Origin of the sequence: Pseudomonas sp. SM4 (assembly GCF_051913165.1) — a bacterium.
Classification (GTDB): Bacteria; Pseudomonadota; Gammaproteobacteria; order Pseudomonadales; family Pseudomonadaceae; genus Aquipseudomonas.
In genome coordinates, this window is record NZ_JBODOE010000003.1 from 504,100 (window position 1) to 559,178 (window position 55,079).

The 55,079-nt window shown below is 58.4% G+C and carries 54 protein-coding genes and 1 pseudogene (1 of these 55 running past the window's edge); 27 read left to right on the top strand and 28 right to left on the bottom strand.

Annotated elements, in window-relative coordinates; genetic code table 11:
• Positions 1-171: 171 nt before the first annotated feature.
• Positions 172-1,203 (bottom strand): LacI family DNA-binding transcriptional regulator, encoded by a 1,032-nt coding sequence (locus tag ACQ4MY_RS07970; protein WP_008082021.1) that lies wholly within the window; start codon positions 1,201-1,203, stop codon positions 172-174.
• A 215-nt stretch (positions 1,204-1,418) separates the two neighbouring features.
• On the opposite strand from ACQ4MY_RS07970, the gene ACQ4MY_RS07975 reads away from it, so the two are divergent.
• Positions 1,419-1,952, top strand: coding sequence for a gluconokinase (locus ACQ4MY_RS07975; protein WP_440094674.1), 534 nt, complete (start codon positions 1,419-1,421; stop codon positions 1,950-1,952).
• Positions 1,953-2,034: 82 nt separating this feature from the next.
• Positions 2,035-3,390: a GntP family permease gene (locus tag ACQ4MY_RS07980; RefSeq protein WP_440094676.1), complete on the top strand. Its 1,356-nt coding sequence runs from the start codon at positions 2,035-2,037 to the stop codon at positions 3,388-3,390.
• A gap of 164 nt (positions 3,391-3,554) precedes the next feature.
• Here the strand turns inward: ACQ4MY_RS07980 and alaC are convergent, their stop codons facing one another.
• A complete protein-coding gene (alaC, locus tag ACQ4MY_RS07985; protein ID WP_440094678.1) occupies positions 3,555-4,772 on the bottom strand; it encodes an alanine transaminase in 1,218 nt (405 codons plus the stop codon).
• Between the two features lie 139 nt (positions 4,773-4,911).
• On the opposite strand from alaC, the gene ACQ4MY_RS07990 reads away from it, so the two are divergent.
• The 3 genes from ACQ4MY_RS07990 (at position 4,912) to ACQ4MY_RS08000 (ending at position 6,940) form a co-directional block, all read left to right on the top strand.
• A complete protein-coding gene (locus tag ACQ4MY_RS07990; RefSeq protein WP_440094680.1) occupies positions 4,912-5,574 on the top strand; it encodes a LysE family translocator in 663 nt (220 codons plus the stop codon).
• A 68-nt stretch (positions 5,575-5,642) separates the two neighbouring features.
• The gene (locus tag ACQ4MY_RS07995) at positions 5,643-6,140 is read left to right on the top strand and encodes a GyrI-like domain-containing protein (RefSeq protein WP_008082012.1); all 498 of its coding nucleotides are present in this window, start codon (positions 5,643-5,645) and stop codon (positions 6,138-6,140) included.
• A 311-nt stretch (positions 6,141-6,451) separates the two neighbouring features.
• Complete coding sequence (locus tag ACQ4MY_RS08000) at positions 6,452-6,940, top strand: GNAT family N-acetyltransferase (RefSeq protein ID WP_440094683.1); 489 nt, start codon at positions 6,452-6,454, stop codon at positions 6,938-6,940.
• 136 nt (positions 6,941-7,076) lie between these two features.
• Here ACQ4MY_RS08000 and ACQ4MY_RS08005 read toward each other — a convergent pair whose 3' ends face one another.
• Together ACQ4MY_RS08005 and ACQ4MY_RS08010 are read right to left on the bottom strand one after the other, a co-directional pair.
• Entirely contained in the window at positions 7,077-7,682 is a 606-nt protein-coding gene (locus ACQ4MY_RS08005; RefSeq protein WP_440094684.1) for a pyridoxamine 5'-phosphate oxidase family protein, read from the bottom strand.
• Positions 7,683-7,700: 18 nt separating this feature from the next.
• Complete coding sequence (locus tag ACQ4MY_RS08010) at positions 7,701-8,186, bottom strand: GNAT family N-acetyltransferase (RefSeq protein ID WP_440094686.1); 486 nt, start codon at positions 8,184-8,186, stop codon at positions 7,701-7,703.
• A 140-nt stretch (positions 8,187-8,326) separates the two neighbouring features.
• Here ACQ4MY_RS08010 and ACQ4MY_RS08015 point away from each other — a divergent pair, with 140 nt between their 5' ends.
• From ACQ4MY_RS08015 to ACQ4MY_RS08025, 3 genes are read left to right on the top strand one after another with little or no spacing between them, the layout of a single operon-like run.
• Entirely contained in the window at positions 8,327-8,752 is a 426-nt protein-coding gene (locus tag ACQ4MY_RS08015; protein ID WP_440094688.1) for a YybH family protein, read from the top strand.
• A gap of 40 nt (positions 8,753-8,792) precedes the next feature.
• Positions 8,793-9,137 (top strand): YciI family protein, encoded by a 345-nt coding sequence (locus tag ACQ4MY_RS08020; protein WP_008081988.1) that lies wholly within the window; start codon positions 8,793-8,795, stop codon positions 9,135-9,137.
• Positions 9,130-10,371, top strand: coding sequence for an RNA polymerase sigma factor (locus ACQ4MY_RS08025; protein ID WP_008081986.1), 1,242 nt, complete (start codon positions 9,130-9,132; stop codon positions 10,369-10,371). The genes ACQ4MY_RS08020 and ACQ4MY_RS08025 overlap by 8 nt, the downstream gene beginning before the upstream one ends.
• A 296-nt stretch (positions 10,372-10,667) precedes the next feature.
• Here the strand turns inward: ACQ4MY_RS08025 and ACQ4MY_RS08030 are convergent, their stop codons facing one another.
• Positions 10,668-11,522: a LysR family transcriptional regulator gene (locus ACQ4MY_RS08030; protein ID WP_440094690.1), complete on the bottom strand. Its 855-nt coding sequence runs from the start codon at positions 11,520-11,522 to the stop codon at positions 10,668-10,670.
• Between the two features lie 88 nt (positions 11,523-11,610).
• On the opposite strand from ACQ4MY_RS08030, the gene ACQ4MY_RS08035 reads away from it, so the two are divergent.
• On the top strand, positions 11,611-12,048 hold the full coding sequence (locus ACQ4MY_RS08035; RefSeq protein WP_440094692.1) for a multidrug/biocide efflux PACE transporter: 438 nt from the start codon (positions 11,611-11,613) through the stop codon (positions 12,046-12,048).
• Positions 12,049-12,163: 115 nt separating this feature from the next.
• Here the strand turns inward: ACQ4MY_RS08035 and ACQ4MY_RS08040 are convergent, their stop codons facing one another.
• Positions 12,164-12,922 (bottom strand): SDR family NAD(P)-dependent oxidoreductase, encoded by a 759-nt coding sequence (locus tag ACQ4MY_RS08040; protein ID WP_440094693.1) that lies wholly within the window; start codon positions 12,920-12,922, stop codon positions 12,164-12,166.
• Positions 12,923-13,044: 122 nt separating this feature from the next.
• Here ACQ4MY_RS08040 and ACQ4MY_RS08045 point away from each other — a divergent pair, with 122 nt between their 5' ends.
• Entirely contained in the window at positions 13,045-13,941 is an 897-nt protein-coding gene (locus ACQ4MY_RS08045; protein ID WP_440094695.1) for a LysR family transcriptional regulator, read from the top strand.
• A 107-nt stretch (positions 13,942-14,048) separates the two neighbouring features.
• Here the strand turns inward: ACQ4MY_RS08045 and ACQ4MY_RS08050 are convergent, their stop codons facing one another.
• Together ACQ4MY_RS08050 and ACQ4MY_RS08055 are read right to left on the bottom strand one after the other, a co-directional pair.
• Positions 14,049-15,662, bottom strand: coding sequence for an inorganic phosphate transporter (locus ACQ4MY_RS08050; RefSeq protein ID WP_440094696.1), 1,614 nt, complete (start codon positions 15,660-15,662; stop codon positions 14,049-14,051).
• 393 nt (positions 15,663-16,055) lie between these two features.
• Positions 16,056-17,078: a transporter gene (locus ACQ4MY_RS08055; RefSeq protein ID WP_440094698.1), complete on the bottom strand. Its 1,023-nt coding sequence runs from the start codon at positions 17,076-17,078 to the stop codon at positions 16,056-16,058.
• Positions 17,079-17,351: 273 nt separating this feature from the next.
• Here ACQ4MY_RS08055 and ACQ4MY_RS08060 point away from each other — a divergent pair.
• The 3 genes and pseudogenes from ACQ4MY_RS08060 (at position 17,352) to ACQ4MY_RS08070 (ending at position 20,052) form a co-directional block, all read left to right on the top strand.
• Positions 17,352-18,976: pseudogene (locus ACQ4MY_RS08060) on the top strand (methyl-accepting chemotaxis protein).
• Between the two features lie 109 nt (positions 18,977-19,085).
• Complete coding sequence (locus ACQ4MY_RS08065) at positions 19,086-19,526, top strand: hypothetical protein (protein WP_440094700.1); 441 nt, start codon at positions 19,086-19,088, stop codon at positions 19,524-19,526.
• A gap of 148 nt (positions 19,527-19,674) precedes the next feature.
• Positions 19,675-20,052: a hypothetical protein gene (locus ACQ4MY_RS08070; protein ID WP_440094702.1), complete on the top strand. Its 378-nt coding sequence runs from the start codon at positions 19,675-19,677 to the stop codon at positions 20,050-20,052.
• Between the two features lie 75 nt (positions 20,053-20,127).
• Here ACQ4MY_RS08070 and ACQ4MY_RS08075 read toward each other — a convergent pair whose 3' ends face one another.
• A complete protein-coding gene (locus ACQ4MY_RS08075; protein ID WP_007917758.1) occupies positions 20,128-20,433 on the bottom strand; it encodes a PepSY domain-containing protein in 306 nt (101 codons plus the stop codon).
• Positions 20,434-20,601: 168 nt separating this feature from the next.
• Between ACQ4MY_RS08075 and ACQ4MY_RS08080 the strand changes: the two genes are divergently transcribed.
• Positions 20,602-21,480 carry a sterol desaturase family protein gene (locus tag ACQ4MY_RS08080; RefSeq protein WP_440094704.1) on the top strand — a complete coding sequence of 293 codons (879 nt, stop codon included), beginning with the start codon at positions 20,602-20,604 and terminating at the stop codon, positions 21,478-21,480.
• A 1-nt stretch (position 21,481) separates the two neighbouring features.
• Here ACQ4MY_RS08080 and ACQ4MY_RS08085 read toward each other — a convergent pair whose 3' ends face one another.
• Positions 21,482-22,165, bottom strand: coding sequence for a helix-turn-helix domain-containing protein (locus ACQ4MY_RS08085; RefSeq protein WP_440094705.1), 684 nt, complete (start codon positions 22,163-22,165; stop codon positions 21,482-21,484).
• Positions 22,166-23,293 carry a glycerophosphodiester phosphodiesterase gene (locus ACQ4MY_RS08090; RefSeq protein ID WP_008084888.1) on the bottom strand — a complete coding sequence of 376 codons (1,128 nt, stop codon included), beginning with the start codon at positions 23,291-23,293 and terminating at the stop codon, positions 22,166-22,168.
• Positions 23,294-23,514: 221 nt separating this feature from the next.
• Here ACQ4MY_RS08090 and ACQ4MY_RS08095 point away from each other — a divergent pair, with 221 nt between their 5' ends.
• Entirely contained in the window at positions 23,515-23,841 is a 327-nt protein-coding gene (locus tag ACQ4MY_RS08095; RefSeq protein WP_440094707.1) for a DUF2025 family protein, read from the top strand.
• A 124-nt stretch (positions 23,842-23,965) separates the two neighbouring features.
• On the opposite strand, the gene ACQ4MY_RS08100 is transcribed toward ACQ4MY_RS08095, so the two are convergent.
• Positions 23,966-24,280, bottom strand: coding sequence for an antibiotic biosynthesis monooxygenase family protein (locus tag ACQ4MY_RS08100; protein WP_158833065.1), 315 nt, complete (start codon positions 24,278-24,280; stop codon positions 23,966-23,968).
• On the bottom strand, positions 24,280-24,978 hold the full coding sequence (locus ACQ4MY_RS08105) for a CTP synthase C-terminal region-related (seleno)protein (protein WP_440094710.1): 699 nt from the start codon (positions 24,976-24,978) through the stop codon (positions 24,280-24,282). The genes ACQ4MY_RS08100 and ACQ4MY_RS08105 overlap by 1 nt, the downstream gene beginning before the upstream one ends.
• A gap of 137 nt (positions 24,979-25,115) precedes the next feature.
• Between ACQ4MY_RS08105 and ACQ4MY_RS08110 the strand changes: the two genes are divergently transcribed.
• Positions 25,116-25,994 carry a LysR family transcriptional regulator gene (locus tag ACQ4MY_RS08110; protein WP_440094770.1) on the top strand — a complete coding sequence of 293 codons (879 nt, stop codon included), beginning with the start codon at positions 25,116-25,118 and terminating at the stop codon, positions 25,992-25,994.
• Here ACQ4MY_RS08110 and ACQ4MY_RS08115 read toward each other — a convergent pair whose 3' ends face one another.
• From ACQ4MY_RS08115 to ACQ4MY_RS08130, 4 genes are all read right to left on the bottom strand, one after another.
• Entirely contained in the window at positions 25,995-26,528 is a 534-nt protein-coding gene (locus ACQ4MY_RS08115) for a DUF1003 domain-containing protein (RefSeq protein ID WP_440094711.1), read from the bottom strand. It abuts the gene before it with no gap.
• A 128-nt stretch (positions 26,529-26,656) separates the two neighbouring features.
• On the bottom strand, positions 26,657-27,976 hold the full coding sequence (locus ACQ4MY_RS08120) for a methyl-accepting chemotaxis protein (RefSeq protein WP_008084876.1): 1,320 nt from the start codon (positions 27,974-27,976) through the stop codon (positions 26,657-26,659).
• A gap of 192 nt (positions 27,977-28,168) precedes the next feature.
• On the bottom strand, positions 28,169-29,236 hold the full coding sequence (locus ACQ4MY_RS08125; protein WP_440094713.1) for a diguanylate cyclase: 1,068 nt from the start codon (positions 29,234-29,236) through the stop codon (positions 28,169-28,171).
• Between the two features lie 171 nt (positions 29,237-29,407).
• Complete coding sequence (locus ACQ4MY_RS08130; RefSeq protein ID WP_440094715.1) at positions 29,408-30,016, bottom strand: TetR/AcrR family transcriptional regulator; 609 nt, start codon at positions 30,014-30,016, stop codon at positions 29,408-29,410.
• Positions 30,017-30,231: 215 nt separating this feature from the next.
• On the opposite strand from ACQ4MY_RS08130, the gene ACQ4MY_RS08135 reads away from it, so the two are divergent.
• A complete protein-coding gene (locus ACQ4MY_RS08135) occupies positions 30,232-31,275 on the top strand; it encodes an MBL fold metallo-hydrolase (protein WP_440094717.1) in 1,044 nt (347 codons plus the stop codon).
• Between the two features lie 12 nt (positions 31,276-31,287).
• Here the strand turns inward: ACQ4MY_RS08135 and ACQ4MY_RS08140 are convergent, their stop codons facing one another.
• The 4 genes from ACQ4MY_RS08140 to ACQ4MY_RS08155 all read right to left on the bottom strand — a co-directional run bounded on the left by ACQ4MY_RS08140 (position 31,288) and on the right by ACQ4MY_RS08155 (position 33,184).
• Positions 31,288-31,608, bottom strand: coding sequence for a helix-turn-helix domain-containing protein (locus tag ACQ4MY_RS08140; protein WP_440094718.1), 321 nt, complete (start codon positions 31,606-31,608; stop codon positions 31,288-31,290).
• Positions 31,595-31,963: a type II toxin-antitoxin system RelE/ParE family toxin gene (locus tag ACQ4MY_RS08145; RefSeq protein WP_045123223.1), complete on the bottom strand. Its 369-nt coding sequence runs from the start codon at positions 31,961-31,963 to the stop codon at positions 31,595-31,597. Before ACQ4MY_RS08145 ends, ACQ4MY_RS08140 begins: the two co-directional genes overlap by 14 nt.
• 42 nt (positions 31,964-32,005) lie before the next feature.
• A complete protein-coding gene (locus tag ACQ4MY_RS08150; protein WP_008084866.1) occupies positions 32,006-32,323 on the bottom strand; it encodes a hypothetical protein in 318 nt (105 codons plus the stop codon).
• 93 nt (positions 32,324-32,416) lie between these two features.
• Entirely contained in the window at positions 32,417-33,184 is a 768-nt protein-coding gene (locus ACQ4MY_RS08155) for an AraC family transcriptional regulator (RefSeq protein WP_440094720.1), read from the bottom strand.
• A gap of 112 nt (positions 33,185-33,296) precedes the next feature.
• Between ACQ4MY_RS08155 and ACQ4MY_RS08160 the strand changes: the two genes are divergently transcribed.
• The 3 genes from ACQ4MY_RS08160 (at position 33,297) to ACQ4MY_RS08170 (ending at position 36,673) form a co-directional block, all read left to right on the top strand.
• The gene (locus tag ACQ4MY_RS08160) at positions 33,297-34,112 is read left to right on the top strand and encodes a sulfite exporter TauE/SafE family protein (RefSeq protein WP_440094721.1); all 816 of its coding nucleotides are present in this window, start codon (positions 33,297-33,299) and stop codon (positions 34,110-34,112) included.
• Between the two features lie 90 nt (positions 34,113-34,202).
• The gene (locus ACQ4MY_RS08165) at positions 34,203-35,351 is read left to right on the top strand and encodes a hypothetical protein (protein WP_440094722.1); all 1,149 of its coding nucleotides are present in this window, start codon (positions 34,203-34,205) and stop codon (positions 35,349-35,351) included.
• A 125-nt stretch (positions 35,352-35,476) separates the two neighbouring features.
• A complete protein-coding gene (locus ACQ4MY_RS08170) occupies positions 35,477-36,673 on the top strand; it encodes a hypothetical protein (RefSeq protein WP_440094724.1) in 1,197 nt (398 codons plus the stop codon).
• A 3-nt stretch (positions 36,674-36,676) separates the two neighbouring features.
• Here the strand turns inward: ACQ4MY_RS08170 and ACQ4MY_RS08175 are convergent, their stop codons facing one another.
• From ACQ4MY_RS08175 to ACQ4MY_RS08200, 6 genes are all read right to left on the bottom strand, one after another.
• Positions 36,677-37,663 carry a hypothetical protein gene (locus tag ACQ4MY_RS08175; protein ID WP_440094726.1) on the bottom strand — a complete coding sequence of 329 codons (987 nt, stop codon included), beginning with the start codon at positions 37,661-37,663 and terminating at the stop codon, positions 36,677-36,679.
• Positions 37,664-37,724: 61 nt separating this feature from the next.
• A complete protein-coding gene (locus ACQ4MY_RS08180; RefSeq protein ID WP_440094728.1) occupies positions 37,725-38,060 on the bottom strand; it encodes a hypothetical protein in 336 nt (111 codons plus the stop codon).
• A gap of 136 nt (positions 38,061-38,196) precedes the next feature.
• Complete coding sequence (locus ACQ4MY_RS08185) at positions 38,197-38,910, bottom strand: HNH endonuclease (RefSeq protein ID WP_008084852.1); 714 nt, start codon at positions 38,908-38,910, stop codon at positions 38,197-38,199.
• Positions 38,911-39,023: 113 nt separating this feature from the next.
• Complete coding sequence (locus ACQ4MY_RS08190) at positions 39,024-39,557, bottom strand: BRO-N domain-containing protein (RefSeq protein WP_440094730.1); 534 nt, start codon at positions 39,555-39,557, stop codon at positions 39,024-39,026.
• A gap of 348 nt (positions 39,558-39,905) precedes the next feature.
• Positions 39,906-41,156 carry a ribonucleotide-diphosphate reductase subunit beta gene (locus tag ACQ4MY_RS08195; RefSeq protein ID WP_008084848.1) on the bottom strand — a complete coding sequence of 417 codons (1,251 nt, stop codon included), beginning with the start codon at positions 41,154-41,156 and terminating at the stop codon, positions 39,906-39,908.
• A 564-nt stretch (positions 41,157-41,720) separates the two neighbouring features.
• A complete protein-coding gene (locus tag ACQ4MY_RS08200) occupies positions 41,721-41,981 on the bottom strand; it encodes a DUF2790 domain-containing protein (protein WP_008084846.1) in 261 nt (86 codons plus the stop codon).
• Between the two features lie 448 nt (positions 41,982-42,429).
• Between ACQ4MY_RS08200 and acs the strand changes: the two genes are divergently transcribed.
• The 7 genes from acs to argR all read left to right on the top strand — a co-directional run bounded on the left by acs (position 42,430) and on the right by argR (position 50,603).
• The gene (gene acs / locus ACQ4MY_RS08205) at positions 42,430-44,385 is read left to right on the top strand and encodes an acetate--CoA ligase (protein ID WP_034153332.1); all 1,956 of its coding nucleotides are present in this window, start codon (positions 42,430-42,432) and stop codon (positions 44,383-44,385) included.
• Positions 44,386-45,198: 813 nt separating this feature from the next.
• Positions 45,199-45,972: an ABC transporter substrate-binding protein gene (locus ACQ4MY_RS08210; RefSeq protein ID WP_158833097.1), complete on the top strand. Its 774-nt coding sequence runs from the start codon at positions 45,199-45,201 to the stop codon at positions 45,970-45,972.
• A 90-nt stretch (positions 45,973-46,062) separates the two neighbouring features.
• A complete protein-coding gene (locus ACQ4MY_RS08215; protein WP_201149067.1) occupies positions 46,063-46,752 on the top strand; it encodes an ABC transporter permease in 690 nt (229 codons plus the stop codon).
• Positions 46,749-47,447, top strand: coding sequence for an ABC transporter permease (locus tag ACQ4MY_RS08220; RefSeq protein ID WP_008077928.1), 699 nt, complete (start codon positions 46,749-46,751; stop codon positions 47,445-47,447). Before ACQ4MY_RS08215 ends, ACQ4MY_RS08220 begins: the two co-directional genes overlap by 4 nt.
• Position 47,448: 1 nt before the next feature.
• Positions 47,449-48,561, top strand: a complete 1,113-nt coding sequence (locus ACQ4MY_RS08225) for a M14 family metallopeptidase (protein WP_440094733.1) — start codon at positions 47,449-47,451, stop codon at positions 48,559-48,561.
• 27 nt (positions 48,562-48,588) lie between these two features.
• The gene (locus tag ACQ4MY_RS08230) at positions 48,589-49,353 is read left to right on the top strand and encodes an ABC transporter ATP-binding protein (protein WP_003227281.1); all 765 of its coding nucleotides are present in this window, start codon (positions 48,589-48,591) and stop codon (positions 49,351-49,353) included.
• A gap of 269 nt (positions 49,354-49,622) precedes the next feature.
• Positions 49,623-50,603, top strand: a complete 981-nt coding sequence (gene argR / locus ACQ4MY_RS08235; RefSeq protein WP_440094736.1) for a transcriptional regulator ArgR — start codon at positions 49,623-49,625, stop codon at positions 50,601-50,603.
• A gap of 24 nt (positions 50,604-50,627) precedes the next feature.
• Here the strand turns inward: argR and ACQ4MY_RS08240 are convergent, their stop codons facing one another.
• Positions 50,628-55,079: the 3' portion of a dermonecrotic toxin domain-containing protein gene (locus tag ACQ4MY_RS08240; protein ID WP_440094738.1), read on the bottom strand. It continues 594 nt past the right edge of the window; 4,452 of the gene's 5,046 nt are visible here — the last part of the coding sequence; its start codon lies beyond the right edge, outside the window — the gene reads right to left on this strand; the stop codon is at positions 50,628-50,630.

The window sequence follows — 55,079 nt, forward strand, 5'->3', positions numbered from 1 at the left end:
ACCACAAAAACCTGTGGGAGCCATCGGGTAACCCCCTGTAGGAGCTGCCGAAGGCTGCGATCTTTTGATGTTGATTCTAAAAGATCAGATCAAAAGATCGCAGGCTGCGGCAGCTCCTACCGGGATCGTGTTTCACCCCGGGATTTGTGCCCACCACAAAAACCTGTGGGATCAGGTGCTTTCGCGGATTTTCAGTTCGAAGCCCATGTCTTCGACCGGCCGCGCGACATTGTTGCCGGCCATCAGCGTCAGCATTTGCTCCGCTGCACGTCGGCCAATCGCCTCGCGTGGGGTGTTGATACTGCTCAGGCGCGGGACCATGTGCTCGGACATCGGCAAGTCGTTGAAACCGAGAATTGCCACCTGCTCGGGAATCCTGATGCCGTTGCGCAATGCTTCGAGCAGCGCGCCCTGTGCGAGGTCGTCGTTACCGAAGAAGATCGCATCGACATCCGGGTGTGCCGCCAACAGTTGCAGGAACAACTCGCCACCCAAACCCACGGACGACGAACGCGGCGTCAGCACTTCCAGATCCGGGTCGTAACGCCCGGCCTTTTGCAGCGCCTTGCGGAAGCCCTCGCCACGCAACAACGTGCGTTGATCGAGCTGCGCGCCGATATACGCCAAGCGCTTGCGCCCGCGTGAGAGCAAATGCTCTGCCGCTGTCTCACCGGCACTCAGTTGCGAGAAACCAACACAATTCACCCCGGCAGCACTGTCCAGTTCCATCATGTACACGCAGGGAATGTTGCTGGCCTCGATCATGCGCCGTGAACTTTCGGTGCGATCAAACCCGGTCAGCAGAAACCCTCGCGGCTGATAAGCCAGGTAGTTGCGCAGCAGGTTTTCTTCTTCATCGCGGGAATAGTGGAAGTTGCCGATCAACACTTCGAAGCCCTTGGGCGTCAGCACCCGATGAATGGCTTCCAGCGTATCGATGAACAACAGGTTGGACAGCGAAGGGACCAACACCACCACAGAATGGCTCTGCGCCGAGGCCAAGGCGCGGGCAGCAGGGTTGACCACATAGTTGAGTTCACTGGCGGCTTTTTGCACTTTTTCCACCAGTTCGGTGGCGACCGTGCTGACCCCACGCAAGGCGCGGGAGGCGGTAATCGGGCTGACGCCGGCCAGGCGGGCAACTTCATTGAGGGTGGGACGGCCGGTGGTGCGAGTGTTTTTATCGTTTTTAGGGGTGGTCATCGACGGCTTGCCAAACAAAAATCAAGGCACTAAGGTAGCGCTGTCCTGATGCAGCTGTAAATGCGTAAGCGAGGTCCTGCCTGATCTTCGCTTTTTGGCGTTGGGCGCAAACCTGCTGCAACCCAAAAAAACGACAAGAAGGCGTCGGCAACTTCTGCCTGTGCACTAGAGTCATAGCTAGCAAAGGTAGCGCTGTCTGCGCGCTGAGGTGTTATATGAGTCATCCCATCACCGCCCTGGTCATCATGGGCGTTGCCGGTTGCGGCAAGACGTGCGTCAGCGAGGCCCTGTGCCAATTGAGCGGCGCCACTGCCATTGAAGGCGATACTTTTCATCCGGCCGCGAACATCGAAAAGATGAGCGCGGGGATCCCCCTGAACGACGACGACCGTGCCGGCTGGCTCGACAGCCTGTGCGATGAACTGCGTCGCGTCGATGCGTCGGGCAAACGCCCGGTGCTGACCTGCTCGGCCCTTAAACACAGTTATCGCGAAGTGTTGCGCAGTGCCTTGCCGGGCCTGGGTTTCGTGTTTCTTGAATTGACCCCTGAAGTTGCCGCTGAACGTGTGTCCCACCGTCCGGGCCACTTTATGCCCGCCACGTTGATCGAAAGCCAGTTCGCCACGCTCGAATCGCCCAAGGGCGAACCGCTGACGTTGGCGCTGAATGCTTCGATTCACAGTGTTGAAGAACTGGCGTCTCAGGCTCACGTCTGGTGGCAGGCCCACGGTCTGAAGCAGGTGGTATGAGTGTGTTGAAAGAGCTAGCGCAGTCCTCACGACTTCTGTTTAACCCGCTTTAATAACAACAACAATCCAGGAGACACCCCCAATGTTTGGCATGTCCCATGAGACGTTCCTGCTGCTCGATGCAGTGGTCACGGTAATCGGCCTGATTATCCTGATCACCAAATTCAAGATTCACCCATTTATTTCCCTGACCATCGCCGCCGCGTTCCTCGGCCTGACGTCGGGCATGCCGATCGGCACCATCATCAAAGCGTTCCAGGACGGCTTCGGTGGCGTGCTCGGTTTCGTCGGCATCATCCTCGCGCTGGGCACCATGCTCGGCAAAATGATGGCCGAGTCGGGCGGGGCGGATCAGATCGCCCAGACCTTGATCCGTGCATTCGGTAAAGACAAAGTCCAGTGGGCGATGATGTTTGCCGCTTTCCTGGTGGGCATTCCGCTGTTCTTCGAAATCGGTTTTGTTCTGCTGATTCCGTTGGTGTTCATCGTTGCGCGACGTACCGGCGTGTCGATCATCAAGATCGGTATCCCTTTGCTCGCCGGCCTCTCCGCCGTGCACGGCCTGGTGCCGCCGCACCCGGGCCCGCTGCTGGCCATCGGCGTGTTCGGCGCGGACATCGGCAAGACCATTCTTTATGGTCTGATCGTGGCGCTGCCAACCGCGATCATTGCCGGTCCGATCTTCGGTACGTTCATCGCCAAGCACATTCCGGGCACGCCGAATCAGGAACTGGTCGATCAACTGGCCCGCGAAAACGACGACTCGACCACGCTGCCGAGCTTCAGCATCACCCTGATCACCGTGCTGCTGCCGGTGTTCCTGATGCTGCTGAAAACCTTTGCTGACGTTGCGCTGCCGGACGGTCACTTCTTCCGCACCTGGATGGACATGATCGGTCATCCGATCTCGGCGCTGTTGCTGGCGTTGTTGCTGTCGCTGTACACCTTCGGGCACAAGCAAGGCATCGGTTCGCAACAAATGCTCAAGTGGCTGGATGCGAGCCTGGCGCCAACCGCCGCGATCATTTTGATCATCGGTGCCGGCGGTGGCTTCAAGCAGATGCTGGTGACCAGCGGTGTGGGCGACGTGATCGGCCACATGGCCGTCAGCGCGCAAATCTCGCCGATCCTGCTGGCGTGGCTGGTGGCGGCGGTGATTCGTATCGCGACCGGTTCGGCGACTGTGGCGACCATCACGGGCGCGGGCATTGTGGTGCCGGTGGTGGGGATGATTCCGGGCGTTAACCGTGAGCTGCTGGTACTCGCTACCGGCGCCGGTTCGCTGATCCTGTCGCACGTGAACGACGCCGGTTTCTGGCTGGTGAAGCAATACTTCAACATGACCGTGGCCGAGACGTTCAAGACCTGGACGGCGATGGAAACGATCCTCTCGGTGGTTGCGTTGGGCTTCATCCTGCTGCTGTCGCTGTTCGTGTAAACAGCTTCTTGCAGACACAAAAAAACCGCAGCGATGCGGTTTTTTTGTGGGTGATCGTTCCCACGCTCTGCGTGGGAATGCCTCAATGGACGCTCTGCGTCCGCTTTGGGACGCGGAGCGCCCCGGGCTGCATTCCCACGCGGAGCGTGGGAACGATCAGTGCGTCAGGCGGAGGTTTTCGGGGCCAGGCCATCGGCCCGGAACATGCCGCGAATCCCGCGTACAGCCTGGCGAATGCGGTCCTGGTTTTCGATCAGCGCGAAGCGCACGTGATCATCGCCGTACTCACCAAACCCCACCCCTGGCGAAACACAGACCTTGGCCTCGGCCAGCAGCTTTTTGGCAAATTCCAGCGAGCCCAGATGCGCGTACTGCTCGGGGATCTTCGCCCAGACGTACATCGACGCCTTCGGATTCTCGACCATCCAGCCCAGTTCATGCAGACCTTTCACCAGCACATTACGACGCTGGCGATACTGCTCGGCGATGTCGCGCACGCACTGCTGATCGCCTTCCAGCGCGGCAATCGCCGCGACTTGCAGCGGAGTAAAGGTGCCGTAGTCGTGGTAGCTCTTGATCCGCGCGAGGGCGTTGACCAGTTCCGGATTACCGACCATGAAACCGATGCGCCAACCCGCCATGTTGTAACTCTTGGACAAGGTGAAAAACTCCACCGCGATGTCCTTGGCGCCCGGCACCTGCATGATCGACGGCGCTTTCCAGCCGTCATAGACGATGTCGGCGTAGGCCAGATCGTGAATTACCAGCACGTCGTACTGCTTGGCGAGGGCGATCACCCGTTCGAAGAAATCCAGTTCCACGCACTGCGCAGTCGGGTTCGACGGGAAGCCGAGGATCATCATTTTCGGTTTCGGAATCGAGCCGCGAATTGCCCGTTCCAACTCATCGAAGAAGTCCACACCGGGCACCAGCGGCACCGAACGCACCTGGGCACCGGCAATCACCGCACCGTAGATGTGAATCGGGTAGCTCGGGTTCGGCACCAATACGGTGTCGCCCTGATCCAGAGTCGCCAGCATCAAATGCGCCAGGCCTTCCTTGGAACCGATGGTGACGATGGCTTCGCTTTCCGGGTCGATATCGACCTCGTAGCGCTGCTTGTACCAGTTGGAAATCGCCCGGCGCAGGCGCGGAATGCCCTTGGATGTGGAGTAACCGTGGGTGTCGTCGCGTTGGGCAACCTGTACGAGTTTTTCGACAATGTGCGGCGGCGTGGCGCCGTCGGGGTTGCCCATGCTCAAGTCGATGATGTCTTCACCACGACGACGCGCGGCCATTTTCAGCTCGGCGGTGATGTTGAAAACGTAAGGGGGGAGTCGATCTATGCGCGCAAAGCGGCGCGGCGAACCTTGTTCAGCCATTGTTGCCTCGGATAACGTAAGCGCCCGGAACCGTCCGAGCGACGCTGGTCACTGCGGTGACCTGTGGCGGAAGATAAGGTCAGTGATGGCATACTGTCCAGCCCGTTTGTAAACAATTTTGTCCCAAGGAAATCGGTAGATGGAATTCACCAGCGGCTTTTTGCTGAGCCTTTCGCTGTGCCTGGATATCGGCGTGGCCAACATCGCGATGATCACATTGGCGATGCAGCGCGGTTACTTTCAAGGCTTCGCGCTGGGCCTCGGCACGTGCGTCGGCGACTTGATTTACGCGGTGCTGGCGCTGGCCGGGATGACGGTGCTGCTGCAATACGAAACCGTGCGCTGGGTACTGTGGATCGGCGGCTCGGTGCTGCTGATCTACTTTGCGGCGAAGATGATTTACTCGGCGATCCATCACGAAGCGCAGTTGGCGGCCACGGCGGAAGTAGGGCAGAACTCTCATCGCAAGGAATTCTTTCGTGGGATTTTTCTCGCCATGTCGTCGCCGAGCGCGATTCTCTGGTTTGCAGCGGTCGGTGGCACCTTGATTGCTCGTTCCGGGGGCGGCGGCCCTTTGAGTTCGGCGTTGTTCCTTGGCGGTTTCCTCTGCGCCGGGCTGCTGTGGTCGGCCGGTTTGTGCTTCGCCGCGAGTCACGGTGGCAAGCTGCTCGGTGACAAGCTTCTGCGTTACTCCTACATGGCATCTGCAGCGATCTTCTGCTATTTCGCGGTGTACGTGATCGTATCTGGCTATAACGAATTCGTCGGTTCCGGTGCCGTCGAGCAGTTGCACACGTTGTAGGCGTGCGAATTGGATTGGGCTTTCTATACTCCCAGCCGAACCCCTTTTTTTGTGCCAGGAGTCGAGTCATGGATGAGCAAAAACGCGTCGAAGTGGCTGAACCTCGCTTCGAACATGGACACTTCCTGCTGATTGCAGGTTTTCGCGGTCGATTTACCCAAGACAGCGCAAAGGACATCCCGACGCTGTGGGAAAAGTTCTTGCCGCACCTGGGAAAGATACCGGGGCAAAAAAACGAAGTGACCTACGGCGTCTGCAGTAACTTCGACGGCAAGGGTGGCTTCGATTACATCGCCGGGGTGGAAATCAGCAAGCTCGATGATCTCGACCAGAAGGTCTACCAGTGGGTCGAGGTGCTGCCCCGCCAGTACGCGGTGTTTGAACACCAGGGGCCGCTCGATCAGTTGCCGCAAACCCTGCAATACATCTACAAGACCTGGTTGCCGACCTCTCACTACGTGGAGCTCAACGCCCCGGAACTGGAGCGTTACAGCGCCGATTTCAATCCGCGTCTGCACACCGGCAAACTGGAAATCTGTGTGCCGGTCGATTCCAAAAAAGCCTGAACAGACAACCATGAGGCGGATCATTGATCCGCCTCATACGATCAACGCTGTTTACGCCGTGTGCGCAGCAGGTCGATCGCCAGTGTTATGAACCCGAACGTACTGATGCCCAACACCATCAACAGACCAATCTCAACGCTGCTCATAAGCGGTTTCCCCCACGGGTGATCAGAGACAGCTCACAGCATTAGCCGCCCTCTAGCCCGAAGAAAAGCGCTTATACGCAAGCTTTACGCCGCCCGCGTGCATCGATATGCGGCGCTTATTCCTTTATGCTTTCGGCACTTTCTTCTGCTGATTTTCGAGCTGCCATGAACACCCTCATCCGCAACGTCACCGCCGCCGACCTGGATCGCTGCTACGCCATCGAAACCGTTGCCTACGAAGGCGACGAAGCGGCCACCCGCGAGAAGATCGCCACGCGTATTGCCACCTGGCCGGAAGGTTTTATCGTCGCCGAGGTGGAGGGCGTGGTCGCAGGCTTCGTCAATTCCGGCGCGGCGTTTGACGTGCAGATGTCGGACGAGGCATTCAAGGAACTGATCGGCCATGACCCGAAAGGGCCGAACGTGGTGATCATGTCGGTGGTGGTGCACCCGGATTATCAGGGGCAGGGTTTGGCCAAGCGCTTGATGGCCGAGTTCATCGAGCGTATGCGCGGGATGGATAAAGCGACGATTCATTTGATGTGCAAAGAAATACACATCCCGCTGTACGCCGGGTTTGGCTTCGCCTACATCAAACCGTCGGAGTCCGATCACGGCGGCATGGCGTGGCACGAGATGATCCTCACCCTCTGATTCAACCCCGATCCTGATCGTTCCCACGCTCTGCGTGGGAATGCCTCCTGTGACGCTCTGCGTCACGACTTTGGGACGCAGAGCGTCCCCGGCTGCATTCCCACGCAGAGCGTGGGAACGATCATTTACGGGGGTATCAGTAGAGGGTGTCGGTGACCCGTTTTGGCGCTTCCCGGTCGTAGGCATCGGCATCGAACTCGCCGTCATTCAGGCGTTTGTGGAAGGCGCCGGCGCTTGGCAGGGCCGAGCGCGGCAGATGCGTTTCAGGATTCCACGCATCCGAGCGGACGAACGCTTTTGAACAATGGAAAAACGCCGCTTCCACCGTCACCAGCAACACGGTTTTCGCCGGTTTGCCATTCACCGCAAAACTCTCCAGCAGCGCCGGCTCAGCGCTGATCACCGCCGTGCCATTGACCCGCAACGTCTCGCCAATCCCCGGAATGATGAACAGCAGCGACACCCGCGAATCCTCCAGGACATTGCGCAGGGTATCGATGCGGTTGTTGCCCGGGCGGTCCGGCAGGGCCAGGGTGTTTTGATCAATGATCCGCACAAACCCCGGCGCATCCCCGCGTGGCGAATTATCCAGGCCATCGGCGCCCACCGAACTGACGATCACCAGCGGCGAAACCCGCGCCATCGCCTGATAATCCTCGTTGAGAAAACCGATCTGCTTGCGCACCGCGCGGTCGTGGGGCAGTCCGTAAATCGCTTCCAGCGCTTCGATTGAGTCAATCATCCTTGCACCCCCGATAACTTAGAAAAACAGCCCCATGCGCCGTTCGTAACCGATCCGGCCCTTGTACGCTTCGCCGCTGTCGACGTAGCCATACTTTGCATACAGCGCGATGGCCGCGTCGTTATCGGCATCCACCGACAATTCCAGCCCCTTGATCTCCGGCCACGCCTGCCGCGCAACCTCGGGCAGCGCTTGCAAACATGCCTTGCCGTAACCCTTGCCCTGCGCCCGGCGATCAACCTGCAACGCATGCAACGTGGCGCTGTGTTCATCGGCCCAGGCTGGCAACACCGGCGGGCGCTTGAGCAGCAGAAACGCGACCGGCACTTCGTCCGCGAGCAAGGCAAAACCCTTTACGCCGGGGCCGGGTTTCGACAGCAGTGTGTGCAAGGCACCGTGGATATCGCCGGAGAACTTGATCTGTTCGGCGTGGATTTCAATCGCCTCGACTTGTTGACGCTGCAAGGCGTTGAGACTGTCGTACGGCACGAGTTGGGCTGACACGGGAATTTCCTTTTTCCTACAAGGTAAGTCGCGGATTCTAGCGATTTTGTCTTCGGTGGAAATTTTTTGTTTCGTCTGTCGATCTGCCCAATCGCCGAACGACTAAGGGTGTCTTCACAACAAAAACCACGGAGAACACCATGAGCGCACAAGCTGAAATCCAGACCCTGATCAATACCTACCGCGAAGCCGTCATGACCAAGGACGTGGAGAAAGTCATGGCGTTGTACGCCGACGACATCGTCTCGTTCGACGCAATCAAGGCCCTGCAATTCAAGGGCAAACCGGCCTACCGCGCGCACTGGGTGGCATGCATGGAAATGTGCCCCGGCCCGCACATTTTCGAGTTCCACGAAATTGCCATCGAAAGCACTGACAACATCGCCTTCGCCCATTGGGTGGCCAACTGCGGTGGCACCAACGACAAGGGCGAAACCCAGAGCTGCTGGATGCGCGTCACTGCGTGCTATCGGCAGGTCGGCGGGGCCTGGGAAATCGCCCATGAACACTGGTCGGCGCCGTTCGATCCGATGAGCGGCGCGACCCTGTTTGATGTGACTCCCTGATCTTCAGCCATAGTTGAACCGTCCGCTTCAGGAGAACGCCATGAAGTATTTATGCCTGGTCTACAGCGATGAGCGCCTGCTGCATTCATCGCCCGACAGCCCGGAAGACGCCGAATGCTGGGCCTACGCCGAGTCGATTCAGGGCAGTGGGCGAATGGTCGCCGCCGAGGCGCTGGAGTCGGTGCAGACCGCCACCACGGTGCGTATGCGCAACGGCAAACTGTCGATCACCGATGGCCCGTTCGCTGAAACCAAGGAGCAACTGGCCGGTTTCTACCTGATCGACGCCAAGGATCTCAACGAAGCCATTCAGGTCGCCGGCAACATTCCGGCGGCGCGGGTCGGCAGCGTTGAAGTGCGCCCGGTGCGGCAGTTGAATGTCTGAGGTTCGGGCGCGGGTCGAGCAGGTCTATCGCGAAGACTCGCGGCGGATTCTGGCGACACTGATTCGCCTGCTCGGTGATTTTGACCTCGCCGAAGAAGCCTTGCACGAGGCGTTCTTCGTCGCGGTCGAACGCTGGCAGCGCGACGGCGTGCCGGACAATCCGCGCACCTGGCTGGTCTCGACCGGGCGTTTCAAGGCGATTGATGTGTTGCGCCGCCGTGCCCGCTTCAAAGCTTCGCAGCCAATGTTATTGGCGCAACTGGAAGAACTCGAACAGGCCGACTGGAGTGGCGAAGACGTGGAAGACGATCGTCTGCGGCTGATCTTCACCTGTTGCCACCCGGCGCTGGCGGCGGATGCGCAAGTGCCGCTGACCTTGCGCGAAGTCTGCGACCTGACCACAGAGGAAATCGCTCGTGCGTTTCTCTCCGCGCCAGCGGCGATAGCGCAACGTATCGTGCGCGCGAAAGCCAAGATCCGTGACGCGAAAATCCCTTATCAGGTACCGAGCCTGAGCGAATTGCCCGAGCGCCTCGACAGCGTCTTGCGGGTGATTTATCTGGTGTTCAACGAAGGCTATTCGGCGTCGGTCGGGGCGGAGCTGACCCGCGAGGATTTGACCCGCGAGGCGATCAGATTGGGGCGGTTGTTGATGGAGCTGCTGCCGGAACCGGAAGTGATGGGGCTGCTGGCGATGATGCTGTTGCATGAATCGCGACGATCGGCGCGGACTTCGCCGGACGGTGAACTGGTGTTGCTGGATGATCAGGATCGCTCGCGCTGGGATGCCGGGTTGATTGCTGAAGGCTGTGCGCTGGTCGAGCGCGCGCTGACCACGCGGCGGTTTGGGCCGTATTGTTTGCAAGCGGCGATTGCGGCGGTGCATGCCGAAGCGCCGTCAGCGGCAGAAACCGACTGGGAACAGATCGTCGGTTTGTATGACGTGCTGTTGCGCGCGGTGCCTTCGCCGGTGATCGAGTTGAACCGTGCCGTGGCGGTGGCCAAGCGCGATGGGGCGTTGGCGGGGTTGAATCTGATTGAAGGAATTTTGGCGCGGGGCGAGTTGCAGGATTACCACTTGGCGCATTCGGCGCGGGCGGAGTTTTGTCGGCAGTTGGGTCGGGTGGAGGAGGCGAGGGTGGCGTATGTGCGGGCCTTGGAATTGACACGGCAAGAGCCGGAGCGGCGGTTTATTGAAGGACGGCTTTCGGCGCTGGAATTGCCCTCACCCTAGCCCTCTCCCAGGGGGAGAGGGGACTGATTGGGGATATTGGAGAGTTTCACCGACTTGCAGGATCGTTATTGAATCCATAGGCCGGTGGTGATCGAAGCGGCTTGATAAGGGTGTCTGGGCTGACGCCATCGCTGGCAAGCCAGCTCCCACAGTGTCCGCGTCGTACACAAAATCAATGAACACCTCGGTATTTGTGGGGGCAGGCAAGCCAGCTCCCACAGTGTCTGCGTCGTACACAAAATCAATGAACACCTCGGTACCTGTGGGAGCTGGCTTGCCAGCGATTGGCGTCGCCGCTATTCCAACATCTTGCTCAGCAACCAGCTCCCCGCCGGCCCCGGCGGATACAGCCGCGACCACAAGGCATCAACAAACACCGGCTTGGGCCAGCCACGCACCTTCAGTTCAACTAACAAATCATTGCCAAAGCGCTGCGCCAGCCAACGCGGTAACGGCGCCCAGCCAAAGCCTTTTTCGGCCATTTCCAGCAGCATCAGATAACTCGGCGCCGACCACACCCGGCCTTTGCCGCGACTGTCATACGGATTGACGATGGTTGCCAGGCGCAACTCCCGATGCTGTTCCAGGATGTGCTGATCAACGTGATCAAGCTTGGCCAGCGCATGGTCGCGATTGACGAACAAGGCGATTTCCGTGCGCTCGGCCACCGTCGACGTCACCAGATCCGGCGGGTAGTGCTCCTGCATTTCAGCGAAAGCCAGATGCGCGCGGCCGCGCTGCACCAGTTCGATCAGGTCTTCACATTCGGCAATCAAACACTCCAGTTCCAGATCCGGATAGCGCTGTTCAAAACCCACCAACGCCGCTTCGAAACGGTACGACTGATAGGTGTCGGAAATCGCCACGGTCAGTTTCGGTTCAACGCCTTGCGACAACTGCCGCGCGGTCATTTCCAGGCGACTGCTGGCCGCCAGAATCGCTTCCGCCCGTTGCAGCATCACGTGCCCGGCCGGGGTCAGCGTCGGTTTGCGGCTGCTGCGATCGAACAGCACCAGGTCCAGATCAATCTCCATGCTTGCCACCGCCGCGCTGATGGTCGACTGGCTACGTCCCAATTTGCGCGCCGCCGCGGAGAACGAACCTTGCGTGGCCGCCTGGACAAATGCCAACAGCACTTCTTGCGAGATCATCAACTATCGCCCTGATCGATGGTTATTGATTATGAAGTATCGGTTTGAGAATAGATCATGGCAACCATCTTCACTAAGGAGTCAGACCATGACTACCAATAAGTCCATCACTGAACGTATTTTCCAGGCCGTTGGTTTCGAACTGCTGGCCATTCTGATCTGCACCCCGCTGCTGGCGTGGATCATGCAAAAACCGATGCTTGAAATGGGCGCGGTGACGGTGTTGATCGCGCTGCTGGCGCTGGGCTGGAACGTGGTGTTCAACCGTTACTTCGACCGTATGCTGGAACGCATGAACGTCGCGCACAACGCCTGGGTACGGGTGGTGCACGCGCTGCTGTTCGAGGGTGGTTTGATCGTAATGGGCGTGCCGCTGATTGCCTGGTGGCTGTCGGTCAGCCTGTGGCAGGCGTTTTTGCTCGACATCGGCGTGCTGCTGTTCTTCCTGCCGTACACCTACGTGTACCACTGGGGCTACGACGTGCTGCGCGAACGCTTCACGACCCGCCGCGTTTGCCAGAACTGACCCATCCCCTGTAGGAGCTGCCGCAGGCTGCGATCTTTTGATCTTGCCCTTATAAAGCAAGATCAAAAGATCGCAGCCTTCGGCAGCTCCTACAGGGGGAGGTGTGTGCGGTGAGTTAGAGGAACATGCCGCCGGAGGCTTCAACGCGTTGGCCATTGATCCACTGCGCACCCGGCGACAGCAACAACGCCAATGCCCCGCCAATGTCATCCGGCTGGCCGGCACGACCCAGCGCGGTGTTGTCGGCGACCATCGCATTCACCGCCGCATTGTCGCGAACCGTCCCGCCACCAAAGTCGGTTTCAATCGCACCGGGCGCCAAGGTATTCACGGCAATCTGCCGGGCGCCCAGTTCTTTCGCCTGATAACGGGTGAGCACTTCAATCGCGCCTTTCATCGCCGCATAAGCACTGGCGCCCGGGATGGTGAAACGCGCGAGGCCGCTGGAAATGTTGATGATCCGGCCGCCGTCGTTAATCAGCGGCAACAGTTGCTGCGTCAGGAAGAACGGCCCTTTGAAATGCACGTTCATCAGCATGTCGAATTGCTCGACGCTGGTCTCGGCGAAGCTCACATGCAGACCGACCCCGGCGTTATTGATCAGGAAATCAAAACGCTGACGCTCGAAGGTCTGCTGCAACGCCTGCTCAACCCGAGCACCGAACTCGGCAAAACTTTCACTGCGGCCAACATCCAGTTGCAGCATCACGGCTTTGGCGCCGAGTGCTTGCAGTTCGCTGACCAGCGCCTGCGCTTCATCGGCGCGGCTGTGGTAAGTGCCGATGATGTCGATGCCTTGGGCAGCCAAGTGCAGGGCGGCGTTCTTACCCAGGCCACGACTGGCGCCAGTGATCAATGCGATTTTGCGGTTCATGGGACTACCTCGATTGCGATGAGTGGTGGTGATGGGACTCAGTTTATTTATCCGCTGAGAGGTGATAAACAGACTGAAATCGGAATCACTGATCGGCTAATCCGAACAATCAAAGGCCCGCCATGAACAAACTGGAACTGCTGCGCACCTTCGTGCGGGTCAGCGAACTGTCGAGTTTCACCCTCGCCGGGGAAAATCTCGGGCTGCCGCGCTCCACCGTGTCCGAGCATGTGCAAGCGCTGGAAGCGTTGCTCGGCACGCGCCTGCTGCAACGCACCACGCGCAAGGTGCAGGCGACGCAGGACGGTCTGGTGTTGTACGAACGCAGCAAAGACCTGCTCTCGCACATGGACGAGATCGAAGGCTTGTTTCGTCAGGACGAAGCGTCGCTGACCGGGCGCATTCGTGTCGACCTGCCGAATATTCTCGCGCGGCGTCTGGTCATGCCGAGCCTGCCGCAATTCATTGATCGCCATCCGAATCTGGAACTGGAAATCAGCAGCACCGACCGCCGCGTCGACCTGCTCAGCGAGGGCTTTGATTGCGTGGTGCGCATTGGCGCGCAGCCGGATCAATCGGTGGTGGCGCGGCACCTCGGCGATTTCCCGATGGTCAATTGCGCGAGCCCTGCGTACCTCGCGCGCTATGGCGTGCCGCAGACGCTGGAGGATTTGGCGCAGCATCGGCTGGTGCATTACGTCGGCGTGCTGGGTTCGCGTTCGGAAGGGTTTGTGTACGAGGAGGGCGGTCAGGTGAAGCGCTTGCCGATGGCCGGCAGCGTGACGGTCAACAGCACTGACGCTTATGAGTCGGCGTGCCTGGGCGGGTTTGGTCTGACGCAAGTGCCGCGAACCGGGTTGCAGCCGCATCTGGACAATGGCGAGTTGGTGACGGTGTTGCCGCAATTCACCGCGCCGGCGATGGGTATTTCATTGCTCTATGCCAGGCAGCGACATTTACCTCTGCGAGTACGGGTATTCATGGACTGGCTCGGCGATCTGATTCGCTCCGCCCTCTAACCAATACCACCCATCCAACTGTAGGAGCTGCCGCAGGCTGCGATCTTTTGATCTTTAAAAACAGGATCAAAAGATCGCAGCCTGCGGCAGCTCCTACAGGGGAATCATCAGAAGATTTGGGTGAACAGCCAATAGAGGCTGCCCGACAGCAGGATCGCCGCCGGCAATGTCAGCACCCACGCCATCAGCAGATTGCGGATGGTCTTCATCTGCAAGCCGCCGCCATTGGCGACCATGGTCCCGGCCACACCCGAGGACAACACATGCGTCGTCGACACCGGCAAGCCGAACATGTCCGCCGCACCAATGGTCAGCATCGCCACGGTTTCCGCCGAAGCTCCCTGCGCATACGTCAGGTGGGTCTTGCCGATCTTCTCGCCGACCGTCACGACAATCCGCTTCCAGCCAACCATGGTGCCCAACCCCAGCGCGATGGCCACGGCGATCTTCACCCACAGCGGAATAAACCGCGTGGCGTTGTCGATCTGTTGCTTGAACAGTTGCAGCTTGCTGCTGGTGTCGGCGTCGAAATTGCCGACCTTGTTCTTGTCCATCAGGCGAATGCTTTCGCTGGCCAGGTACATGTCGTTACGCACGTTGCCCATGGCTTCGGCCGGGACTTTCGCCAGCGAACCGTAGCCCCTGACTTCTTCGCCGATGTGCCCGGTGAGGGCGGCGAGGGCGGGGATCAGTTGCGGCGTGGCGTCCTTGCTGCGCACGTAGTCGGAGAGCACTGCGCGTGGATCGGCTGGCGTCGGCAGCGGTGCACTTTTCACCAGCGCTTGCTGGGTGACTTGCGCCACGGCGGCGAATTGCAGCGATTGTTCTTCCGGCATGGTGCGGTTCAGCGCGTAGGCCATCGGCAGCGTGCCGACCAGAATCAACATGATCAGGCCCATGCCTTTCTGCCCGTCGTTGGAGCCGTGAGCGAAGGACACGCCGGTGCAGGTCAAGATCAACAAACCGCGAATCCACCACGGCGGCGGGGTGTTGCCTTCCGGCGCCTTGTACAGCGAGCGATTTTTCACGAACGCGCGTAACGCCAGCAGCAACAGCGCCGCACAACCGAACCCCACCAGCGGCGACAGCAGCAACGCGTAACCGATCTTCGTCGCCTGCGCCCAGTCGACACCGCTGGTGCCGTCGCGGCCATGCATCAAGGCATTGGCCACACCGACGCCGATGATCGAGCCGATCAGCGTGTGCGAAGACGACGCCGGCAAACCCAGCCACCAGGTGCCGAGGTTCCACAGGATCGCGGCGATCAACAGGGCGAAGATCATCGCGAACCCGGCAGACGATCCGACTTGCAGAATCAGCTCCACCGGCAGCAACGCGATGATGCCGAACGCCACCGCGCCGCTCGACAGCAGCACACCGAGGAAGTTGAAAAACCCCGACCAGACTACGGCGACGTTCGGCGGCAGCGAGTGCGTATAAATCACGGTTGCGACGGCATTGGCGGTGTCGTGGAAGCCGTTGACGAACTCAAAGCCCAGCGCAATCAGCAGCGCCACGCCGAGCAGCAGGAACGGCGTCCACGTGGTGACCACCGTGCCGAGTTCGTGCATGTCGTGCATCAGGCTGTAGGCGGTGAACAGCATCCCCATTGCCAGCACGGCGAAAAAAATCACGTAGGTGAACGGCCCGGTTTTCTTGTCGAGCGCCGGCCGGCCGCTGGCGGCGGAGGCCGAGCTGGCGGTCAGGGAGGGAGTAGCCATGGGAGGACAATCCTGAGCGAGGGAAGGAATGTCGCCCATGATCATTGCAGAATGTTACAGAGAGACTGCGACAGATCAGTGTTTGGATGAATAGCGCAACCATTGATCTAAAGGGAAAGGAGGACGCAGGAGCAATGATTTACCTGTGGTGAGGGGATTTATCCCCGTTCGGCTGCGCAGCAGTCGTAAATCCGGCAGACGCGGTTCAACTGAAAAACCGGGGTGAATGGTTTTGGGGCTGCTTCGCAACCCATCGGGGATAAATCCCCTCGCCACAGGATCTGTGTCACCAAGACAGCTCTCTGTCACCACAATGGATCTGTGTCACCAAGACAGCTCCCTGTCACCACAATGGGATCTCTGTCTCCACAATGGATCTGCGATGGACAAGGGTCAGTAGTCGCCTCTTTTACGAAACGCCCAACGCCCGGCAATCACGGTAAACGTCGCCACCAGCGCAACCAATATCCAGAACCCTTCCGGATCCTGCGACAACGGCACGCCGCCGACATTCATGCCGAAAAAACCGGCAATGATGTTGATCGGCAACGCTAGGACTGTCACCACCGTCAAAGTAAACAGTGTGCGGTTGCTTTGTTCGTTGAGGTTGGCGGCGATCTCTTCCTGGAGCAATTTGATCCGCTCACCCAACGCCGTGAGGTCGTTGATGATCAGCGCAAACTCTTCGGTGGACTTGCGCAACTCCTTGACGTCCTCCGTCTGCAACCACGGCGGCGGGCGATTGAGCAGACGCAGCAACGAGCCCGGCTCCAGCGCCAGCAACCGTTGCAAGCGCACCAACACCCGGCGGTTGGCACCGAGTTCGGCGCGGTTAGTCGACAGCCGTGAGGAGAGCAATTCGTCCTCGACCTGGTCAACGCTCAGGCTGGTCTTGCGCACGATCTGCGTGAGCACTTCACCCTGATCACGGAGCAGATGCACCAGCAGTTCCGACGGTGAACGAAAGCGCTCGCCGGCCTTCACCGACGAGCGCAATTTGTCCACCGAATGCAGCGGTTGCAAGCGCGCACTGACGATCAGTTTGCTGCGCACACAGACCCACAGTGTCGACACGTCGGAGGAGACCATGCTGCTGAGGTTGAACACCACATCGTTGACCACCGCCAACAACGCCGAGTCGACATGTTCGATGCGCGTCGAACGCGAACCTTCGTGCAGCGCTTCGAAAAATTCTTCGGGCAATTGCAGATGACTTTTCATCCAGCGTTCACAGGCGGCGTGAGCCAGGTTCAGATGCAGCCAGAGAAATTCGTCACTGTCATTGTCGTCCTGCAAACAGCGCAAAGCGGTCGCCGAATCGACTTCGCGGCCACGTTCGCCGGGCAGGAAACGAAAGCCGTAGAGCAGGCCAAACAGATCAGGATCGCGATGGCTGATATCGAGGCTGTGGTTCATGAAGGCTCGCTGCGAAGAGGGCGGCTGGCGCGGGAATTTCAGGTTCACCTGAGCGGCATCATCGCAATGTCACATGACGTTTGTGTGACAGCAAAATGACGTCAAATCAACGCATTACCAGCGGTCGGGGAAATCTCAAGAAGCGCTCTGGCGCGCCGATCACGGGTGAGTTAGCTTGCGCGCCATTGGCCTCGAGCCAAGGTTCGCCGACAGGGAAGTCCGGCCACTTTTCACGCTCGTTTTGGGCGTGCCTCATCCCTGTCATGAGTACCTGTGATGCTGCAAAAATCCCTGAGAGCGCAAATTCTCGCCCTGCTGAGCGGCAGCCTGCTGGCGATGTTGTTGATCGCGCTGGCCTGTTTTCACTTTCTGTCCAACGGCGTGCAAAGCTACAGCCAGTTGATCGCCGGCCCGTTGCACACTTCGCAACTGATCGATGAGGCCAACCTGCAATTCAAGGTGCAGGTGCAGGAATGGAAAAACGTTTTGCTGCGCGGCAAACAACCGGCGGACCTGGCCAAGTACTGGAGCCAGTTCGAAGACCGTCAGCGCGATGTACAGAATATTCTCGGTGAACTGGCCGGTCAGAAAGGCATCGAGCGAGCCTGAAATCGCGCATCGAACGTTTGCGTGAAGAACATCGTCAGTTGGGCAGCGCCTATCAGAAGGGCCGCGATGCCTACGTCGCTGCCGGTGGCGATCCGAGCGCAGGCGACAACGCCGTCAAAGGTGTCGACCGCGCCGCCAGCGACCAGATGAGCGAACTGGTCGCCGAGTTGCGCAAGCAGGGTACCGAGCAATCGGCGCTGATCAGTGCCGAGGCCGATCGCACGGTGTTGTTCGGTCTGTTGGTGATGCTCGCTTCGGGTGTGGTGATCGGCCTGCTGAGCCTGTGGCTGGTCAACCGCAATCTGGTCGAGCCGATTCGCAAGCTCATCGACTACGTCACTCAGTTGAGTCGCGGCAAACTCGCTGAACGTGTGGTCAGCGACCGCCAGGATGAGTTGGGCAACCTCGCCGCTGCGGCCAATACCCTGCGTGATTTCCTCGCCGAAACCTTCACCCGTCTGCAACGCAGCGCCAGCGATCTGGACAGCGCCAGCGGCGAGTTGAATGCGATCGCCACGACCATGGCCGGTGGCACCAACGAGCAGTTCAACCGCACCGATCAAGTGGCCACGGCGATGAACGAAATGTCCGCCACCGCGCAGGAAGTGGCACGTCATGCCGCCGATGCTGCACGTGCCGCCGACGATGCCGACCAGTCTGCCCAGCAGGGTGAAAAGGTCATGCAGAGCACCATCCATTCGATCACGCAGATGCGCGGCGAAATCGCCAACACCGCGACCGTCATCCGGCGTCTGGAAGCTGACAGCGGTCGCATTGGCAAAGTGCTGGAAGTGATTCGCGGGATTGCCGAGCAGACCAACTTGCTGGCACTCAACGCTGCGATCGAAGCGGCGCGCGCCGGTGAAGCCGGGCGTGGTTTTGCGGTGGTCGCCGATGAGGTGCGCAACCTCGCCCAACGCACCGCTGAGTCGATCATCGAGATCAACCAGATCATTCAGAACGTGCAGACCGGTGCGGTCGACGCGGCGCAAGCGATTGAAAGCGGTCAGTCGCGCAGTGATGAAAGCGTCGAGCAAGTGACCCAGGCGGGCGCAATGCTGGAGCGCATCACCCACGCGGTCGAGGCGATTCGCGACATGAACCGTCAGATCGCGACTGCTGCCGAAGAGCAGACCTCGGTGGCCGAGGATATCTCGCGCAACCTCACCGAGATCACCTCGATCGCCAGCACCAACCTCGACAACGTGCAGCGCACCGAAAGCGCCAGCCAGAACCTGCACGGGTTGTCGGGGCAACTGAACGAAGTCACTGCACGCCTGAGCGCGTGACCCTTTGACTGTGTACCGGTTCGGATACCGAGTCGCTACACAGTCGATCTCAACTTGCGGCGGCCATGGTCGATGACCGGTTATCTATCACCGGCATTGGAGCACTCCCATGGTCAGCATCACTTCTGTTTCGATCAACCAGACCCTCAGCACCTCGACCAGCAAAACCGCGATCAGCGACGTCAGCGAAGACGCGGCAACCGCCGCCTCTTCGAGCACTGGGGCTGCCACCGACGCACCGAAAGCGGCCGGTGGCGCGGCGCCTGCGGGTGGCAGCAGTTCCAGCAGCAGCGAAGAATCGGATTCGGTGAAAGAACTGCGCAAGCAGATCGCCGAACTGCAAAAGCAATTGCAGGAACAACAGCAAGCGCTGCAAGCGGCGCAGGCCAAGCAGGAAAGCTCGGAGGCCAAAGCCGCCGACGTCGCCGCCGCTCAGGCGCAGATAGCCAGCACTTCGGCTTCGCTGCAAACCGCCACATCGGCCTTGCTGCAGGCGCTGCAGGATTCGGACAGCAGCAGTTCGGGCTCGCTGGTCAGCACAACGGCATAACCGTTGGTCGCTTTATCGGCGGCTTTACGCCTGAAGGAGTCTGCACCTGTAATTTCTGACAGTAGACGGTCTTCGGCCTGCGCCTGATAGTCCTGACATGCCGGCGGATCAGGGCATGGTGATTTGCGAACCTATCAGGAGAACTGCAATGGCCGAAGAATTGTTACAAATGAGTCTTGTCGCGGGGCAAAAGACAGTTATCTATTCAAATGAAGTTGATGTCCTGACACCTAGAGTTGCCATTCCAGCTCGTGATTTTGTACTCGGTGAAGTCATCGTCGTTACGATGGGCGAAACCGAAGTTGCCCGACATGTTTACCGCGAAGGCGATCATTTTGTCGTGCATGTGATTCTGGATAAGTCGAAGCTGCATCAAGTCGTCGGTACGGTCGACTTTGGCTATAAAATTGTTGTCATCGATGATGACCAGAAAGAAAGAGTAGTGGCCACTTCAAAAACGATTCGCGCTGAAGTTCACTCGTTCAATAGCAGTACGAGTTCGTCTTTCTCGAACGTGTTGGAATGACCCTCTAAATGACCTCGTAAAAACAAAAAAACACCTGCACGACTCATCACCGTGCAGGTGTTTTCATTCAGGCGATCAAGTGTCTTGTTTGTTGCTCAGCACCTTGCCGGTGGTGGCGTCGAAGTCGACATCGAACTCTTTGCCGTCAGCGGTTTTCAGCTCGACTTCGTATTCGTAACCGTTGAAGTGGTTATCCAGGTCGGTGTCAGTGATGGTCGCACCCGGGTGCAGTTTCAGCGCTTCGGCGTTCATCGATTCCAGCGACTTGATCTTGCCGGACTTGACCAGTTCAGGGATCTGGTCGACGCGAACATCAGCCTGGGCCAGGCCAGCAGTCAGGGTCAGGGCGGCGGCAGTAAACAGGGCAGTCAAGGTTTTCATCGGTTCAATCCTTTTAATGTTTGTCGGAGCGGTGTGCTGTTTGAGTGAGTTCAGGTTAATCACCGCAACTTAACTCACCCTTAAAAACACCACGCTCGATTGCGTCGTTTGTTCAATTGCCGCACAACGGAACATCTCAAGCTGTGCCTTCGATCAATGGAGGTGCAGATGAAACGTATCTTTGCGGGCGTGTATGCGCCGCTGTTCTGGGCCGGCTTCATTGGCGCCGGGGTGTGGCTGAGCGACGTCTCGACGCTGGCGTTGTTGCCGCTGTTCGGGTTGGCGCTGGCCGTGTCGTTCGCGGCGGAATGGGCGTTGCCCTATGAGGTGTGCTGGAACCGTGCGTCCGGTGATCGGCGGCGCGATATCCTGCATGCGCTGGTCAACGAAGCCTTGAGTGCGCTGGGATTGCTCGCCTTGCCCGGGCTGGTCGCACTGCTGGCGATCGACGGCGTATGGCCCAAAGGCTGGCCGCTTTGGCTGCAACTGGGCTTGGCGATATTGATTGCCGATGCAGGCATCAGCCTGATGCATTACGCCAGTCATCGTGTGTCGTGGCTGTGGCGATTGCATGCGGTGCATCACAGCGTAGAACGTTTATATGGCTTCAACGGATTGATGAAGCATCCGCTGCATCAGTTGCTGGAAGCGTCAGCCGGGCTGCTGCCGTTGCTGGTGCTGGGCATTCCTTCGCCAGTGGCGGCGCTGCTGGCGTTTGCCATCGCGATTCAACTGCTGCTGCAACATTCAAACGTCGACATGCGCCTCGGATATTTGCGCTGGATCTTTGCCTGGGCGCCACTGCATCGTTTTCATCACATGAAGTACGGGCGCGCCGGTGACGTCAACTTCGGCCTGTTCTTCACCCTGTGGGACTGGCTGCTGGGCACCGCGTTTTATACCGAGGATTATCGAATCGGGCCGGGCGATCTGGGGATCGGCAGTCGAGCGGATTTTCCCCGTGACTACGTCGCGCAATTGCTTGATCCGTTAGCCACGGTAACGCTAAATCGCGAGCCACCAGTGCCCGCCGCGCTGCGTCGTTGAGTCAATCGAGCATTTGCAGTTCGATGTGCTGCAAGGCCTGGCGCGCGGTCACACCGAAGAGTTTTTTCAGGCTGCGCGAGAAGTGCGCCGAGTCGGCGAAGCCTGCATTGTGCGCAGCGATGGTCACCGCATCACCCGCCAGTACCGACGCCATCGCCATGCGCAGGCGCCGCCACAGCACCAACCGGCGCACGGGTAAGCCGACGTGATCGACCAGCAACCGTTGCAATTGGCTCAGGGACAGATTCGCCGTGTCGGCCACCGCCCGCGCGGCGACTTTGTCTGTCAGCGAGGCGTCGATGGCCGCCAGCGCCCGTGCGATCCGTGGATCACTCAGCGAACGTCGCGGGCATTGGCGTAGCGCTTGATCCAATGCCGGCAGCGACAGTTCGGCGCAGAACACCGCTTCGCGCAATGTTGGCGCGGCGAACATCAACGGTTCGGCATACACGGTCAACAGCGGATCCGGAGCATCGATAATGGCGTGGCGCGTGTTGGAGGCGATCAGCAATTGCGAGGTGCTGACGGTTTCGCCCTCGAGCCATACCGTTGCCGGTCGCTCAGGGGCGAGGATGATCTGGTGGGCATAGTGTGAATGGGGCGCGGTGCGCCCCGACACTCCGTGGATCAGGCCATAGTCGTGCCCCAGCCAGAGGCGGCCTGTCCACTCGGTGTGTGCGGTCACTCAGTAACCATTGTTCTTCAACAGCTGATCGACACTGGCGGCCGCCGGGCGTTTGTAGAACTTCAACAGTTCACTGGCGCGGTTGGTGAAGATGCCGTCGACACCGGCAGCCATGACTTTCTCGAAGTCCACCGGCTCGTCGACCGTGTAAACGTGAACCAACAGACCCTGATCGTGGGTGTACTTGTTCATCCACGGCTGCACCAGATCCGAATAGCTCTGATCGCCGCCGTGGGTCAGTTTCGCCGACGGTCCGGTGCCGATTGCACCCTGCGCCTTGGCGTAGTCGATCCACTGCTTGAACTCGGCTTCCGATTTCGGTTCCTGCTTGCCGTAGTAGGCGTTTTTGTCCTTCTCGCCAGACTCGGCGAAGGTCACCTTGGACTTCGCGTCCATGCCGCCTTCACCGACCCACAACAGGAGGATCTTCGGCACTTGCGGCATTTCTTTCTGCAGCAGTTCGAGGCTGTTTTTCTCGAAGGTTTGCAGAATCACTTTGCCCTTGCCCTGACCCACGCCCAGTGCGCTTTTCGCCAGTTTGGAGCCAGCCGGGCTCAGCCAGCCACGGTCCTGCAGTTTCTCTTTCAGATCGTGCTCGATACCGGGGAACAGTTGCGGCTCCTTGGTCTCGATGTACAGGCCCGGTTTGTGCTGTGCATTGGCCTGGGCGATGTCGATGATTTCATCCAGGGTCAGAATTTTCAGACCGACATAGGACGGGCGCGCGCGATCCGGGTATTTGGCGTTGTACCAGCTGCCGGCGTCGAGGGTTTTCAGTTCGGCCATGGTGAAGGCATTGGCCGGGCTGTCCTTGCGATCCGGGAACTTGGTCGCGACGTCAGTGGTGCGTTGCAGGTTGTTGTCGTGCAGGGCGAACAGCACGCCGTCCTTGCTGCGCTGCAAGTCCATTTCCAGGTAATCGGCACCCAGATCACGCGCCAGTCTGTACGAGGCAGCGGTGGATTCCGGTGCATCGAAGGACGCGCCACGGTGGGCGATCACCGCCGGGTGCGGAATGCCGTGAGCCGCTGCGACAACGTTGGGCTCAGCATGGCTGGCGGCCTGCGCCTGACCGAGGCCGAGTAACAGGCTCAGCAAGAGTGCGCTTTTGGTGAAAGTGGCGGGCATGTTCGAGATCCTTTCGCGGGTCTGTTTCAAAGACGTACCTTTTAACAATTGAAACGATTGCGTGCTATCGCCAGACCGACATAAACGTATTAAAAGCGTTTTTTCCTGCACTTTTGTGTCGCCGTTTGCAGTACGCTTGCCCTCGGCAGACGTCCCGGCAGAGGGCGCGCCGTACAGTTGCCCTGCGTGTAAACCATCGATCCTTTTTCGTGAGGTTTACCATGCGCATCACCTCCCAACTTATCTGCCAGGCCGCCGACGACCTCAAAGGCTTTGTCGGCCTCAACCGTAAAACCAATCAATACATCGTGCGTTTCAGCGAAGATTCGTTCGGCATGGACGTCGCCGATCACGGCATCATGCCTACCCGTGAATTTGTCTGGGCGCAGGCATCAGAGCAGACCATGACGCTCAAACGAGAGCGAATCCAGTTGCTGCTGGACCAGAATATTGATGAGCGCATCAACATCACCGAACCGTTGCGGGTGTATATGCAGAAGGTTGAAGTGCCGGAGATTGTGGCGCAGCGCAGTCTGGTGCACGGCTGAGAATCTGCGGTGACAGGCAGGGCCCCATCGCTGGCAAGCCAGCTCCCACAGAGATTGGCGGCGCTCACAGAACCTGTGGGAGCTGGCTTGCCAGCGATGGGGGCCCCGCAATACACGATGACACTCAACTCACGAACGCATACTCGCGTTCAACCCTGCACACCCGCGTATGAAACGCCGAGTACCAGATCTCGCGCCCGCGCGCCTGGATCAACCGATGCTCAGGATGCTGTCGCCACGCCAAAATCGCCGCCTCGCTCTGCCAGTACGACACGGTGATGCCGACGCCGTCGGCCCCGCGAATCGACTCCACTCCGACAAAACCAGGTTGTTCGCGCACCAGCTCGGCCATGCGTGCTGCCGCTTCGGCATAACCGTTGTCGCCCTCGGTGCGGGTCGAGGTGAAGATCACCGCAAAATAATCGCCCTCTGGCTTCATCAGCGCGGCCCCCTGCAAGCTTCGACAAACGCCCGCACCAGCGGCGGCATCTGGCCTTTGAGCGCGGCGCGTTCCGGCTGGAACAACGTCGCGACAAAAAACGGATGGCCCTTGAGTTCAAGCGCGCGCAAATCCCCTGAGCGATCGTGGCCCACAGCCTGTAGTCGATTACTCAATAACTCGCGTTCGAACTGCGGATTCACGCCATAGCGGCAGCGGTAGCCTTCATGAATATCGGACGTTTCGTACGCGTTGGCGATCAACGAACCGGGCCGCAGATGGATGCCGTCGACGGCTTCGACCAGCGAGCAAGTCAGTGGCGTGAGCAGCGCCCTTGCCGATTCGGGCGACGTCTCGCCATGCTCGGCATCGGCCCAGCCCATAACGTTGCGGGAATATTCCAGCACGGCATGCTGAAAACCGCCGCAGGTGCCAAGGAACGGGCGTTGTTGCTCGCGGGCGAAACGGATTGCGCGCAGGGCGCCGGCTTCACTTTTGTACGGGCTGGCGGGGACACACCAGAAGCCGTCGAAGTGTTGCAGCGGTGTATCGGCGTGGATCTGATCAGTGGCCAGCCATTCCAATTGCAGCGTCTGGCCGAAGTGTTCGGCGACAAGACCGAGGGCCACCGGGATGGCCTGGTGGGCAGTCACTTGCGGGTCGTAATCGCCGATCAGGGCGATGGAAACAGCGTCCATGTGAATTCCTTATCTTGAATGTATCGATGAATCCCCTCACCACAGGGTTTGAGTCTGGCTCAGAGAGAACGCGATTGTCGGCTGCCGATGCTCACTATAGATTGGCGTCCACGCACTCAATATTGGCGTTTCCCCAAGTGATCAATGCAGCGACGCACTATCAACTCGATTATCCCGATCTGGCCCTGATCCTCGCCCTGGTGCGCGGCGGCTCTCTGGCCCGCGCTGCGCAGCTGTTGAAAGTAGACGTTTCGACGGTGTTTCGTGCGGTGCGGCGCCTCGAAGCGTCCCTCGGCCAGCAACTGTTCGAAAAAAGTCGCGCCGGGTACCTGCCGACCACGCTCGCGCAAACCCTCGCCGAACAGGCCGAACGCGCCGAGCAGGCGCTCGACGCTGCGCGCATCGGGGTAGAGCAGGGCGGTGAAGTGATCAGCGGCACGGTGCGCCTGACCTGCACCGATTCGGTATTGCAAAGCTTGCTGCTGCCGGCGCTGGCGCGGTTCATGCCCAACTACCCGGCGCTGACGATCGAATTGAGCACGTCCAACGATTTCGCCAACCTCAGCCGCCGCGACGCCGACATTGCCTTGCGCCTGACGCGGACACCGCCAGAACACCTGGTCGGACGGCAATTGGCGAAGATTTCCTACCGGGTCTGCGCCAGTGCGCGTTATCTGCAAAACGTCGATGCGACGGATCTGGCCGCGCTCACCTGGATTGCCCCGGACGACTTCCTGCCCGATCACCCGACGATCGCCTGGCGCCGCCAGCAATTGCCCGGTGTCACTCCGAGTTATCGCTGCAACAGCATGTTGTCCGTCACCGAACTGGTGCGCGCCGGGTTGGGTGTAGCGGCACTGCCGGACTTTCTGATCAGCGAAGGTTTGCAAGCCTTGGGCGAACCGCTGCACGGTTATGACACGGCGCTTTGGTTGCTGACCCGTCCGGACTGTCGGGCGTTGCGCTCGGTGGTGACGTTGTTCGATGAACTCGGACGGGCATTACGCTTGCCCTGATCAGCGTTGCGGGTTTTGCTTCATGTGCTGATGCATCTCGCTGGTGAGATTCTCGATGCGTTCGGTCAGACTCTTGGTCATCTCGGTCAGGCGGGTGTTCTGTTGCAGCAGTTCGAGCAGCTGCGCGGTGTTCTGCGCGGCCTGGGCCTGACGCTCGGTGTTGGCCTGCGCGAGGGCTTCACGGTGTAGCGCGTCGGCGTCCGCCTGCGCCTTGTCGCGCGCGGCCTGACGGGTTTGGGCGAGCAGGATCAGCGGCGCGGCGTAGGCCGATTGCAGGCTGAACGCGAGGTTCAGCAGGATGAACGGGTAGACGTCGAATGTGGTCACGCCAAAGACGTTGAGGCTGACCCACAGTAGCACGATCAAGGTTTGCGCACCGAGGAACGTCGGCGTGCCGAAGAACCGTGCAAACGCCTCGGCGCGCAGTGCGAAGGTGTCGTTGCCGAAGGTGGTGGCGAGGTGGGCGTGGGGGCGGTGGAAGCGCAGGTGATCGACGGGGGCGGTTTCAGGTGATGCGGGTTTTTCAGTGGTCATGAGGTACTCGGCAGGGCGTGGACGTGTAGTCACTATAGCCCTGCGTTGTGGTGGGCGGCCTCTTCGCGGGCAAGCCTTGCTCCTACAGAACGATGGCGGCGACGCGATCTACCTGGCTGCCCCCGACATCACCCCGGCGCTCGCTCGTTGGCAAACATGCTCACTGCCTCCACCGCTTCACTGGCGCCATCACGAATCTGCAAAATCACCGTCCCCGCCTGATTCGCCAACTCGACGCCGTCCGCCGCACGACCTCGGGTGCCGTCCATGCTCTTGATCGCCTGGCGGGTTTCACTCTGGATCAAACCGATCATGTTGGAAATCTCGGCGGTCGACCCGCTGGTGCGCGCCGCCAGTTGCCGCACCTCGTCCGCGACCACGGCAAAACCGCGACCCTGCTCACCGGCACGCGCGGCCTCGATCGCGGCGTTGAGCGCCAGCAGATTGGTCTGATCGGCAATCGCGCGGATGGTGTTGACGATGGCGGTGATCTGCTCGGAGCGCTCGCCCAGCTGGGCGATCAAGGTTGAAGACTGCGCGATGTCATCGGCGATTTCGCGCATTTCACTGGCGGCCTGCTGGATCACCTGAGTGCCTTGCTCGGCGACTTTTCGCGTCGCCACCGAGATGTGATAGGCCGCGCTGGCGCTGCGTGCATCTTGTTCGTGTTGCTCGACCCGCGCGGTGACGTCGGAGGCGAACTTGACCACTTTGCACAACCGCCCCGCAGCGTCGTAGACCGGGTTGTAATTGGCTTCCAGCCACACCGTTTGCCCGCGTTTGTCGACGCGCTCAAATTGCCCGTGGAAAAATTCGCCCTGGTTCAAGCGTCGCCAGAAATCCTGATAGGCGCTGCTGTTGACCAGCGCGGCGGTGCAGAACAAACGGTGATGCTTGCCCTTGAGCTCGGCGAGGGTGTAACCCATGCGTGTCAGAAAATTCTGATTAGCCGTGAGAATACTGCCGTCGAGATTGAATTCGATCACCGCCATCGCCCGGTCAATCGCTTGCAACCTGGCATTGGCGTCACTTTCCTGCTGCACCCTGGCGGTCACGTCCATGGCGTACTTGACCACTTTGACCACACGGCCCGAGGCATCCTTGATCGGGTTGTAACTGGCTTCGAGCCAGATCGGCTGGCCCTGGCCATTGACCCGCTCAAACGTGCCGGACTGGAACTGACCATTTTTCAAACGTGACCACAGCTCATTGTACTGGGCGCTGCGACCAAATTCGGGCGTGCAGAAATGCCGGTGTGCCTGACCGATCACCTGCTCGGGCGCATAGCCCATGGTCTTGAGAAAGTTGTCGTTGGCGCGCAGCACCACGCCGTCGAGATTGAATTCGATCACTGCCATCGAGCGATTGATCGCGTCGAGCAGGCCGGATTGTTCGGTCAGGGTGTGCTGGAGTTCGTCGAGGGCAGCTTTGTGACGGTTGAAAAACATGTTCGCAATACTCTGGAAGAAGGGACGAGTGGGTGATTCAGTCCCTGTTCCCGCGCTTGCAGGCCGAATACGCAGGGTGGCATTCGGCGGTGACTGCTCAATGCCAGCGTTCCATGGCTGGCAGATGGCTACTTATACAAAACTTCATAAACTTGTACAAGAAAGTAATTTTTTACAATTTTGTATAAGTTTTCAGGCGCCAGCGTCCTGAGTGACGGGGCGGCTCAAGGCTACGCTGATGGTGTTACGACCCGTGTGTTTCGCGGTATACAGCGCTTTGTCGGCATCATCCAGCCAATCCAGTGCGTCCTTGTACACGTTTTGATACCGCGCCAAACCGATACTCAGGCTCACTCGCAGCTCGGGCACATCGGGGTGGCGATACCGCTGCAAGGCTTCCCGCAACTGCTCCATCACGGCTTCGGCCTTGTTCAGCGGCAGGCTCGGCAGAATCACGCAGAACTCATCGCCGCCATATCGGCCGGCCAACTCGTATTCATCGAGCACGTGTTTGAGCGCCTTGCTCAACTGGCGCAGCGCCGCGTCGCCGACGATATGCCCGTAGCTGTCATTGATTCCCTTGAAGTGATCGATGTCGATCAGTGCCAGCGTGGCGGCGGTGTTGTGTTGCCGGCACTGTTGAAACTTCAGGTGCAGCAGGTCTTTCCACGCGCCATGGTTGAGCAGGCCGGTGAGGCTGTCGGTGCGACTGAGGGCACTGAGCGCGCGCTTGTGTTGCGAGAGTTTGATCGCCAGTTGGTAACAGACCATGCCTAGCGCCAACGGGTACAGCGTCAGCATCGGCAGGCAGGCCCAGACTTGCGTCTGCGTCATTGTCAGGTTGAATTTGAAACCGAAGATCGCCCAGCCCGACAGCACACCAGCGAGTTGGGCGAGGGCGCCGAACACGAACAATCGATGGCCACCGGCGGCGACGTTGTTCATGGTCATCATCGACAGGATGGTCACGGTGGTCAGCGGATTGAACTGGAAACACGCGGCCCAGAAACCGCCGCACATCGAGTCATAGAGCAGATTGCGTCGCTCGGCCTGATAGGGGAACGCCGCACGCGTGGAGATCTGGTAAGCCAGATGCGGCCAGGCAAAACCGTTGAACAACAGCAATGCCCAGATCCAGCTCGGCAAGCCCAGCGGATACAGCGCGGCGCCGACGCTGAAAAAACCGACGCCCAGCCCGATGGCCCGTGGCAGGTAAATGCGTCGGGCGAATGACAAGCCTTTGCCGCGGTGGTTTTCCATGAGGCCCTGCGCGAAATTCATCCTGAAATACTTTGCAGTATATTTCTTCAGGCCGACCGTCCGTCGGTCGATTGTCGGACATTGTCATTTATTCCAACGGGAATAATCAGTGTCCTTCCGAGCCATTTAATGGAGGGCTTGCGCAGGAGAGGGGGGATTTCAGAGCGCGTTTCAGCGCTGGTAATGCGCCAGAAACATGTCCAGCGCCGATTCGGCCACGGTGTTTTGCATCTCGGCATCGAGGGCGGCGCGGCCCATGGACATCTGCGGCCAGAACCCGAAGGTCTTGAGCAGGCCCTGCAACTGATGCGCCGCGAACTCCGGGTCAACCGGTTTCAAGCGGCCATCGGCTTGCGCTGCTCGAATCCACACCGTCAGGCCTTCTTCGCGTTCACCCATGCGCTCGACCATGTTTTGCGCACGCTCGGGCGAATGAATCGTCGCGGCAATTGCTACCCGCGCCAGTGTCAGAAAATTCTCGTCCGCCATCATCTGCACCTTGGCCTGCAGCATCTGACGTAGTTGCTCGCGCAGCGGCTGATCGCGGTTGTAGCTGACCGACTGCTCGGCGCTGATGCGCGCCCACAACTGGTTGAGAATCTCGGCGAACAGCTCTTCTTTGCTGGGGAAGTGGTTGTACACCGTGCGCTTGGACACACCGGCAGTGGCGGCGATCTTGTCCATGCTGGTGACCTCGAAACCATTGGCCCGGAATTCGGCAATCGACGCCTGAATAATGGCTTCGCGTTTGCGGTCGGTGAGTCGCTGTGGAGCTGTCATAAGTACGCTTCGGCAGTGAAAAAATGAAATTACACTTGGCAGTTTACTTGTCGCCGGGTTTGATGCAACCTAGAAACTACACCGATGAGTGTAATGTTGCGTTAGTCCTCGCAACTTAAAAACCCGTATGTTCGGCCACTGCGTGCAGCCATGGCCATTTATCGTCCCACCGTGGAAAACCGTGAATTGTGCGGTTCTCCTGGAGTCACTCAGACATGGCCCATTCCAATTCCGCTTCTACGCCTGAAGCCTCGCGCCAGGCTCAAGGACTGTTCCGCAATCATGCGCCGGTGCAGCGCGAAGGCCTGCGCAAAATGCTTCGAATCATGTGGAACATGATCTTCCACAAACCGCGCGACACCCGGCCCGCGTCGGCGATTCCGGTACAGCCGCTGACCCGCGAAGACCTCCTGGCGGCGCCAAACCACAGCGTCTACCGCCTCGGCCACTCGACACTGCTGCTGAAAATGCGCGACAAATTCTGGATTACCGACCCGGTCTTTGCCGAACGCGCCTCGCCGGTGCAATGGGCCGGGCCGAAACGCTTTCACCAGCCACCGATCAGCCTCGACCAATTGCCGCCGATCGAAGCGGTGATCCTTTCGCACAACCATTACGACCACCTCGATTACCAGGCGGTGTTGGCACTGGCCGCGAAAACCACTTACTTCCTGACCCCGCTGGGCGTCGGCGACACCCTGATCAAATGGGGCATCGACGCCAGCCAAGTGCGTCAGTACGACTGGTGGCAGGGCGCGGAAATCGGCGGCATCCGCTTCGTCGCCACACCCTCGCAGCACTTCTCCGGCCGTGGCCTGTTCGACGGCAACAGCACGTTGTGGGCGTCCTGGGTGATGATCGACGGCGACACGCGAATCTTCTTCAGCGGCGACAGCGGCTACTTCGACGGCTTCAAACGCATCGGTGAACAGTACGGCCCGTTCGACCTGACCTTGATGGAAACCGGCGCCTACAACGTCGAATGGCCGCACGTGCACATGCAGCCGGAAGAAACCTTGCAGGCGCACCTCGACCTCAAGGGGCGGTGGCTGCTTCCAATCCACAACGGCACGTTCGACCTGGCGATGCATGCCTGGCATGAACCGTTCGACCGGATTCTGGCGCTGGCGTGGGAGCGCAGTGTTTCGATTACCACGCCGCGAATGGGCGAGGCGTTTAACCTGGCGCAGCCGCAGCGTGGAGAGGCGTGGTGGTTGGCGGTTGACGGCGCTGATGAGGCGGTGGTGCAGGGGGCCTGACGACATTAAGCATCAAGCAAACACCACTTCAATTCGGCCCTCTTTTCGGGAACGGGGGGCCGCCTTAACCACGATTTGCACATCTCGTCCGAGATGAGAAAGGCACTCCATCATTTTGGCCTCGCTGATACCGCGAAATTTTCCGCGCAGCATTTCGGATAGTTTGGGTTGTGAAAGTCCCAAAATCTCCGAGGCCTGAATTTGAGTGAGATGGCGTGCCTTGATGATCTCGCCGATCTTTGCCGCCAACTGGGCTTTGACCTGCATTTCGCTGGAATCAGGCAAGCCAAGATCTTGGTAGACATTCCCGCTACCTTGTTCAATTTCTATCATTTTCTGATCCTTTCGCATGATCCTGAGCGGCTCGAAGTCTGCTTCGGATCAGATCGATGTCGGCCTGAGCGGTTTTAATTCCACACTTCGACTTCTTCTGAAAACAGTGCAAAACGTAAATTGCACTGCCGAAACGAACCGTATAAATGGCTCGGTAGGTGTTGGTGTCGAAGTCTTCAATCAACTCCAGTACACCCGCACCCCCAAATCCTTTCAGGGGTTTTGCATCTGGATGCTTGAAGCCAGTTTGGGCTAAATCCAATGCGTAACCAAAAACATCCTGTATCTCTATGGGCATCTGTTTTAGATCTTTCTTGCTGCTACAGACCCACAAGAGCGGCTTCCTTGCACTCATGCGAAAATATACCTATATAGGGATAAATATCAAACAGTCTTTTCAATCAGCCATCGCAAAGTCACCACGCTCGACGGCATTCTGCTGCATCCCTTGTGGATTCAATTTACGCCCCGGCGCAAACCCGGGAAAGAACACCAACCCCTGCGCCTCCAGGCGATAGGCCAGTGCCAGACGCGCCGCATCGGCCACGTCTTGCTGCGCCTCAAAACGCTGAATGTCTTCTACCGAAACCTGGGATTCACGCGACAACTGTTCGGTGCTCCAGCCCAGCATCGCTCGGGCCTGGGCGCAATGCGTCGGGGTGAACTGGAAAAGCGCAATATGTTCGAGAATGAGGTTCATCGCAGAAGTGGCCATGGTGTGCTCCGGGCTCAAGCGTGCTGATTGAAAATGTACTGTGTTTTTGTACAGTTGTTTTCGGCCGGGATCAAACGCATTTTTTGATTTGTCCTAGTTCTCCGTCTGCAACCAGACGGACGGTGCCTGTCCCAGCACCCGGCGAAACATCGTCGAGAACGCCGCCGGGCTCTCATAACCGAAGTCCAGCGCGATCCGCGTCACCGCTTCGCCCGCCGCCAGTCGGGCCAGCGCAAGCACCACGCAGGCACGTTGGCGCCACTGGCTGAAACTCAACCCGGTCTGCTGGCGAAAGAGTCGATTGAAGGTGCGCAAGCTTACGTGCAACTGGTCCGCCCACTGTTGCGGTGTTTGATGCGCATTGGGTTGATGCAGAAAGCTCTGACACAGTGCCAGCAGTTTTCCGTCAGCCGGCAGTGGAATGTGCAAGGGCAGGGGCGCACTGCGCGTCAGTTCATGCAGGAGCAAATCGATCAACACACCATCGCGGCCCGCCTCGTCATAGACCAACGGCAACTCCACCGCTTCCATCAGCAGATGCCGCAACAGCGGCGACACACTGATCACCTGGCAACGTTCACCCAAATCCACCGCACCCGGTTCGATGTACACGCTGCGTGTGCTGACCCCAAGCATCAACACCTCATGCGCCACCCCTGGCGGAATCCACACCGCTCGTTGCGGCGGCACCACCCAGTTGCCGTCATGGGTGCTGACCTGCATCACCCCGGTCGCGCCATAGAGCAATTGCGCGCGTCGGTGCGTATGAAACGGCAGCAGATGTCCGTAGGAGTAATCCGTGCCGATCGCCACCACCGCGCGCGGCGAGTCATCCAGCAGATTGATCGAAACATTGCGCATCGAGCGATTCTCAAGGGTTGGCGTAAACGCAAACATTATTGGCTGAGTTGCTGAAGCAGGCCAAGACGTCCCGCTCTATCTTCGTGAGCCTTCCCTAAAAGGACGCCGCGAAATGTTCTACCTCTTGCTCACATGCTTCGGCTGCATGACCGGCATCACCGCCGTGCTGTTCGGCTTCGGCGGCGGCTTTGTCGTCGTGCCGCTGCTTTACCGTCTACTCAGCGCCAGCCACGGCGTCGACGACCCGATCGGCCAATCGGCAATGCACATCGCCGTCGCCACCTCGACCTGCGTGATGATCGTCAACGCCCTGATCGCCACCGACAAACATCGCCGCGCCGGCAATCTCATCCGCCATTACCTGTGGCCATTGGGTGGGTTTATTGCCGTGGGCTCAGTGGTCGGCGCAATAGCGGCGGTGTGGGTCAGTGGCGAGGTGATTCGCTACGCGTTCATCGCCTACCTCGGCGTGACCATTGTCGACTGCGTGCTCAGGCGCGGATTTCTCACTCAGAGCGCAGACGTCATCCCACGCCGACTTGGCAGCACGGAAACTTCCGCAGGCGGTGTAGGCATCGGCGCCATCGCGACGTTTCTCGGTGTAGGAGGCAGCGTCATGACCGTGCCGCTGTTGCGCCGTTGCGGCTTGAGCATGTCGCAAGCGACGTCCATGGCCAACCCGCTGAGCGTGCCGGTGGCACTGGCGGGAACGCTGACGTACATGGCGCTAGCCGGGTTCAGTCAGGCTGAGTTGGGCGCCTGGTTTGTCGGGTACGTGGATTTGCTGGCGTTTGCGCTGCTGACGTTGGGTTCGTTGTTGGGAATCAGATTGGCCACGCCTTGGATCGGGCGGATTCCGGATCGGGTGCATGCGCGGGTGTACATCGGGCTGTTGCTGATGGTGATGATCAGCATGTGCTTGAGTTGAAGGCGACAGCGCTCGATTCTCCCGCGCAACCTCGACATAATCCGCAACTTCTTTTTGCGAGCAGTTGCTCGTTTATTCAAGGATGAAGTGATGTTCCGAGGACTGTTACGCCTTTTCGCTGTTCTTTTTCTGACGGGGTTGTTTGTCTCGACTGCAACGTGGGCCGACAACGGCGCGCAGGTGTACACGGGCACCTTGGGTAAAGCGGCCATCGTCCTCGAAATAAATACTCGCATTGGAGAAGGTCGTTACTTCTATAAGAAGTACCGCAAGGATCTGCCACTCGACGGTGCCCTGGACGGGGAAACACTGGTGCTGGAAGAAGGTTCGCGGATGGAAGACTCGCGCCCGACCCTTCGTCTGCAGCCGACAACTCATGGTTGGTATGGCGAGTGGACGAGTACCGCTGGGAAAGTCCTGAAGGTCGAGTTAGAACCAGCCGTCATCCCCGATGTACCCGACGATGCCTTGCCCTTTTTCACCACACTTCACGACAAGTACCCTTACGAATATCTGCGGCTGCAAGGCGTAACACTCAAGAAAGGCAAGACCGACACCTTCATGGGCTACACGCTGCAGTGGTGGACCGAGCCGAAGACAGACACTTCTCTGTTCGAAGTGGTGACCGGTTACTCCCTCGAAGAGCGTCGACGTATCAACCAAAAATTGATGGCGCGTTTGTGGGGCGAAGTGTTGTCGTCTTATGGCTGTTCTGGAAGTTATGCGCAATGGAGCCAGCCACTGTACATGTCGTCCACAGTGATGAGTGTGGGGATTTCATCGGATTATTACTGTGGCGGCGCCTATCCGGATCAAAGCCACGACGCGCTCAACATCGATATCAAGACAAGCAAGCTTCTGACCCTTGATGATGTTTTGTGGGTGGGGCAGGGCAAGCCGTTGCACTACGAGGAATATGAAGATTTCGCCGCGGGCTCACCCGGCTCTTCGACAGCGTGGTCGAACTACCGCGCCACTGAACTGGCACCTTGGTTGGTCGCACAGTTGCTGAAACTCTACCCAACCGAAATGACCATCACCCCCGAGGGTGAAAACGACTGCGGCTATGACGAGAACTATCCCTGGCAATTTCCGGGTTGGCACTTCACGGAACAGGGCATAAAGATCGAGCCATCATTTGCGCACGTCGTGGCGGTCTGCGGATCAGTGGACTGGAGCGTTCTGCCGTACACACTCGTCAAACAACATCCGGGCGGGGTTGCACTGCAACTGCCTTGAGGCGGCGCTATCTTTCAAACGCAGCCCCTCGATTCCTGACCCCAACCCCGCCATAATCGCCGCGAATTTATCCGCGCCGGCCCTCAAATGCCGGCGCGGCCTCCGCCTCTTTCAAGGAACGATCAATGCTCAAGGGACTGATGCGCCTGGCAACCTGCGCTGCTGTGCTGTTCTCGCTGCTATCCACCGCGTACGCCGAAGACAACCGGCTGGTGTTCACCGGCACGTTGGGCAAAATGCCGATCGTTTTCGAAGTCGACACCAGTGACCCGGAGCAAGTCACCGGTCGCTACTTCTATGAGAAGTTTCACCGCGATCTAGAGCTTAACGGCACCTATAAAAATGACGTCTTGCTGCTCACAGAGGGCAGTGATCGTATGGAGCCGGGCAAGCCGTTACCGACGCTGAAACTGCAACAGATTGATGGCGGCTGGAAGGGCGAATGGCAAAATCCGAAAGGCAAAAAGTTGCCCGTATTGGTCACCGATACGCCACTTCCCGAAGTGCCAGCGAATGCATTGCCCTACATCGCCAAGTTGCCCAAGAGCGAGCCCTACGAATACCTACGGCTTCAGGGACTGAAACTCAAACCTGGTAAAAAGCAGGACTTCATGGGCTACTCCCTGCAATGGTGGGAAGAGCCTGATACCAAAATGTCCATGTTCAGCATCGAATCCGGGATGCCACAAGAAGATCTGCAACGGGTTAACCAGCAATTGCTCGGGCGCTTGTGGGACGAGGCCATCAGTTATTACGGTTGCCAGTTGCGAGGTCGCGGTTACGCCGAATTCCTTCAGGGCGTCACCCCGACATTTATCTCGCCCACTGTCATCAGCCTGAACATTTCCACCAGCTACGACTGCGGCGGTGCGCACCCAGACTTCGGTGATTCACCGCTCAACATCGATGTGAAAACCGGCCATCCGTTGTCGCTCGAAGACGTACTCTGGGTGGGCGAGGGTCAGCCAATCCTTCATGCTGATCGCTACAGAGGCGGTGACCAGCCATTGACCGAGGCCGAAGACGCCGCGCGCTCAAAGTATCAACGCGAAGTCTTCGGGCCGTGGCTGATCAAACAACTCACCGCGCTGTACCCGGATGAAATGAAGAAACCGGCCGGCGGAGATGAAGACAGTTGCGACTTCACCAATGAAGACAATTGGGGTTATTCCAACTGGCGCTTCACCGAAAAAGGTTTGTACATCGGAGCGTACTTCGCCCGCATAGAACGAGACTGCGATTCACCCGATTGGTCGATCCTGCCGTACTCCCTCGTCAAACAACACCCCGGCGCCGTCAAACTGCAACTGCCCCAGGGCTAACCGTCACTCCAGCCCCGGCGCTTCACGAATAATGAAGTGATCCAGGTTCTCGATATTGGCATTGAAGACCTCGAAAGGCTTTTCGGGGTTCTTCTTGCCGGGCACCTGCTTCAACTCCGGCGTCACCCCATAGAAGAAACAGAACAACGCCTTGTCGCTATCCGCCGCGTGCTTGATCTCCTCCAGAAACGCCTTGCGTTTGCGGTAGTTGTCGATCAGCTTCTTGTTCAGATAAACGCTGACCGGATATGGCTTCTTCTTACTGTCCTCGGGCTTCTTGAACCAGACCTTGTCCTCGAAATCGATACGAAAACTGGCACTGTGGAAGTCCTCGATCTTCTTGATCCGCCCCCAGTAAATCAGCCCCTTGTTGTCCGTCAGATACTCAATCTTCTTGAAGAACGAACTGTACGGCGCCGAATGCTCGCCGACCTTCAACGGCATGCGCTTGAGCAACTCCTTGTCGGCGAAGTTCGAAACAAAACACTCCACCGGATGCGCAAACACACTGGTCTTGTCCGGCGCCGACTCACGACTCACCGACTCTTTACCACTGTCCGCCGCCACTCGAACCGGATCATCGCGCAACACATCCGCCGCCCCCGCTGGCGCGACGGGCTTGCGCACATACTCACGCCGGGTCAGCAACAACTCCGATGGGAAGTGCTCCTCACGCCCGTCATCCACCTCGCCATCCGCCGTCTCAACACCAGACGCTGAAGCCTTCAAACTCACATACGGACAACCCGCCACATGCTGCGTAGTGGGCAGATTCTTGAAGTGCGGCGTGCGCACATAATTCACGTTCTTGGCGTTGAACGTGCCCAACTCGTTGGAAGCCTCGAATGCCGAACGACAGGCATCGTTGGGGCACTGGAAGTGTTCCTTCGCGGAATCGAAGGCCACCGTCTCATCGAAATTGAGATCGCGAACGTCATAGATCGACAACTTGTCGTCGAGGCTGAGGCAGTAGGCGAGATCGAATTTCATGGTGGGGCTCGGATCCTTGAGTGGGGGGAGGGGTATTAATAGCGGGCGGCGGCCCGGGTTACTAGTAATAGATCTCGCCACCCAGCATCAACAGAACAGCCAAAAAACCGAGATTGCCAAACAGGAAGGGCAGAATGGTAATGACGATTTGGACAACAACTGCGATTTTAAAGCCGGCGGACAGGCCATAACGCTTCCAGTAAATAACATGCAGCACCATGGTTAGTGCATTTGCGACCCAGACTGCTCCAACGGCCATGATTTCGTTCTTTTGAACGATACGTAGGGCCATATGCAGCAGGCAGAAAAAGACGATTAGAAATGAGGCGGTCAGGAGTCGGGATTGACCCGGGGTGGTCGAATTTTGCGTTGGTGGCTGCATGTGATGTTCGTCCATGTGCGTTTTCGAGAGTGCTCTCGGTCACGGTAAGCATTGTTCAGCAGCACACAAAAACTGTGGCGAGGGAGCTTGCTCCCGCTGGGCTGCGAAGCTGCCCCAAACCAGCAAATGCGGTTAGCAAGGCAACCGGCAATTATTCTTTTTCTAGTCTTCCAACGTTGTCATAAAGCCAAGCAGTGAATTCCGCTCTGTCGTCCGAATGATGGCAACGTTGGTGACAGTTGGGACACAACGCCACAACATTCGTGTCAAGGTCCGAACCCTTTTGCGACAGGTGCTTGACGTGATGCACTTCTAAAAACGGTTTCCCATCCTTTTCAAATGGCGCTGCTTTGCCACAACCTTCGCACTTTCCATCGGCTTGCTGACGAACCCAACCCCTCAATTCAGGATCGCGAAAGTAAACCTTTCTAGTCGAAGTCGTTTGGATAGGTGTTTTTATCCCTTTGGGGACGTAATCAAATTGCTTTTGCTCAAATTTAGCCGCGCGTTGCTCGAGCAATTCTTCGTCCGCCGTTGGCTCAGAATCTTCAAGTGTCAGAACGGTAGAAGCGTCAAGTGCCTTACGGATGCTACGCGTCACATTCGCACCAACATTCTTGGCAGGTTTGTAGCCTTCAATACGCTTTCTATCCATTTCGACCAACACGGTAGAAATGTTCTGCATCCGGAACTCGACAGAGCCTTTAGTCCGACCGGCTAACGGGCCTTCACGCAGGATTCGATTTTCCTCAGTCTTGACGAATTTCTGGCCGCTCTGCTCGCGTGCAAGCATCTTGAGATAGGCATCGACTGCCGCCTGAATCTCGACCTCACTCCAATCGCTGTTACTTTTATCCGTGTCCATACAATCGCCGAGGGTTAAAAACCCTCGGACGATACTGAGTGGCCATCACCTCTGTCTACGAAAAATCCTACAGAAAAAAGCGACAGATCCTGCGCGATCCTACAAACCCATCCCTAGCCCATCGAGTGCTTCGAGGACTGAAACACCTGCGCAACCCGTCGCCACCAGGGTTTCTCTAGAGAAGCTCGTCGTGGCTTCTGATCGTTCAACAGGTAAGGCATATCCCTTAGCCGAATCCAGCCCTCATCCTGCCAATGCAGCAAGCTCAACGTCATCTCCGGCCAATCCAACAAGCTCAACATTGGCCGATTCGAATCTCCTGAATCTGCAGCATCCCGCAAAGTTGGCACTACCTCATTGGTCAGCCACTCACGCAACAGCCGATTCCCCGGAACGTAGTGATAGACCAGCAGCGCATACACCCCGGATTCACTAAGCATCAGATGCTGTTCTGGTTCTCGAAAGTACTCAATCCACATAATGCGGCGTTGATCGCTATCTAGCTTATTGACCACCCGGTCATTCAGATGAAAACCAATCAAGCGGCCGACATCGCGGGCGGAAAACCAAGGCTGGTTTTCCCATAGAAGGGCATGTAAAAAAAGATTGTGGCGAGAGAAGACGGTTACCGAGCATGGATCAGACATATCTATGACCTCTACGTTATGGATTTTGGGAGGGCCTGACCCCAACGTAGAGTGGACTTAAGAAATCCCAACGAGCAGAGCAGTTGCCACCGACGAATTGCACGTCTGTGTCACTGACCAAGCTTTCTACGTTGGGCGTTTCTTAGGCACCTGCGATAGAGCTTAGTAGTGCTCGCAGCATGCTTCAATGGGAAGCGACTGTAAGTGCTGTAGGAGATTGAACGCTGTGGCGTAGGCCTAAAAAGGTTTACCTATCGCCCATAAAAAAGCCCCGATCAGATCGGGGCTTTTTGCTTTCTCGACTCGCCGACTCAGGCAGCAATCGTCAAATCGTGCCAAGCGAGACTATTAGTCCCAGCTCAACGCACCACCAGTTTGGTATTCGATCACGCGAGTCTCAAAGAAATTCTTCTCTTTCTTCAAGTCCATAATCTCGCTCATCCAAGGGAACGGGTTAGTCGTCCCTGGATATTCCTCTTTAAGGCCGATCTGCGACAAACGACGGTTAGCGATGAACTTCAGGTAGTCCTCCATCATCGCCGCATTCATGCCCAGTACGCCGCGAGGCATGGTGTCACGTGCGTATTCGATCTCCAGCTGCGTACCCTGCAGAATCATCTGGGTCGCTTCTTCCTTCATCTCAGCATCCCACAGGTGTGGGTTTTCGATTTTGATCTGGTTGATCACGTCGATGCCGAAGTTCAGGTGCATGGATTCGTCGCGCAGGATGTATTGGAACTGCTCGGCGACGCCGGTCATTTTGTTGCGGCGGCCCATGGAGAGGATTTGGGTGAAGCCGCAGTAGAAGAAGATGCCTTCCAGAACGCAGTAGTAGGCGATCAGGTTGCGCAGCAGTTCTTTGTCGGTGTCCGGGGTGCCGGTTTCGAACTTCGGATCGGAGATCGAGCGGGTGTACTTCAGGCCCCAGGCGGCTTTTTTAGCGACCGATGGGATCTCGTGGTACATGTTGAAGATTTCGCCTTCATCCATGGCCAGCGATTCGATGCAGTACTGGTAGGCGTGGGTGTGGATCGCTTCTTCGAACGCCTGGCGCAGGATGTACTGGCGGCATTCCGGGTTGGTGATCAGGCGGTACACGGCCAGGACCAGGTTGTTGGCAACCAGGGAATCGGCGGTGGAGAAGAAGCCGAGGTTGCGCATGACGATGCGGCGCTCGTCGTCGGTCAGGCCTTCCGGGTCTTTCCAGAGGGCGATGTCGGCGGTCATGTTGACTTCTTGCGGCATCCAGTGGTTTGCGCAACCGTCCAGATATTTCTGCCAGGCCCAGTCGTACTTGAATGGCACGAGTTGGTTGAGGTCGGCGCGGCAGTTGATCATGCGCTTTTCGTCAACGGCGACACGGGCGGAGGCGCCTTCGAGTTCGGCGAGGCCTTCGGCGACGTCGAGGGAGTTCAGTGCAGCCTTGGCGCGGGCGACAGCGGCCGAGTCGTCGGCGGTCACGGCGCGAGCTTCGATCGCGGCGGCACCGCCGGCGTTGTCGAGGCGGTCCATGTTGGCTTCAGTAGCGTGGCCGGCGTTGGCGCCTTTCACGGTTGCTACTTCACTGTCTTCTTTGTCGAATTCGTCCCAGCTCAGCATGACGTGTCGTCTCCTGCGTGAGGGCCTGTCGCCCGTGTGAAACCTGATTGGTTGGTTTTTCACACGGTCGTACAGACCGCGTTGGATCTAAAGGAATCGTTCTTTGCAGCAGCTAAACGCAGGCATCAAACAGAATTTTGTACGGGTTTCCGAGAGCCTCTGACGGGCGCAATCAGTGTTGGACACTGCTGCGGGGCTTCAGAATGGCTTTTGATCCCTGTAAGGGAATATTGCTGACCCGATTAGGGCGGCATTATAGGGAAAAAATTGTGCTCGTGGGGGAGGGCGAAAGCGCGCAGGGCGGTCGAGCGGGAGGGCGATTTGAGTCGGAGCGAGGGTTTACAGGGCTTTCGCGGATGTTGGCCCGTGAGAATTTTTTTTGATTAATTTTTTCGTCAGGCTTTGGTTGCTCAAGAAATGAGCAAAAAACCGCGTTTTTCACTATATCTTGTGTTTTGCAAGCCTTTTGCACGACTCCAGACACAACTGAGCCCGACCGAAGTCGGGCTGGAATCGACCCTCAAAGTTGCGCTGAGAGATCCAATTCGGTGCAGTCTCGAATCATCAATTGGTGCAGCCGTTGCCCATGACGCTGTAACGCAGGATGTGGCGCTGACCTTTGGAGTCGTCGTACTCCATTTTTGCCGGTACTACTTCGCAGACGTTCGGAATTTCACTCATCGATACAACGTTGGCGATGTCCAGGTGGGTCGAGTAAGTGTATTCCTCGATAACCGGTTGTTGCTGGGCGACATCAGTCGGGACCTCATCTGCCATGGCGGTTGCGCACAGACTGCTGAGGGCCAGAACCAATAAAGCTTTCATTTCAAATTTACCTTTTTGAGGTCGAGTGGGGTCACGCAACCTTTTTAGGGTTGCGTGTGGAACTTCATCGTTTGCGGTTGTTACTTGAGAGCTGGATTAACGGCCTTCGTGGGGGCTGTATCGTTGTTAATCGCGGTTGCCTTGTTGGCGAGGTGAATTTTAGGGAGTTGGGGCGGGGGTAAACAGAGCGGGTTTTGATAAACACCTTTGGCAGATTTGGTAACAATCCCCCAAATCCACCTCAATCCCCTGTAGGAGCTGCCGAAGGCTGCGATCTTTTGATCTTGCACCTAAAGATCAAAGTCAAAAGATCGCAGCCTTCGGCAGCTCCTACAGGGGGGGTGTGGGTGGGGGAGGGGTTGTTACTACCATCGTCGAATGGTTCTATGGGGCCGGCCCGGCTACAACGGGGTCATACAAAAACAACTATTACACCGAGGTAGGAAAGATGAGTGCGGCTTCTCTGTATCCCGTTCGTCCCGAGGTTCTGGCTAACACGCTGACTGACGAGGCGACCTACAAAGCCATGTACCAGCAGTCGGTCGTCAACCCTGACGGTTTCTGGCGCGAGCAAGCTCAGCGTCTCGACTGGATCAAACCTTTCACCACGGTGAAACAGACTTCCTTCGACGATCACCATGTCGACATCAAGTGGTTTGCCGACGGCACCCTCAACGTTTCCTACAACTGCCTCGACCGCCATCTGGCCGAGCGCGGCGATCAAGTCGCGATCATCTGGGAAGGCGACGATCCTTCCGAGAGCCGCAACATCACCTACCGCGAACTGCACGAACAAGTGTGCAAACTGGCCAACGCCCTGCGTGGTCAGGACGTACACCGCGGCGACGTGGTGACCATTTATATGCCGATGATTCCCGAAGCCGTGGTCGCCATGCTGGCCTGCACCCGGATCGGCGCGATTCACTCGGTGGTGTTCGGTGGTTTCTCGCCGGAAGCCCTGGCCGGTCGCATCATCGACTGCAAATCGAAAGTGGTGATCACCGCTGACGAAGGCATTCGCGCCGGCAAGAAGATTTCCCTCAAGGCCAACGTCGACGACGCGCTGACCAACCCGGAAACCAGCAGCATCCAGAAAGTCATCGTCTGCAAGCGCACCGGTGGCGACATCAAGTGGAACCAGCATCGCGACATCTGGTACGAAGACCTGATGAAAGTGGCGGGCACTGTTTGCGCGCCGAAAGAGATGGGCGCCGAAGAAGCACTGTTCATCCTTTATACCTCCGGCTCGACTGGCAAGCCGAAGGGCGTGCAGCACACCACTGGCGGTTATCTGCTGTACGCGGCGATGACCCATGAGCGCGTGTTCGACTACCGTCCGGGCGAGGTTTACTGGTGCACCGCCGACGTCGGCTGGGTCACCGGCCACAGCTACATTGTCTACGGCCCGCTGGCCAACGGCGCGACCACGCTGCTGTTCGAAGGCGTGCCGAACTACCCGGACATCACCCGGGTGGCGAAGATCGTCGACAAGCACAAGGTCAACATCCTCTACACCGCACCGACCGCGATCCGCGCGATGATGGCTTCGGGGCAAGCCGCTGTTGAAGGCGCGGATGGCAGCAGCCTGCGTCTGCTCGGTTCGGTCGGCGAGCCGATCAACCCGGAAGCCTGGGACTGGTACTACAAGAATGTCGGCAAGTCGCGTTGCCCGATCGTTGATACCTGGTGGCAGACCGAAACCGGCGGCAACATGATGAGCCCGCTGCCGGGTGCTCATGCGCTGAAGCCGGGTTCGGCGGCGCGTCCGTTCTTCGGTGTGGTGCCGGCGCTGGTCGACAACCTCGGTAACATTATTGAGGGCGAGGCTGAAGGCAATCTGGTGATTCTCGATTCGTGGCCGGGCCAGGCGCGCACGCTGTATGGCGATCACGATCGTTTTGTTGATACCTACTTCAAGACTTTCCGTGGCATGTACTTCACCGGTGACGGCGCGCGCCGTGATGCTGATGGTTACTACTGGATCACCGGGCGTGTCGATGACGTGCTCAACGTGTCCGGCCACCGTATGGGCACGGCCGAGATCGAGAGCGCGATGGTTGCGCATCCGAAAGTCGCTGAGGCGGCGGTGGTGGGTGTGCCGCATGACATCAAGGGGCAGGGCATTTATGTCTATGTCACGTTGAAGAATGGCGAGGAACCGACCGAGCAGCTGCGTCTGGAGCTGAAGAACTGGGTGCGTAAAGAGATCGGGCCGATTGCTTCGCCGGATGTGATCCAGTGGGCGCCGGGGCTGCCGAAGACGCGTTCGGGCAAGATCATGCGCCGGATTCTGCGCAAGATTGCCACGGCGGAATACGACGGGTTGGGGGATATCTCGACGCTGGCGGATCCGGGTGTGGTGCAGCATTTGATTGATACGCACAAGACGATGAATGTTGCTTAAGTAATGATCCACAGAAGCCCTGTCCGGTGATACCGGGCGGGGCTTTTTTGTGTCTGGAGGTTTTGGGGTGATCGGACCGGCCTCATCGCTGGCAAGCCAGCTCCCACAGGTTTTGTGGTGTGTTGGCAGTTTGTGGTCCTGCGCGGATTTGGGTTGATAGGGCTGGCCTCATCGCCAGCAGGCTAGCTCCCACAGTTTTTGTGGTGTGGCGGAAATTTCAGCTTCGCCGCATATCCCTGTGGGAGCTGGCTTGCCAGCGATAGCAATCTGTCAGGCAACTGTGTAGTCCACTGTCGGAACACAAGACCACCCAACCAATAATTATCGACCTGCGCCGTAAGCCGTTTCCCACTGTTACCCGCCGCCTTCTACGTAACCGAATGTGTAACCGCCCGCCCCGCGACGGGGCAAAGGGAAACGCATCGCCCCGTTTTAGAGCCTCCAAACCCCCAGTGAAAAATAAGACACAACGCTGCGCTTGCCGGATTAGAAGGGTTTGCGAATAATAGGCCCGCAATTTGCAGCATAGATCGGTTCACTGTCTTTCGCTCTTGCATGAAATTGCGGGGCTGTCAATGTGCCAAAGTCGCTTTCTCTGTGCATCTGTAATTAGTTGTCGCATTGAAGAAATATCGGCTTCCGGCCTGTCGTTAGAATGCCGATCACTCGCTCATCGTGGCTGATGTTGAAACCTCCCCAGGTTTCGACGGGAAATTTCCCACCGATGCAGCAACCGATTTCCCGATTCACCCATTCGCATATTGGGCTGTCGCTCACTCTGCCGTTTTTGCCCTTTACCGATGGAGTCCCGAGATGAAGAAACTTGTGCTGCTTGGCGCCCTGGCACTGTCCGTGCTGTCGCTGAATGCCTTCGCTGACGAAAAACCTCTGAAGATCGGTATCGAAGCGGCTTACCCTCCGTTCGCTTCGAAAGCACCGGACGGCAGCATCGTTGGTTTCGACTACGACATCGGCAACGCTCTGTGCGAGCAGATGCAGGTCAAGTGTGTGTGGGTCGAGCAAGAGTTCGACGGTCTGATCCCGGCACTGAAAGTGCGCAAGATCGACGCGATCCTGTCGTCGATGTCGATCACTGAAGATCGCAAGAAGTCGGTCGACTTCACCAACAAGTACTACAACACCCCGGCACGTCTGGTCATGAAGGCCGGCACTCAGGTCAGCGAAAACCTGAGCGAGCTGAAGGGCAAGAACATTGGCGTACAACGTGGTTCGATCCACGAGCGTTTCGCCCGCGAAGTCCTCGCGCCACTGGGTGCAGAGATCAAGCCGTACGGCTCGCAGAACGAAATCTACCTCGACGTGGCTGCCGGTCGCCTCGACGGTACCGTGGCTGACGCAACCCTGCTGGACGACGGTTTCCTGAAAACCGACGCCGGTAAAGGCTTCGCGTTCGTCGGTCCTGCGTTCACCGACGTCAAATACTTCGGCGACGGCGTAGGCATTGCAGTGCGCAAGGGCGACGCCCTGAAAGACAAGATCAACGCTGCCATCGCGGCCATCCGCGAAAACGGCAAATACAAAGCAATCCAGGACAAGTACTTCGCCTTCGATATCTACGGCAAGTAACACGTCTCTGCGACAAGTCCGAAATGGCGCAAGCAACAGGATCTCTGCGGTTTGCGCCATTTTTTCATCCCAACTTTCGAGGACTGAATCATGTTGAAAGGCTACGGGGCTGTCATCCTCGATGGCGCATGGCTGACGCTTCAGCTCGCCTTGTCGTCCATGGCTCTGGCCATCGTTCTCGGGCTGATCGGTGTCGCGTTGCGCCTGTCGCCGGTGCGCTGGCTGGCCTGGCTGGGCGATCTGTATTCCACGGTGATCCGCGGGATTCCCGATCTGGTGCTGATCCTGTTGATCTTCTACGGCGGTCAGGACTTGCTCAACCGCGTTGCGCCGCTGCTCGGCTTCAACGATTACATCGACCTGAACCCGTTGGCCGCCGGTATCGGCACCCTCGGTTTCATCTTCGGTGCGTACTTGTCGGAAACCTTCCGTGGCGCGTTCATGGCGATCCCGAAGGGCCAGGCCGAAGCGGGCATGGCGTACGGCATGAGCAGTTTTCAGGTGTTCTTCCGGGTGATGGTGCCGCAGATGATTCGCCTGGCGATTCCGGGCTTCACCAACAACTGGCTGGTACTGACCAAGGCCACCGCGCTGATTTCCGTGGTCGGTCTGCAAGACATGATGTTCAAGGCCAAGCAGGCGGCAGATGCCACCCGCGAGCCTTTCACCTTCTTCCTCGCAGTGGCGGCGATGTACCTGGTGATTACCAGTGTTTCGTTGCTGATCCTGCGTCAACTTGAGAAGCGCTACTCGGTAGGCGTAAGGGCGGCTGATCTATGATCTTCGACTACAACGTCATTTGGGAGGCCCTGCCGCTGTACCTCGGCGGCCTGCTGACCACCCTCAAACTGCTCGCGCTGTCGCTGTTTTTCGGTCTGCTCGCGGCCCTGCCGCTGGGGCTGATGCGCGTCTCGAAAAATCCGGTGGTCAACGGTGCCGCGTGGCTTTACACCTACGTGATCCGTGGCACGCCGATGCTGGTGCAACTGTTTCTGATCTACTACGGTCTGGCCCAGTTTGAAGCGGTACGCGAAAGCTTTTTGTGGCCATGGCTGTCCAGCGCAACGTTCTGCGCGTGCCTGGCCTTCGCGGTCAACACCAGCGCCTACACCGCTGAAATCATCGCCGGCAGCCTCAAAGCCACGCCGAACGGTGAGATCGAAGCGGCGAAAGCCATGGGCATGTCGCGCTTTAAATTGTACAAGCGCATCCTGCTGCCATCGGCCCTGCGCCGGGCACTGCCGCAGTACAGCAACGAAGTGATCATGATGCTGCAGACCACCAGTCTGGCGTCCATCGTGACCTTGATCGACATCACCGGCGCGGCCCGTACCGTCAACGCGCAGTACTATCTGCCGTTCGAGGCGTACATCACCGCTGGCGTTTTCTACCTCTGCCTGACGTTCATTCTGGTCAAGCTGTTCAAGTTGGCCGAGCGTCGCTGGTTGAGCTACCTCGCGCCGCGGAAGCACTGATATGGAACGCATCGACCACGTATTGCCGTGGAGCCATCTGGGCAGCGAGCGCAAGATTTCGGTGTTTCGCTTCGGGCATGGCGAGCGCAAGGCTTACATTCAGGCCAGCCTGCACGCTGATGAATTGCCGGGCATGCGCACCGCCTGGGAACTGAAAAAGCGCCTCGGCGAACTCGAAGCCAAAGGCTTGCTCAATGGGGTCATCGAGTTGGTGCCCGTTGCCAACCCGTTGGGCCTTGGGCAATTGCTGCAAGGCAATCATCAGGGGCGTTTCGAGGCAGGCAGCGGCAAGAATTTCAACCGTGATTTCGTTGAACTGAGCGCGCCGGTTGCGGCGGCTTTGGCTGACAGTCTCGGTGATGATCCGCACGCCAATGTGCGCCTGATTCGTCAGGCGATGGCCGATCATCTGGCGGCATTGCCGGAGGCGAGCAGCCAGTTGCAAGGCATGCAGCGCGTGTTGCTCAGCCATGCTTGCACCGCCGATGTGGTGCTCGATCTGCATTGTGATGCCGAAGCCGCGCTGCACATGTACGCGCTGCCGCAGCATTGGCCGCAGTGGCGTTCGCTGGCGGCGCACCTGAATGTGAAGGTTGGTTTGCTCGCGGAAGATTCCGGCGGCAGCTCGTTCGATGAAGCGTGCTCGTTGCCGTGGTTGCGTCTGTCGCGGCAGTTCCCCGATGCGCAGATTCCGCTGGCGTGCCTGGCGACGACGATTGAGCTGGGCGGTCAGGCCGACACCGGTCGCGCTGAGGCCGAGGCGTATGCTGAAGGCATTCTGGCGTTCCTCGCCGAGCAAGGTTTGATCACCGGCGAGTGGCCGAACCCGGCGCACGAAGCCTGTGAAGGCATGCCGTTCGAAGGCACCGAATTGCTCCTCGCGCCGCACCCTGGCGTGGTGAGTTTTCTGCGCAAGCCCGGCGAGTGGGTCGAGGCGGGCGACGAGATTTTTGAAGTGATTGATCCTGTGTCCGATCGGGTCAGCACGGTGTGTGCTGGTACCTCCGGGGTGCTGTTTGCCATTGAACGGCTGCGTTATGCCCAACCCGGTTTCTGGCTGGCCAAGGTGGCGGGGCGCGAAGCGCTGCGTCACGGGCGCTTGCTCAACGACTGACTGACTGTTTTTGTGAGAACCGACCGCATGTACAAACTTGAAGTCCAAGACCTGCATAAACGCTATGGCAGTCACGAAGTGCTCAAGGGCGTGTCCCTGAAAGCGGCAGCTGGCGATGTGATCAGCATCATCGGCTCCAGTGGCTCCGGCAAAAGTACTTTCCTGCGCTGCATCAACCTGCTTGAGCAGCCGCACGCGGGCAAGATTCTGCTCAACAACGAAGAGCTGAAACTGGTGGCGAACAAGGACGGCGCGCTGAAAGCCGCTGATCCGAAACAGCTGCAACGCATGCGTTCGCGCCTGTCGATGGTGTTCCAGCATTTCAACCTGTGGTCGCACATGACTGCGCTGGAAAACATCATGGAAGCGCCGGTCCACGTCCTCGGCGTGTCCAAGGCCGAAGCTCGTGAGAAAGCCGAGCACTACCTGAACAAGGTCGGCGTGGCCCATCGTAAAGACGCGTTCCCTGGGCACATGTCCGGTGGCGAACAGCAGCGTGTGGCGATTGCCCGTGCGCTGGCGATGGAGCCTGAGGTGATGCTGTTCGACGAACCGACCTCGGCGCTTGACCCGGAACTGGTGGGTGACGTGCTGAAAGTCATGCAAGCGCTGGCTCAGGAAGGTCGCACCATGGTTGTGGTGACCCACGAAATGGGCTTTGCCCGTGAAGTGTCGAACCAGTTGGTGTTCCTGCACAAAGGTGTGGTGGAAGAAAGCGGCAACCCGCGTGAAGTGCTGGTTAATCCGCAATCGGAACGTTTGCAACAATTCCTTTCGGGCAGCCTCAAGTAATTCAGGGCTGCCGGTATGCACCGGAATAGTGCATGCTTCGCAACCTGAAGGCTGGCTCCAATCCACTGTAGGAGCTGCCGAAGGCTGCGATCTTTTGATCTGTTTTTGAGGGTCAAAAGATCGCAGCCTCGTTTCACTCGTCAGCTCCTACATGGGAAAGGCATTTCATTCCGATGGTGGATCTGCGTCAGGCTCAAGATTTGTGTTCATTTACGGGCTAGCATTGGCCCATGCCTTCATCACTGTTTTTCGCTTCGGATTGCCCGCCCATGACTGCCCATCGAATTGGTTTCCTGATTTGGCCCAGCACTAAAGCGTTGACGCTGGCGCTGGCGGAGGAAGCCTTGCGTGTTGCTCAGCGGGTGCACCCGGACGTGGTTTACGAACTGTCGTTTCTGCAGGCCGAACCGCCGGCCGAAGGCGCCTGGCAACTGCCCGGTGAAGCGTGGGCCGGCAAGCTCGAAAACTTCCAGAAACTGTTCCTGCTCGCCGATGAGCCGCCGACCACGCTGGCCCCGGCGCTCAGCAGTGCGCTCAAGCAATTGGTGCGTGCCGGTACGGTCATCGGCGGTCTGTCCGCTGGTGTTTATCCGTTGGCGCAACTTGGTTTGCTCGACGGTTATCGCGCTGCCGTGCACTGGCGTTGGCAGGACGATTTCGCCGAGCGCTTCCCGAAAGTCATCGCCACCAGTCACCTGTTCGACTGGGATCGCGATCGCCTGACCGCGTGCGGCGGCATGTCTGTGCTTGATCTGTTGCTGGCGGTACTGGCCCGCGATCACGGTGCGGAACTGGCCGGCGCCGTTTCCGAAGAACTGGTGGTCGAGCGCATCCGCGAGGGTGGCGAGCGCCAGCGCATCCCGTTGCAGAACCGTCTCGGCTCCAGCCATCCGAAGCTCACCCAGGCGGTGTTGCTGATGGAAGCCAACATCGAAGAACCACTGACCACCGACGAAATCGCCCAGCATGTGTGCGTGTCCCGTCGACAGTTGGAGCGCATCTTCAAGCAATACCTCAACCGTGTGCCGAGCCAGTACTACCTGGAACTGCGCCTGAACAAGGCCCGGCAGATGTTGATGCAAACCAGCAAGTCGATCATCCAGATCGGCCTGTCGTGTGGCTTCTCCTCGGGGCCGCATTTCTCCAGCGCCTATCGCAATTTCTTCGGCGCCACGCCGCGGGAAGATCGCAACCAGCGACGCAGCAGCAGCCCGTTTGAATTGTCGTCGGTGCCGTCAGAGCGCGGGTGATCGCCGCGCGTCAGTCGGCGAAACCTACTCGTCGACTTCCGATCCGTCGGACGATGAAACCTCCATCTCTGCCTCGTTGATCGTGCTTTCGATGCCAAAGTCCATGCCGTGCTTGTTGAAGTAGGCGCGAAGGATGAGCTGGCTCTGCGCGTCGAACGGGTTGCCGCGTAAATTGATCGCCTCAGCGATCTCTCCGGGGAGTTCGAGTATATCGCTGGGCATTGCGCTGATGTGGTTTTCACTTAAATCAGCCTTGAGCAAATCCTTGAGCTGGAACAGGCCATCGGGTAGTTCACTGATGCCGGCGTTGTTGAGTATCAGATCCGTGAGCAAGGTCAGTTGCCGCAAGTCCGGTGCCAGCCCCAAGGGGTTGTAGCTCAAATCGAGCAATTCCAGATTGACCATTTCGCCCAAAGCCGCGACGTCGTGTGCGTTTAGACTGATGTTGCATTCAGTCAGGTACAGCGCGGTCAGATCACCCATTTTGAAGATTGCCTGGGGAATGTCGCCGAGTGAGAACTCGCGGATGTTCAGCGTTCTGAGCTTGGGGAAATGGTTGAGGAATTGATTGGCGCCTGTTGTCGCACCGTCTTCGCTGAGCAGCGTCAAGGTCGATACGTGACTGAAGTCCGCCGTCAATAGGGGTAAATCGCCGATGATGGTGGTCGGCAAATTGAGCTCGTACAGCGTTTCGCCCTGTTCACCGAGTTCGTCGAACTCGCTTTCCCTGCGCCAGCATTCCTCGACCAGCGTCTTGAATTCATCCCGTGCGGACTGTTCTTCTGCCAGTTCCTGGGCGGTGAAGGGGCTGTGCGTGAACGGGTTGATGTCGGGGATGTTGCCAGTCCATGCAGCCAAGTCGCTTTGCAGCGTCGAGTATTCGTTTTCCAGTCGGGTCAGTTCAAGTCGGGCATTCTCCGTGAGGCCGGGTAAGCGGTAGAAAAACTGACTGGCTTCTTTGACATTGAACAGCGAGTAAATCTGTCTTGTTCGAGCGATGTCGACCGGCTCGCTGAGCACTCCCAGGGTCTGTCCATGCTGATGAAAGTGCGCTCTGATCCGGTCACGTGTAGCGCGTGAAACAGGGTTGTGAGCAAACTCGAAACCGGACGTGGTTTCCGGTGGGTAATGAAAAAAATCCGGCGGTATTTCGCTGATCTGGTTGTTGCTGAAAATACCGGTGCTCAGCCGCGGATGATTCGACAACCCGTTCGGCAGATGGCTGATGCTGGTATCGGCCAGGTCGATGTAGGTCAGTTCGGTCATGGCTGTGATATCGGGTGTGCGTCCCAGGGGATTGCCGTAAAGATCCAATGCGCCGAGCGAGGTGAGTTTATTCAGCCTCTCTACCGCGACGTCATCGAGGCCGATGCCGCATTCAGCAAGGATCAGTTGGTGCAGATGTGGCATGGCGTCGAGGGCTTGGGGCAGTCGTGCGAGATTGAAGCTGCGGATTTCCAGATGCTGCAGTCTGGGAAACAGGTGCAGGAAAGCGTCAGTGCCTTGAGCGGCATTGCTACCTTCCAGCGAAAGATGGGTGACATGGCTGAAGTCTGCGGTGAGTGCTGGAAACTCGCCGATGACGGGGTGGGCAAAAATCAGCGATGTTCGCGCGTGAGGATCGGCCTCGTTGAACGTTGTGCGTTCGAGCCAGCAACTCAGCAGCGTTTCCTTGAATACCCGACGATCATTTTTGGCCTCGACTAAGGCTTCTGCGTCGAAGCGCATACCGGTCAAGGGATGTTGCGTCGGTGTTTGCGCGGTCCAGGTGTGCAGGTCGACACGCAGTTTCGCGAGTTCGGCAGTCAGGCGCGACAACTCGGCGAGTGGCCCGGCGGGGTGTATGGCCAGTCTTTGCATGAACGCCTGCAACTGCTCGAATGTGAACGCTGGGTTGAGCGTCATCGCCAGTTGTTCCAAGGGCGGTGCGATTGGATTGAATCGTCGGTAGGTACCGTTTCCTCCCGGCAAGCGCATGATCTGCGGGTCATAGAGGGGCTTTAGTTCGCGATGCAGCAGCAGGATATTTTTCAGCTCATCGCGGGGCAGGGCGTGATCACGGATGGCTTGCTTGAGTTTTGCACCTGCTCCGATGTGGATGCCCAGCGCATCGCGCGCGTGGTCTGGCAAGGCTTGCAATGCAGCATTGTAGAAATCAAGGGCCGCCGACAACGGTTGATCCTGTTCGTCGAAAGCCTGGTACTGACCGTCTTCGAGCAGCACCATGGTTTTGTGGAGAGTGGTATCGGTCGGGCCAATGCTGTCGCGCAGCGTGCCGTGAATGCCGTAGTCGCGAACGTCGATGCGCAAATTTTTCGGCCAGCCATGCAGACGTTCCATTGAATGCAAGGACAGGCGCTGGGTGTCCAGCGGGTTGATTGATTCCAGGTACAAACCCTCAAAAGCGCGAGCAGCGCGAACGTCCTCCAAGGCCCAGCGAGCCAGTTGCACGAGGCGCTTGGGAACCGGCATTTGTTTGAGTTGCTGACGCTCTTTGCCCGTTGCCGTGCGCAGTATTTCCCGGGCGACGCTGGTGGGCAGGCCGGGCGTTGTGTCGATGAGCTTGTGCGCCGCTGCGTCGGTGATGTGTTCAGCCGCTCGATAACGTGCTTCGAACAGGATGTTTCGGCGTTCGGCGGCGATGTTCGCCAGGGTTTTTCTCAACGCCTGAGCTCGCAGCGTAAGCCCTCTGGGAGGAAGACCGGGCTCCTCTCTGAGAAGTATCTTGAGTTCGCCCTCGTCGAGTTTCGCCAGTAGATTGGCGAGCAAATCACTTGATCCTGACGGGGAATGGCTCAGTTCAATCGCTGGCAATTGCGGGCGGCTGCTTTCCCATAGCGTCTTGCCCTGCAGATCAAGCAAGCGCAGGCTTTTAGTTTCTGGCCACGGGCAATGTTCGGTGAGCAATTGCAGTTGAGTGATTGGCTCGGCTTGTGAAAATTCTGCTGCGTGAGGGCTGTTCATCTGATCGATGAAATCGCGAATCTGCTTGTCGAGGTTGAAGCGCTTGAGGGTGTCCTCAAGCAGCGGCGGAAGCGGCTCGTGTTGCGCGTGAAATTTGCGCAGGACATCTTCGTGATAGCCGCTGCTGGCGAGCGCCTGCTCCAGTTCGCTGGGTGACAGGCTGTCGACCGTGTGGCCAATGCGTCGCAGCAGTTTGTCGCTGGACCAGGTGAGCGGGCGATCAAGCTCGGTTTGCCAGGTGCCGGTGTGGAAGTGTTCAAGCATCGGCGGGTAAGCATCGGCGCGTGTCGGGTGGTCGATGCGAAAACCTCTGGCGCCCGGATCGGATCTCACCGCAAACACTTTGTCGTCCAGTGGCAGCAGCAGTTTTCCATCGATCTGATGCAAGCCGTGTTGATCCGGCAGGGAGTCTTTGGTCAGCGAAATACCTTGTTCGTAGGGGGCTAGATCGGGTTTCCAGTAGAGTGTTTTTCCGTTCGGCGCGGTGATGGGTTTGAAGCGGTCGATAAAGCGCACGACATGCGGCGGCAGCAGGTTGCGAAACTCGCCGGCGACCAGCATGCCGCCGGCGGCGAATATGCCGAATTGCACGATCGATTCCACCGCATCCATCAGATGCAGAAAGGCTTCGGTGCGTTGCCCCTGTGCCCACTCGACAATGCCTTCGAAGGTCTCGTCAAGGAACTGATAAGCCATGTAGCCGAGCATCAGTTCACCCAGGAACGGCACGAACGGCGTGGCCACGAACGCAGCGACGGTCAGCAACGTTGTAGCGATGCTCATCAGAGCGTCCCAGAAGGCCCAGCGTACCTGCTGATCAACCAATGCCGTGGGCACGGCGAGGCTTTGTCCGTCGTTGAGTATCTTGTTCAACGCATTCTCGAATTGGTATTGCCATAGCAATGAATGAATGACGTCGGCGTGAAATTGCAGGTCGGGTTTTTCCACCGTGACTTCGCGCCAGGCGGGTCGTGGATCACCCGGTTGGTGCGCGAAATACTCAATGTGCGTGAGGCGTGCTTTGAGCGTGGAGAAGAAGCGACCGCGCTCGCTGTGAGCAATGAATTGACTGAAAAAATGCTGGTAGTCGTTGTGGCGCAACTGGCGCGTCAGTTCGGCGGCGAATGCAGCGCTGGAGGTGTATTCCTTGATCGGGTGTTCGGGGTCGTTCGGCACATAAGCAACCAGCCGGGTGACGCGTTCGCTGGTGTGCAGATCCGGCGCAAACACAATGATGCCGTGCAGTTGCGAAGACAGCAGCGACAGGCTGTGACCGCGCACTGTTTCGCCATCCAGCCGCATGCCTTGCAGGCCGTCGATCAAACCACCAATGAGGCGATAAAGATCTTCCTGTATGTCGTTGTTCATTCGGGCGTAGATCAGCGCCGATTTCAGTGCAGCCTTTTGGCTGACTTCGACATGCAAGCGCAGCGTGGCCGCCAGATTGGGCTGGTCGATGCCTAGATGTTGTTGCAAATGTTGTTGGTATTGCGCACCGAGATCGAGGCTTCG

Excerpts from the sequence above, each read along its gene's own strand:
- ACQ4MY_RS08065 (WP_440094700.1), top strand. The coding sequence starts at position 19,086 with ATGGTCAGCATCACTTCTGTTTCGATCAACCAGACCCTCAGCACCTCG.
- ACQ4MY_RS08180 (WP_440094728.1), bottom strand. The coding sequence starts at position 38,060 with ATGGACGAACATCACATGCAGCCACCAACGCAAAATTCGACCACCCCG.
- ACQ4MY_RS08200 (WP_008084846.1), bottom strand. The coding sequence starts at position 41,981 with ATGAAAGCTTTATTGGTTCTGGCCCTCAGCAGTCTGTGCGCAACCGCC.
- ACQ4MY_RS08040 (WP_440094693.1), bottom strand. The coding sequence starts at position 12,922 with ATGAACCGCAAAATCGCATTGATCACTGGCGCCAGTCGTGGCCTGGGT.
- ACQ4MY_RS08050 (WP_440094696.1), bottom strand. The coding sequence starts at position 15,662 with ATGGCTACTCCCTCCCTGACCGCCAGCTCGGCCTCCGCCGCCAGCGGC.
- ACQ4MY_RS08175 (WP_440094726.1), bottom strand. The coding sequence starts at position 37,663 with ATGAAATTCGATCTCGCCTACTGCCTCAGCCTCGACGACAAGTTGTCG.
- ACQ4MY_RS07980 (WP_440094676.1), top strand. The coding sequence starts at position 2,035 with ATGTTTGGCATGTCCCATGAGACGTTCCTGCTGCTCGATGCAGTGGTC.
- ACQ4MY_RS08080 (WP_440094704.1), top strand. The coding sequence starts at position 20,602 with ATGAAACGTATCTTTGCGGGCGTGTATGCGCCGCTGTTCTGGGCCGGC.
- ACQ4MY_RS08160 (WP_440094721.1), top strand. The coding sequence starts at position 33,297 with ATGTTCTACCTCTTGCTCACATGCTTCGGCTGCATGACCGGCATCACC.
- ACQ4MY_RS08165 (WP_440094722.1), top strand. The coding sequence starts at position 34,203 with ATGTTCCGAGGACTGTTACGCCTTTTCGCTGTTCTTTTTCTGACGGGG.
- ACQ4MY_RS08075 (WP_007917758.1), bottom strand. The coding sequence starts at position 20,433 with ATGAAAACCTTGACTGCCCTGTTTACTGCCGCCGCCCTGACCCTGACT.
- ACQ4MY_RS08195 (WP_008084848.1), bottom strand. The coding sequence starts at position 41,156 with ATGCTGAGCTGGGACGAATTCGACAAAGAAGACAGTGAAGTAGCAACC.
- ACQ4MY_RS08020 (WP_008081988.1), top strand. The coding sequence starts at position 8,793 with ATGAAGTATTTATGCCTGGTCTACAGCGATGAGCGCCTGCTGCATTCA.
- ACQ4MY_RS08090 (WP_008084888.1), bottom strand. The coding sequence starts at position 23,293 with ATGCCCGCCACTTTCACCAAAAGCGCACTCTTGCTGAGCCTGTTACTC.
- ACQ4MY_RS07970 (WP_008082021.1), bottom strand. The coding sequence starts at position 1,203 with ATGACCACCCCTAAAAACGATAAAAACACTCGCACCACCGGCCGTCCC.
- ACQ4MY_RS08105 (WP_440094710.1), bottom strand. The coding sequence starts at position 24,978 with ATGGACGCTGTTTCCATCGCCCTGATCGGCGATTACGACCCGCAAGTG.
- ACQ4MY_RS08000 (WP_440094683.1), top strand. The coding sequence starts at position 6,452 with ATGAACACCCTCATCCGCAACGTCACCGCCGCCGACCTGGATCGCTGC.
- ACQ4MY_RS08135 (WP_440094717.1), top strand. The coding sequence starts at position 30,232 with ATGGCCCATTCCAATTCCGCTTCTACGCCTGAAGCCTCGCGCCAGGCT.
- ACQ4MY_RS07995 (WP_008082012.1), top strand. The coding sequence starts at position 5,643 with ATGGATGAGCAAAAACGCGTCGAAGTGGCTGAACCTCGCTTCGAACAT.
- ACQ4MY_RS08140 (WP_440094718.1), bottom strand. The coding sequence starts at position 31,608 with ATGATAGAAATTGAACAAGGTAGCGGGAATGTCTACCAAGATCTTGGC.
- ACQ4MY_RS08025 (WP_008081986.1), top strand. The coding sequence starts at position 9,130 with ATGTCTGAGGTTCGGGCGCGGGTCGAGCAGGTCTATCGCGAAGACTCG.
- ACQ4MY_RS07990 (WP_440094680.1), top strand. The coding sequence starts at position 4,912 with ATGGAATTCACCAGCGGCTTTTTGCTGAGCCTTTCGCTGTGCCTGGAT.
- ACQ4MY_RS08115 (WP_440094711.1), bottom strand. The coding sequence starts at position 26,528 with ATGACCACTGAAAAACCCGCATCACCTGAAACCGCCCCCGTCGATCAC.
- ACQ4MY_RS08130 (WP_440094715.1), bottom strand. The coding sequence starts at position 30,016 with ATGACAGCTCCACAGCGACTCACCGACCGCAAACGCGAAGCCATTATT.
- ACQ4MY_RS08030 (WP_440094690.1), bottom strand. The coding sequence starts at position 11,522 with ATGATCTCGCAAGAAGTGCTGTTGGCATTTGTCCAGGCGGCCACGCAA.
- ACQ4MY_RS08145 (WP_045123223.1), bottom strand. The coding sequence starts at position 31,963 with ATGAGTGCAAGGAAGCCGCTCTTGTGGGTCTGTAGCAGCAAGAAAGAT.
- alaC (WP_440094678.1), bottom strand. The coding sequence starts at position 4,772 with ATGGCTGAACAAGGTTCGCCGCGCCGCTTTGCGCGCATAGATCGACTC.
- ACQ4MY_RS08220 (WP_008077928.1), top strand. The coding sequence starts at position 46,749 with ATGATCTTCGACTACAACGTCATTTGGGAGGCCCTGCCGCTGTACCTC.
- ACQ4MY_RS08215 (WP_201149067.1), top strand. The coding sequence starts at position 46,063 with ATGTTGAAAGGCTACGGGGCTGTCATCCTCGATGGCGCATGGCTGACG.
- ACQ4MY_RS08045 (WP_440094695.1), top strand. The coding sequence starts at position 13,045 with ATGAACAAACTGGAACTGCTGCGCACCTTCGTGCGGGTCAGCGAACTG.
- argR (WP_440094736.1), top strand. The coding sequence starts at position 49,623 with ATGACTGCCCATCGAATTGGTTTCCTGATTTGGCCCAGCACTAAAGCG.
- ACQ4MY_RS08095 (WP_440094707.1), top strand. The coding sequence starts at position 23,515 with ATGCGCATCACCTCCCAACTTATCTGCCAGGCCGCCGACGACCTCAAA.
- ACQ4MY_RS08150 (WP_008084866.1), bottom strand. The coding sequence starts at position 32,323 with ATGGCCACTTCTGCGATGAACCTCATTCTCGAACATATTGCGCTTTTC.
- ACQ4MY_RS08170 (WP_440094724.1), top strand. The coding sequence starts at position 35,477 with ATGCTCAAGGGACTGATGCGCCTGGCAACCTGCGCTGCTGTGCTGTTC.
- ACQ4MY_RS08185 (WP_008084852.1), bottom strand. The coding sequence starts at position 38,910 with ATGGACACGGATAAAAGTAACAGCGATTGGAGTGAGGTCGAGATTCAG.
- ACQ4MY_RS08190 (WP_440094730.1), bottom strand. The coding sequence starts at position 39,557 with ATGTCTGATCCATGCTCGGTAACCGTCTTCTCTCGCCACAATCTTTTT.
- ACQ4MY_RS08015 (WP_440094688.1), top strand. The coding sequence starts at position 8,327 with ATGAGCGCACAAGCTGAAATCCAGACCCTGATCAATACCTACCGCGAA.
- ACQ4MY_RS08125 (WP_440094713.1), bottom strand. The coding sequence starts at position 29,236 with ATGGAAAACCACCGCGGCAAAGGCTTGTCATTCGCCCGACGCATTTAC.
- ACQ4MY_RS08100 (WP_158833065.1), bottom strand. The coding sequence starts at position 24,280 with ATGAAGCCAGAGGGCGATTATTTTGCGGTGATCTTCACCTCGACCCGC.
- ACQ4MY_RS08005 (WP_440094684.1), bottom strand. The coding sequence starts at position 7,682 with ATGATTGACTCAATCGAAGCGCTGGAAGCGATTTACGGACTGCCCCAC.
- ACQ4MY_RS08120 (WP_008084876.1), bottom strand. The coding sequence starts at position 27,976 with ATGTTTTTCAACCGTCACAAAGCTGCCCTCGACGAACTCCAGCACACC.
- ACQ4MY_RS08055 (WP_440094698.1), bottom strand. The coding sequence starts at position 17,078 with ATGAACCACAGCCTCGATATCAGCCATCGCGATCCTGATCTGTTTGGC.
- ACQ4MY_RS08035 (WP_440094692.1), top strand. The coding sequence starts at position 11,611 with ATGACTACCAATAAGTCCATCACTGAACGTATTTTCCAGGCCGTTGGT.
- ACQ4MY_RS08070 (WP_440094702.1), top strand. The coding sequence starts at position 19,675 with ATGGCCGAAGAATTGTTACAAATGAGTCTTGTCGCGGGGCAAAAGACA.
- acs (WP_034153332.1), top strand. The coding sequence starts at position 42,430 with ATGAGTGCGGCTTCTCTGTATCCCGTTCGTCCCGAGGTTCTGGCTAAC.
- ACQ4MY_RS07975 (WP_440094674.1), top strand. The coding sequence starts at position 1,419 with ATGAGTCATCCCATCACCGCCCTGGTCATCATGGGCGTTGCCGGTTGC.
- ACQ4MY_RS08225 (WP_440094733.1), top strand. The coding sequence starts at position 47,449 with ATGGAACGCATCGACCACGTATTGCCGTGGAGCCATCTGGGCAGCGAG.
- ACQ4MY_RS08210 (WP_158833097.1), top strand. The coding sequence starts at position 45,199 with ATGAAGAAACTTGTGCTGCTTGGCGCCCTGGCACTGTCCGTGCTGTCG.
- ACQ4MY_RS08230 (WP_003227281.1), top strand. The coding sequence starts at position 48,589 with ATGTACAAACTTGAAGTCCAAGACCTGCATAAACGCTATGGCAGTCAC.
- ACQ4MY_RS08155 (WP_440094720.1), bottom strand. The coding sequence starts at position 33,184 with ATGCGCAATGTTTCGATCAATCTGCTGGATGACTCGCCGCGCGCGGTG.